Genomic DNA, 56,740 nt, shown 5'->3' on the forward strand with positions numbered 1-56,740 from the left:
ATATGAACTTTCATCTTTTTGGCTCAACGCATAAAGCAAAGCATGAATAGCAAGTTGGTGCTGATTGATGAGGGTAATCAGGTTTTTATAACAAGGCAAGTCTTTAAAGAGTTTGCTTTCAAACTGACAAAGCAAGTTAAAAAACATCTTAAAATTATGTACTTGAGATGTTTTATAGTAGATGGAGATAGCCACAATTTCTGATAAAGATAGCGTTGCTTGTCTGATACGTTGACGTTTGTTTTCTTGCTTGAGAAATTGCCAATAGATGGGTTCAAATTTTTTGAAAAAATCATCAACAATACAAAAAATTTCTGTAAAATCGTACATGGTAGTTAGAGCCTTTGGGTTGTGTCGTAACTTTCTAAATGGCTCTAACTACCTTTTTTTCAAGGGCTTTTCTTATCCGTAATTCGGGTTATTATAGCAATGTGATAAATGATGAAAATTGTAAAAAATTTTTCTATCCTAAAGGTTTATTATCTGAGAATTACAGAATCACTTTAGAAGAAACCTTTGATGATTTCAGTAAAAGGGCAGCAAGGAATAATAATACTATTTATTTTACTTGGTTTTTATATGAAGATCATTTTTTTGAATACAAAGATAACATTGTAAATAAGGTAATTTTTTCTAAATGTAAAAGTCTAGATTTACTCAATTTAATAGATGATTTTCTTGAAGTAATTAATTAAGGGGCTGTAGTCGATAAGGCTAAATACCCACCAAAATTAGGAGATGACAACAGCACTCAATGGTCTTTCAGCAGCGATTAGTACAGGGATGGTAACGGTTGCGAAGAAAGGTGGTGGTATTGTTATTGATACTGCTAAAAGTACTAAACGTATTTTAGAGCCTGTAAATTATTTTGTGTAAGTTCGATTTTTTAATCGATCATCGAACGTAATCGTAAATCAGTTCATCGCTAAATGATATAAGTAGCGCTGTTGTGCAATATTGGCATTTGAATACTTTTTATGAGGTTCATTCTTCTTGTAATTCTATTACTGAATAAACCCTAAGTGGCCGACTTGGAATAGGAATGAGTGGTAGGGAACGAATAGGAATAGGTGGTAGGTTTATTCAGGAATATGCACCTTATTTTAATCTTTATAATAAAGGTCACTTTTGTACATAAAAATAATGACTTATCTTAATAAATACTGCGCTAGTCTAAATTTTAGACAAAAAAAATCCCACATGGGAATGTGGGAAAACTAAGAAACTACAGCTATGTTTCGTTCATTTATTTTATCGTCATCTGACCGACAAACAGTGGCATAAAATTACTTTTTTAAGTCTATTTTTCACCTTTAACATATCCCATTGGATCCGCATCGAAGTATACGATTTACACCTAGATTTATTATTTCCGATCTAACTCTACTAGACCCTGTCTTGCTTCTGTAATGATCAGCTGAATTTCTTCATTTTGCTTTCTCTTTTGTTCAAAATACACATAAATGCCTAGAGAAAATCCCACAGCTAAAATGATCAGCGTCATCATGATAATTGCATTATGATTCATTATATTTAGCCCCTTTAAACTTCCTCACTATTGTGAGATGCAAGGACTATACACAGCAATAACAAAAATGCTCAATTCCAATAAAGAAAATACACTGTTTTTTTAATTTTATCTAAGAAAAACACTTTATTATTTAACAATATAATAAAAACCAAAATGTAACACGCATTCAAAAAATACGTTAAAATTCAATTATATTTTGTTCTATCTGTCATGATTATATTTTTAAGATATTTTAATTAATTTTCTCTCTATCTCAATTATCAGTCTGTTTAAATAAAAATTGATCTAAAAAACATAAGCTTATTTAAGCCATTACAGCCCGTTTGAAAAATGCTAATCTACAAAAATACCAACACAAATATGTGACGTAGTTAGCATTTTTAATCAATTCTTCAATTTTTTCTTGTAATGTGAAATACAATTTTTTGCATCCAGTGACTAAAAAAACACCAACTTCGATACGCTCCACTGATGCTCAATCATTCTGCTGTTATATTGAAGCTCTGACTAATCTAGATTGAAATGACTTTAAATCACCAAAACTCTGACAATGATGGTTTGATGTTCTTCATTTTCCTCAATCAACTGTAAACGCTTTTGTTCTTTACTCACCACTTTAAAGCGCAAGTTTTGATATTCAATAATGCTTGGAATTTGGTCAAAATATTGTGCATCAGCATCAATTTCATCCTCAAATAATGATGTACCAAGTTGATAGTCCAAACTTTTTAAAACGATATATTTCACCGTTGTTTTCATCACAGCATCCTTTTTATTACTTTTTGCTTTACTTTTATTTGTATCACCGTTCATGCCACGATTAAACCTATAATTGTAAATTTTGCTGTATTTATAGGCAGTTAAATCGTGAACATTCTTATTTTAGCATTTCACTTTTTGATGTTTTTTCGCACAAGTCGACAAAATTCAGTACACTTGAGCAACTTATTCTATTCACTTGCAGATTTATCATGCTCAAACAATGCTGTGCCATACTTGAACAACGCCAACAGACTGTGGCTTTTATTGAAAGTGCCAGCTCAGGTTACTTATGTTGTCAGTTTTCTATTTATAAAAATAGCGGTGCCAATATTTTACTTGGTGGATTAGTCAGTTACGACCCAAGCATTAAACGTGAGATTTTGCATGTGAATAGTGACTTAATTGCCACCTATACCGCTGAATCCGCAGAAGTCACACAAGCCATGGCAGTTCAAGGCAAAAAACTATTTCAACATGCAGATTTTATTGTGGCATGCACAGGGTTACTGAAACCAGGCGGCAGTGCCACACCAGAAAAACCTGTAGGGACATTTTTTATCGCCATTCATTATCAGCAGCAAACTTTTCAGTACAAATATTTTTTAGATGGCAATCCATTACAACGACTAGAACAGCTCACTCTGTTAGTCGCTCAAGACCTGATTGATCTAATGCAAGATACAAACACTTGTACTGCACCCTGAAGTAAACCTATCTTTTTAAGTCTCTATAAAAATTCTCATGACTGCCCAATTTTAAAAGATAGAGTGTCATGATTTCGTCATCACTCACAGAGTAAGCCAGTAGCACAAGCTGTTTGTCCATTTTAAATTTATAAACAAATACTCCTGCTAAATCCCCCACTTTAGCTTCTCCGATATCAGGATTATTCCAAACGGTTATTACGGCATTATCAACATCTTTTTTCTGCTGCTTGGTTAGTTTTTTCACTGTCCGTTCAAATAAGGGAGTTTGTTGTATATTCATTGAACTCAACCAAAGCTATATGGTGTTGTATTCCCTGCTTTGACATGCGCCATACTAAGCAACAAATCTGCTATATCTTGAAAAGTTAAATCGGGATTGTCTTGTGCGATTTTTCCAATTTTAGCCCAGTACTCAATTTGTTTAGTTGCACTTCTACTTTCAGCCATCCCGTAAATCTTTGCTGATTCAACAATATCGCTGTCGATTTTAACTGCTACATGTGACATTGCTTTTTCCTCATATTAATTATGGAATAAATTTTAGCCAATCATGCAACCATTTACAACCTTAAGAAACAAAATACAACAACCTTCTTTTATGATCAAATATTTAAAAATGCGCTATCGTACGCCCGATCTTTTTTAATTCTCTAACGCTTCAATAATTACTCATTGTATTTTTGACTACCCTCATCCAAACCTCAAAAAAAATAAGGTTCCATTGCTTAACAATGAAACCTTATCTTCAGCCTAAACTGCTGCATCACATGATGTTCATGCACGGTACAGCTTTTTAGACAACCAATTAAGCAGCCGAACGCTCTGCAATTGGTACAACTTTACGCAATTCTGGGCCTGTATAATCTGCACTTGGGCGGATAATACGGTTATCTGCACGCTGTTCCATTACGTGAGCAGCCCAACCTGTGACACGACTCATCACAAAAATCGGGGTGAACAGTTTAGTTGCAATACCCATGAAGTGATAAGCAGATGCATGGAAGAAGTCAGCATTACAGAACAATTTCTTCTCACGCCACATCACTTCTTCACAACGTACAGATACAGGATAAAGCACAGTATCACCTACATCTTGTGCCAAACGCTCAGACCAAATTTTGATGATGCCATTACGTGGATCATTGTCTTTATAGATTGCATGACCAAAGCCCATGATCTTTTCTTTACGCTCAAGCTTGCCCAGCATTTCACGCTCAGCTTCTTCTGGCGAGGTCCAGTTTTCAATCATTTCCATCGCAGCTTCATTAGCACCACCATGCAATGGACCACGTAATGAACCAATCGCACCTGTAATACATGAATGCATGTCAGATAAAGTTGATGCGCAAACACGTGCCGTAAAGGTCGATGCGTTGAACTCATGCTCTGCGTATAAAATTAATGATACGTTCATCACTTGTTCATGCAATTCATTTGGTTTTTCACCACGTAATAAATGCAGGAATTGTGCACCGATTGAGTCATCGTCAGTATTTTCTTCAATACGTACGCCATCGTGACTATAACGATACCAATAGCAGATAATGGCTGGCAGAGTTGCCAAAATACGGTCTGCAACATCTTGTTGCTGTTCAAATGACTGTTCGGTTTCTAGGTTACCCAACATTGAAACACCTGTACGCATCACATCCATTGGGTGTGAATCTGCAGGAATACGCTCAAGCACTTCTTTCAATGCTTGTGGCAATGCACGTAAAGATTTCAATTTTGCTTTATAGGCAGCCAATTGCTCTGAAGTAGGCAATTCACCAAAGAAAATCAGGTAAGCAACTTCTTCAAACTGGCAGTTTTCTGCCAAGTCTTGTACATCATAACCACGGTAAGTTAAGCCTGCGCCACTTTTACCTACAGTTGACAGTGAAGTTTTACCCGCCACTTGTCCGCGCAATCCTGCGCCTGTGAGTACTTTTCCTTCAGCCATTTTTTTAATTCTCCTGTTTGAACAGCTTGTCTAATGTGTTTTCAAAAGTGTGATAATCAAGGAATTCGTATAATTCTTTGCGTTGCTGCATTTTGTCTAAGACATTGACTTGGGTGCCATCTTTACGAATAGATTGCATTACTTCTAAGGCAGCTTTTTGCATGGCACGTGTTGGTGAAAGTGGATACAACACCATACGAATACCCTGCTCTGCCAATTCTTCTGTGGTGTAGTATGGGGTATCACCAAATTCAGTAATGTTTGCAAGTACTGGTACACCAACTGCATCACATACTGTTTTATACATGGTAATGTCTGTCATCGCTTCAGCAAAAATTGCATCTGCACCTGCTTCCACACATGCACAAGCACGGTCAATCACCGCCTGCAAACCTTCTTTTTGCAAGGCATCTGTACGTGCCATGACTACAAAGTTTGAATCAGTTTTTGCATCAACTGCAGCTTTAATTCGATCGACCATTTCTTGTTGGGTTACAATTTCTTTGTTTGGACGATGTCCGCAACGCTTTTGTGCAACCTGATCTTCAATGTGTACTGCAGCAGCACCTGCAGCAATCATTTGTTTAATACTGCGGGCAATATTAAATGCACCACCCCAACCAGTATCAATATCCACCAATAATGGAGTATCTACACGCTCAGTAATACGACGCACATCTTCCAAGACGTTGTCTAAACTGGTCATGCCCAAGTCAGGTAAACCGTAAGAGTAATTGGCGACACCTGCGCCAGATAAATAAATGGCTTTATAGCCAACCTGCTTTGCCATCATTGCAGCATAAGCATTTACCGTGCCGATAATTTGTAATGGCTTTTCCACTTCTAAAGCTTGTCTGAATCTTAAGCCCGCAGATGTTTGTTCTGTCATCTTCCTTTCCGCTTTTCTTACTATATTTTTCGAGGTTTGAGTATATCGGGAATGCAACGCTGCGCCATGACTTTTTAGAATCTATGCTCTAAAACTTTAGTCAAATAATTCGAAATTTTATTGCACAATAAATTTTCGTGATATTGCTTATTATTTAAATTTAATAAACATAGCTTTTTTGCATACTAAATAAGCAAAATTTTGCTTATTTTGAGTGTATTTCTATTTTTTCTGAATTCAAGCACGCTGCCTGTACACTTCGACACAGCACGCTGTGCATAAATTTGCTATAATAACAATCTCTCCCTTTGATCATTTGCTGAAATATTATCCAATATGCAAGATATCGCTCATTTAACCCCTTTCGGTAAAGATGTCCCTCCTACAAAGCGTGGACATGAGCGATGTGTGGCGCTGCTCGTCAGTGCAACTGATCTGTTTTTAGAACGTGGCTACGATGCCGTATCTTTAGATGATATTGTGCAACATGCTGGCGGTTCTAAAGCTTCTATTTATAAATACTTTGGCAATAAAGAAGGCTTGTTTAAAGCGATTTGTGATTATCGCCGTGACAAGTTTTTTCAGGATATTCACATCCCTTTTGAACAAATAGATTCCAATTTACGTGGTTATTTAATTCAGACCTTGCTGAATTTTTATCATCATATACTAGCGCCTGAAAATGCAGCTTTTATGCGTTTAGTTTTAGAGCAAAGTCAGCGCAACCCTGACATTGCCTTGCATATTCATGAGCGCGGCCCTCTGCACGTACAATTGTGCATTGCCAAAGTGCTAGAGCATGCCAGCCAACAAGGGCTCATTCGCTGCGAACACCCTGTTTATTCGGCACAATTGTATTTTGGGATTTTAAGAAATTTAGAATGGCGCATTATTATGGGCATTCCAAAACAAGAAACTGAACAAGAAACAATCAATTATGTAAGTTATTGTGTAGATCGCTTTCTAGACGCCCATCAAAAAGTCTAGTTTTTTTGCAATTTCTTCATCCTATAGTATATTAGCCGATTCCCTTTTTCACTTAACCAATCAACAACTAATTGTTGTTTTTCTCATTCAGCAATTATTGTGGAGTAACGAATGGCTCTACGTCACTTTCTAACATTACGCGATTTATCGACTTTAGAACTGAATCAAATTTTGCAACGCGCCATTGAGCTTAAGCGTAAACAGCATAACAATGAAGTTTTCCAACCCTTTGTGGGCAAAGTCTTGGGAATGATTTTTGAAAAATCTAGTACCCGAACTCGTGTATCGTTTGAAGCAGGTATGAGTCAGTTTGGTGGCAGCGCAATTTTCCTATCATCACGTGACACACAGTTAGGCCGTGGTGAACCGATTGAAGATTCTGCACGTGTCATTTCAAGCATGCTTGATATTGTGATGATTCGTACTTTCGGACATGACATTGTAGAACGTTTTGCATCTTATTCAAAAGTTCCAGTGATCAATGCTTTAACGGACGATCACCACCCTTGCCAGTTACTTGCAGACATGCAAACTTACTTAGAGCATCGCGGTTCAATTGAAGGTAAAACCGTGGCTTGGATTGGTGATGGCAACAACATGTGTAACTCTTATATTGAAGCTGCGCACATGTGGGGCTTTAATTTAAAAATTGCAACGCCTAAAGGCTATGAACCTGAACAACGTTTCCTGTCTGAATTTGCACACTGTGTAGAATTAGTAGACTCTGCTGAAGATGCCGCAGTCAATGCTGACCTGATTGTGACCGATGTTTGGGCGAGTATGGGGCAGGAAGAAGAACAAAAAATCCGTGAAAAAGCCTTTGCAGACTATCAAGTCAATGAGCGCTTGATGGACTTGGCACATCCAGATTGCTTGTTTATGCATTGTTTACCTGCGCACCGTGGTGAAGAAATTTCTGAAAATATGCTAGATCATAAAAACGCTGTGGTTTGGGATGAAGCCGAAAACCGCTTGCATGCTCAAAAAGCATTGGTTGAGTTTTTATTGAACGAAAACCTCAAAAAAGACTAAACGACTTCAAAGCATTGAGTACGCTTTGATGAGTTTTGTTACAAACAGCACCAAATGGTGCTGTTTTTTATTTGGCTCGTTATAATCTAAAACGACGGTTATTTTCTAAAATTTCAAAAAGAGCCTAGATGAATAATATGATTGATAAAACACTTGCCACAATTACGCTGTGCACTACTACACTGATCGCGAGTGCTTCACTCTATGCCAAAGCCAGTGAATTAGATCAATATTTAGTCCAACAAAAGATTCTAAGTGCAGATTATAAAATTCAAAATATCGTCGCTTTAAATGAAATTTTAGATGTCATTAGTGATGAAGATTCTCGTACTATGCCTTATCAGGTCGATCAAAATACAGTGATTGAACAAAGTACGGCGACAGACAAACAAATCAATATTCGTGGCATGATTATTTCACCTGACTTCACGCAGTTTGTAGAAAGTACGGGTTATAACAATGTCAAAAATATGATTAAACAAAACTTAATTCATAATTGTGAATCTATTTTTGAGCATCAGTTCCAACGGGTAAATCCCTATGTATTGAACTTAAAACTCAGTGCAGAAAAAACCCAGTTTAATGTGCAATTGGCAAATAGCGAGTGCCAATTTAAAGCAGACTGAACTGTATTTAAAACTAAAACAACCTCAGCTTTAAGATTTAATGCCTAAGGTTTAATGCGTAAACCCAAATATAACCTAACGTATTAAACCTTGCGGTTGTAAAATAATGATCAATGCGCCTAAAACTACTATCATTCCACCGAACATATCCCAACGTGTTAAATTGACTTGATCTACATACTTTAACCAAATCAAGGCTGTACAAATATAAATACCACCATAAGCCGCATAAATTCGCCCCGATGCCGCAGGATGTAGAGTCAATAACCACACAAAAGCCGCTAAGGCTAAAATTGTTGGCAGCCATAACCACTGTGATTTCCCCTGATTTAAAATCAAATAAGGAAAATAACAGCCTAATATTTCCATAACTGCCGTAACAAAAAACAAGAACGTTGTGCTGGCAATTTTAGTGATCTGAAAATCCATAAATCCTGTGTGGTCTCTCTTTTAGCAGTAACGATTCAAGTTCACGCATCTGCGAATTCATAAAAAATAACCCATGTTCAACATGGGTTATTTTCAAAATTCAAATAAGGATTGATTAGGCTGGTTCAGCCGTTTGATCTTCAAAGACTTCAAGTTTCAAACCGACTGCCTTACCGTTCTCTTTCTTCACAGAAACAGCCACATTACCGCCCTGTTCTGCAAGTTCACCAAACAGAATCATTTCTGCCAATGGCTTTTTCAAGTGTTCCTGAATCAGACGTTGCATTGGACGTGCGCCCATTAAGCGATCATATCCATGCTCAGCCATCCATTCACGCGCATCTTGATCAACCTCAAGAATGACTTTTTTATCATCCAACTGCGCTTGTAATTCAGTCAAGAATTTATCCACTACATTTTCAATTACTGTAGTAGGTAAAGCTTTAAATTGAATGACCCCATCCAAACGGTTACGGAACTCAGGTGAGAAGGCTTTTTTCATCGCTTCTTGGTTGTCATTACTGTTGTCTTGATCCATGAAACCAATGCTCACGCGGGAAATACTTTCCGCACCAATATTAGTGGTCAGAACCAAAATCACATTACGGAAGTCTGATTTACGACCATTATTATCGGTCAATGAACCATGATCCATAATTTGCAGCAATAGGTTAAATACATCAGGATGCGCTTTTTCAATTTCATCCAACAACAACACACAATGCGGATTTTTATGAATCGCATCGGTGAGTAAGCCACCCTGATCAAAACCGACATAGCCTGGAGGTGCACCAATTAAACGTGAAACGGCATGGCGCTCCATGTACTCAGACATATCAAAGCGAACCAATTCCACACCCAACAGTTTTGCCAACTGCTTGGTAACTTCGGTTTTACCAACGCCTGTCGGGCCAGCAAATACAAAACTACCCACTGGTTTGTCTGGTGTTTTTAAACCAGCACGTGACAGTTTAATTGCTGATGCTAACGCTTCAATAGCTTCATCTTGACCAAAGACCACACGTTTTAAATCACGCTCAAGATGTTCAAGTACAGTCTTGTCATCTTTCGATACGGTTTTAGGTGGAATACGTGCAATTTTAGAGACGATATCTTCAATGTTTTCTACTGTGATTAAAGTATCATCTTGCTCAGCTCTTAAACGGCGCTGCGCACCTGCTTCATCAATCACATCAATGGCTTTGTCTGGCAAGAAACGGTCATTGATAAATTTGGCCGATAACTCTACCGCAGACACCAATGCTTTATCATCATATTTAACATGGTGAAATTCTTCAAATTTCGATTTTAAACCACGTAAAATATCAATCGTTTCTGAAATTGAAGGCTCATTCACATCAATTTTTTGGAAACGGCGTGAAAGTGCATGGTCTTTTTCAAATACCTGACGATATTCTTGGAATGTCGTCGAGCCAATGCAACGCAAAGTACCATTTGCCAACGCAGGTTTAATTAAATTTGATGCATCCATAGTGCTGCCCATGCTTGAGCCTGCACCAATAATCATGTGGATTTCGTCAATAAATAAAATGGCATCAGGTTTCTTTTTCAAGGCATTTAACAGTTGTTTTAAACGCTTTTCAAAGTCACCACGGTATTTTGTACCCGCTACCAACGCACCGATATCCAAACTATATACTTCGGCATTTTCGAGTGGTTTTGGCGCTTTACCATTCACAATCAGCCACGCCAGACCTTCGGCAATAGAGGTTTTACCCACGCCTGGATCACCCACCAACAATGGGTTGTTCTTACGACGACGGCATAGAATTTGTGCAGCACGCTCAATTTCTTTTTCACGCCCAATTAACGGATCGGTTTTACCCTTTTGCGCTTCAGTATTCAAATTTAGCGTGTAAAGCTCTAACGGGCCAGCATTGGCAGAGCTTGAACTTTCGCTATCTAATTCTTCAACCTCTTCTTCCGCTTGCGTTTCGTCTTTACGTGTACCGTGCGATAAGTATTGCGTTAAGGTCAAACGGTTAATTTGATGACGCTTGAGTAGATACACGGCAAATGAATCACGTTCAGAGTACATTGCCACTAAAATATCTGCGCCTTCAACCGTACGGTCACCACCGCTAGATTGCACATGGAAAATACCACGCTGCAAAATGCGGTCAAAACTTTCGGTCGGGTGCGGCGCCTGATCGTTATTTTCAGCAAGTTTAGGGGTATGTTGTTCTACATATTCTTCGAGTTCTTTACGCAGCACAATAACATCTGCACCACACGCCTTGAGTGCATTGACTGCCGAATCATTGTCTAATAAAGCCAATAATAAATGTTCAACCGTTAGAAACTCGTGTCTCTTTTGACGAGCCATGCTAACAGCCAAACGTAGTGATACTTCTAATTGACGACTGAGCATGTAACCCCCTTAATCTTTAGGCTCAATCTGACAAAGTAATGGATGACCTTGTGATCGAGCGTAATTATTGACTTGGTTCGCTTTCGTTTCCGCAATATCCCGCGGATAGACCCCTGCGACACCTTTTCCTTCATAGTGTACAGTTAGCATTACTTGAGTCGCTTGGTCAAGATTCATTGCAAAGTATTGTTGTAAAATTTCAATTACAAAGTCCATTGGGGTGTAATCATCGTTCATTAAAACGACAACATATAAAGGTGGGCGTTTTAATTGTGGCGGCGCAGTTTGTACCGCAATATCACCATCATCTTCATGTCCTGCATCATCCACACTTAAACGCGGGGTTAAATGCCAATCGACATAGCCAGATTGATGAAAAGTGGTTTTAATTTCATTTAAACAGATGGATCTTTTTTGGGTTCGCATAAGTTTTACATATCACACATTATTGAGCGCTAGCTTCTGCTTGTGGAATTTCAGAAATAAAGGCAGAATCTGCCTCCACGGCTTTGCCTTTGCTCCAACTGAAGCGTTTAATCACAGGAGTTGCGCCATTTAAACGGACTTCAATAAAGTCTGGATTAAAGCCTTTAGGCATGCTCCAGCGCCCTGTTAAACGCTCATAATTATCAAAATTAAAATTGCTGTCTTCCATCGGAACAACCAGCACTTCTGTGCCTTGAATTAAACGCAGTTCTACCGTACCACTTGCACGTCGCTTGTTTGGACTCACTTGTACCAAATCGACCTGATATTCATAAGCATTGTCTGGTAATGGTTTCACCCCAAGATTTTGCACGGTCAGGCTTAAACCACCACGTTGACGCAAAACTTCACGATAAATCGCACTCATGCCTTCAGTACGTTGCTTATCTTCAGTTGCTTGAGTGAAAGCTTGATACAAATCATTGGAGTTACTGACCGCAACATCGCGTTCTTGAACCGCAGCATTTAAGCTCTTATTCAGACTTTCCAAACGCGTTTTTTGTTCTTGCACCACTTCAACCAGTTGTTCTGCATCGGCATCGTAACCAACCACAGTTAAGCCCTGACGATGCCCGACTGAATAGCCCAAAAAGCCACTACCTAAAATTAAAATGGCAGCACCAATTGCCAAAGGCGCATTGCTTTCAAGAAATGGCTTTTTTTCTGGCGGTGTAGATGAGGGTGTCATGCTTGAATTCGACTGTGACGTGGTTTCTGTATCGGTGTTATGCATCGTCATCTCTTGTTTTGATTCATTCAAAACACACATTTAAATCGAAATCTAAATGTGTGTGAAGTTGAAAAACGTGTTCTTATGGTAATAAACCAATCACCTCAAGTCCTGCATGTTCTGCAAAACCAAACATGAGGTTCATATTTTGTACTGCTTGCCCTGCTGCACCTTTCACCAAGTTATCTTGTGCCACCAAAAGTACTAATTTTTTCGGTTGTGGCTTATACAATGCGATACGCAACTGGTTAGCGCCACGTACTGAGCGTGTTTCTGGTGAACTGTTGGCTGGCATGACATCTACAAACTGTTCATTGGCATAAAACTGCTCATACAGGCTTTGTAAATCTGCTGCATCACCTGCATCAGTTAAATCTACATAAATGGTGCTGAGCATACCGCGAATCATAGGTACTAAATGCGGTACAAACACAATGTGATTAAACACATCTTTTTGACCCGAAATATTTTCCAATGCTTCTACAATTTCTGGATGATGACGATGCCCCGCAACGCCATAAGCCTTAAAGTTGTCGGCATTTTCAGAGTAAATCATGCCCAAACTGGCTTTACGCCCTGCACCAGATACACCCGATTTTGCATCAATAATAATACTTTCAGGTTTCACTAAAGCTTCAGCTTGTTTAAATAATGGCGCTAAACCAAGTTGCACTGTGGTTGGATAACACCCTGGGTTACCAATCACCTGTGCTTGTTTAATTTGTTCCCGGTTGAGTTCAGACAAGCCATAAACTGAATCTTTTAAAATGTCTGGGCAAGCATGTTGCATGCCATACCATTTTTCAAACTGTGCTAAATCTTGCAAACGGAAGTCTGCTGCTAAATCGACCACTTTGGTGTTGGCTGCAACAAGCTCCGCAGCATGTTGCATTGCAACGCCGTGCGGTGTAGCAAAGAACACTACATCACACTGTTTTAATTCTTCGATGTTTAAATCTGAGTAGCACAGGTCTGTGTGTCCACGCAGGCTTGGGAACATATCATCTACACGGCGACCCGCTTCTGTACGTGAAGTCAGTACATTTACTTTCACATTTGGGTGTCGTAGCAAAAGACGCAATAATTCAACGCCTGTATAACCTGTACCACCGACAATACCAACTGAAATCACGTGCATTACCTCAATTCAAAAGCATGTTTAAGCTAACGCTATAGTATGACAGGAAGTTTTGGTTTTCTGAACTGTTTTACTAGGGTTTTGGGGCTTTTCTTTATTCTGTTGATTTTATAAAAGATGATTTGGATTGTAGTCAATACGTGCAACACCTTTGCATTGTAGTCTTATCATGTGGGTGTTGGCTTTTTTATTGATACCACCACCAAGGCAAAGACGTTGTTTTTAACTGCTTGCGATGCTGCAAATAGTGCGCATCATGCCGTTGTACTTCAACCCAAAATGCAGGACTATGATCAAAATGTCGTGTATGCGCCAACTCATGCACAGCAACATATCGCACAATTTGTTCAGGAAACAACACCAAGGCGCTATTGAGCATAATATGCTGTTGCGTACTGCAACTACCCCAACGGGTTTTCGGTTGACGAATTGCGCACTGTTTAAATGGCAAAGCAATTTCATGACTGACTGTTTGCAAATATATCGGCAACATTTGTTTGGCATAAGCAATAACAAAGGCTTTTAAATATGCCGCAGGTTGGCGGTCACTAACCCATAGGCAATGCTGTTTTAAATCTAAAATAAAACTGTGTTTTTGTGTTTGATAATGAATATTTAAAGGCTTAGCCAAATTAAAAAGTGATAACTGATTTGGCAATTCACGCCGAACAAGTCCTTGCTGCGCCTGCTGTTTATGCCAAGTTTCAATCATCCACTGTTCAGATTGCTGCAAAAAATCCTGAATTTGTCGCTGAGTACAATATTTCGGTACAGTTAAGCGAATTTGATGCGGCTCGACACGCAAACGTAAACGTGTTGCTTTTGCATGTGGTGTGATTTGAATTTCAGGTAAGTCGGATAATGTCATTGTTGTTCTTTTATTAAATCCTCCCCGACCCCTCCTTTAATAAAGGAGGAAGAAAAGCCCCCCATTAAAAACAAGGGACTTGGGAGACGAATTAAACCGCAGTACGTTCTTCAATGCCGTTATTGGTCGCTACAATTGCAATATCTGCTTTATTGATGGCAAAAATACCATTGGTCACAACACCCGGAATATCATTCAAGGTTTTTTCTAATTCCAACGCATTTAAAATATTTAAATTATAAATATCTAAAATCACGTTACCGTTATCAGTTACCACACCTTCACGGTAAGCAGGATCGCCACCTAAAGCCACAATTTTACGTGCTACCGCAGAACGAGCCATTGGAATGACCTCGATTGGCAATGGAAACTCACGTCCTAACTGCTCTACCCATTTTGAATCATCGACAATACAGATAAACTTACGTGCAATAGAAGCCACAATTTTTTCACGGGTCAACGCTGCGCCGCCGCCTTTAATCATGTGCATGTGACGGTCAATTTCATCTGCACCATCAACATAAGCATCTAAACTGCCCACAGAGTTCATATCGACCACTTCAATACCAAGTTTCTTTAAGCGCTCCGCAGTCGCTTCAGAACTTGCCACAGCTGCTTCTAATTGTAATTCAGGCAATAAATCAATCAGGAAATTCACTGTACTGCCTGTACCTACCCCCAAAATCCCGCCTTTAGGCAAATGTTTTAATGCTGCTTTGGCAGCCGCTTGCTTCTTTTCATCTTGGGTAGCATACAGACTCATGACTTCACTCAACTATTTTTGACATTTGTTGCCGATTTTACAGCGCAAATGTGCAGGGGTTTGTTACAATAAACCCCTATTTTAAACTGTTAGATGGAAGATTAACATGCTGTCTCGTTTGGTTCGACAAATTTTACAAGCAACGGTCTACGATGTTGCAATCGAAACCCCACTCGACGCAGCGCCACGAATTAGTGAAAAACTGAACAATAACATTCGCTTTAAACGTGAAGACTTACAACCTGTATTCTCTTTTAAATTGCGTGGTGCGTATAACCGTATTAGCCAATTACCCAAAGACCAACTTGAACGTGGTGTAATTACTGCCTCTGCAGGCAACCATGCGCAAGGTGTAGCATTGTCTGGGCAAAAACTGGGCATTCGCGCCATTATCGTTATGCCTAAAACCACGCCAGATATTAAAGTACAAGCGGTAAAACGCTTGGGTGGCGAAGTGGTATTACATGGTGACTCATTTGATGTTGCCAACAAATATGCAATTCAACGTGCCCAAGATGAAGGCATGACTTTTATTCCACCGTATGACGATGAATTGGTCATGGCAGGTCAAGGTACGATTGCCAATGAAATTTTGCGTCAATGGCGCGATGTCGAATATGTTTTCGTTGCTGTTGGTGGTGGCGGTTTAATTGCAGGTGTTGCAGCCTACTTGGGCGATGTCGCACCGCATGTCAAAGTCATTCCTGTAGAATATGATGAATCGGCCTGCTTAAAAGCCGCATTTGAAGCCAATGAACGTGTGATTTTACCGCAAGTGGGTTTATTTGCCGATGGTACTGCTGTCGCACAAATTGGTGAGAAACCGTTTGAAGTTTTACAACTACAAAAATCAGATCAATCAGGCCCAATTGTTGAGCGCGATGTAGTTTTGGTGAATACCGATGAAATCTGTGCGGCAATTAAAGACACCTTTGATGAAAACCGCAGCATTGTAGAACCTTCAGGTGCAATGGCTTTGGCAGGCATCAAAAAATATGTCGAGCAACACCAATTGCAAAATAAAAATATTGTGTCAATTGTCTGTGGCGCAAACATGAACTTTGACCGTTTACGCTATATTGCGGAACGTACTGAACTCGGTGAACATAAAGAAGCAATTTTTGCCGTGACCATTCCAGAAGAAAAAGGTGCGTTCCTTAACTTCTGCCGTGCGCTGCAAGGTCGTAATATCACCGAGTTTAACTACCGCGCCAGCGATGCTACTGCTGCACAAGTCTTTGTCGGCATCAGCTTAAAATCTGGTGAAAAAGAACGCCACGACATTTATGAGTTACTCAAAACCCAGTACGATGTTGATGATTTGTCGGATGATGAAGTAGCAAAACTACACATTCGTTATTTGGTCGGTGGTCATGCCGATATTGAAAATGAACGTCTATTCCGTGTGGAATTTCCAGAGCGTCCGGGTGCATTACTGACTTTCTTGGAGCGCTTAGGCCCAACCCATAACATCACCCTGTTCCATTACCGTAACCACGGTGCAGCGGAAGGTCGTGTATTGGTCGGTTTAGAAGCTTCGGATGCCAAACAGAACCCAGATGATTTAATTGAAACTTTGGAAAAGATCACTTATCCATACCAAGAGATTACTAATAACTTGGGTTATCAGCGTTTCTTAAAATAACCGATCACACATCTCAATAAGTGCAAAAAACCGCTGATTTCAGCGGTTTTTTAGTCATATTGCTACAGTATAGAGCCCTAAAATATTTTAGAATATTGGAAGAATAATATAATTTTTCAGGATGATGCTATGGCACAATTTGCTGTCATTGGTTTAGGTAGCTTTGGTGCAACTGTGGCGACACAATTGGTCAAACTCAACCATGATGTCATTGGGATTGATAGCAATAAAAAGTTTGTAGAAAACATTGCCGATCAAATTACCCATGCGGTGATTGCCGATGCAACCGATGAACACGTTTTGGAAGAACTGAATATTCAAAATTGTGATGCAGTGGTGGTCGCCATTGGTGAAGATATTGAAGCCAGTATTTTGTGTGTCTTAAATTTAAAGAATTTGGGTATTTCTAAAATTTACGTTAAAGCCAAAAGTAAAGCGCACACCATGATTTTGACCCATTTGGGCGTAAGTAAAATTATTCACCCTGAAGAAGATATGGGCGTTCGCATCGCGCAATCGCTGAGTTATCCGATGGTGAGTCGTTATATGAGCCTAAACGACAACCACTATATTGTAAAAGTAAAAATTAAAGACAACTTGCATGGCACGCGCATTCATAGTCTGATGTCACATGCACCCGAAGTTAAACTTTTACTGTTTAAACGTGCCGAAACGATTTTCTATACGCTTGAATCCAATTTAATGCTACAAACAGATGATATTTTGGTGGTTGAAGGACAACTTGAACCATTAAAACGCTTATCTAAACAATTTAAGTCAGAATGAAAAAAACAGCGAAACAACCAATCAAAACTGTCAATTTAAGCCCACCCAGTCTTTTGGCACTGGGCTTTTTAAGCTTTATTAGCATTGGCACAATCTTGCTGAAACTGCCCATTTCCCATCATGGCGAGATGAGTTGGATTAATGCCTTATTTACTGCTACATCTGCAGTGACGATCACTGGATTGTCTGTAGTGAATATTGGCGATGCTTATACCGTATTTGGGCAAATGGTCATTATGTTGTTGTTACAATGTGGTGGCTTAGGTTTTATGACTTTTGCGATTTTAGCGGTTTTAAGTTTGTCATCCAAAATTGGTTTAAAACAACAAATCATGGCGCAAGACACCATTGGGCAAACCAACCTGTCTAAAGTGTCGATGACCATTAAAAGCGTGTTGCTCTACTCATTGTTTTTTGAAGGGATTGGCACGGTTATTTTAACCTTGGCATGGATGCAGGATTATCCATTTAGCGATGCATTTTTCTATGCGGCTTTCTATAGTGTTTCAGCCTTTAACAATGGTGGATTTTCATTATTTCCCAATAGCTTAATGAGTTTTGCAGATCAATACCTGATTACCTTAACTATTAGTATGCTGTATATCATTGGCGGTATTGGTTTTGTGGTACTCATGGATATTAAACGTGCCAAACGCTGGAAAAAACTCTCACCTAATAGCAAGCTGATTTTATCGACCATTGCTGGTTTAAACTTTGTGGCCTTTCTGCTGATTTGGGCGATTGAAGCCAGCAATCCGCATACCCTTGCAGCCATGAGTATTGGCGATCAAGCCCTCAATGCATGGTTTCACGCTACCGTTCCTCGCTCATCAGGCTTTAATAGTCTAGATGTCGCAAGTATGCAAAATAGCTCGACCTTGCTCACCATGCTTCTGATGTTTATTGGTGGTGGTTCGCTCAGTACCGCAGGCGGTATTAAAGTTGGCACATTTATTATTGTCATTTTAAGTGTGATCAGTTTTTTAAGACGTTCAGATGAGGTGCGTGTGTTTAATCATGCTGTACCTGAACGTACCACCTTTAAAGCTTTGGCGGTGATCAGCATCACAGGTATGTTAATTTGCCTCGGTTTGTTTAGCTTACTTGCCCTTGAACCGAAACTGAATTTTTTAGACCTGTTGTTTGAGGCTGTATCTGCAGCGTGCACGGTGGGTTTATCCCGTGGTGTTACAGGTGAATTACAACCTGCCAGCTTAATTATTTTAATGTTGTTGATGTTTGCAGGTCGTTTAGGGCCGCTGACTTTGGCTTATTTAATCGCCACACCACAAAAAAGCCGACTTAAACATCCAACCGCAGATATTCAAGTTGGATAAAAGCTGGATACGATCCGACTTCAAAAACAAACGCCAATCTTCAAGATTGGCGTTTTATATTCAGCGAGCAATAATGAGAAATCAATCTTAATCTACTTAAAACCAATTCATTAAAGACACACCCAAACCAACATAGGTGGCGCGGTGGTTATAATCAATCAGGCTTTCACCATAACCATCAAACAATTGGAAATGACCGCGTAATTTTCCACTGATTGGGAAAACCCAGTCAAACTGTGCTGCACCGTGCGCGTCATCACCGCCTTTTAAGCTATGACGAAGCATCAAAGAAAAGTCATGCTCTTTCCAGCGATAAAATGCCAACATATCGCCACGCCCGATATAATTTTTAATTTCAGGGTTATTGTCATCGCTGCGGTCTTCTTCAATGCGATACCACGGACGTAACATCAAGGCAAAATTGTCTTTTTCAAAACCTAAATTAAAAATCACCCGATTCCAACTGCGTGATAATGGATCAGAACGACCATTGGATTGATGGTTCAACGTCACACCCAATAAACGACCATGCAGCCCCATAAGTGTATAGTTGGTGCGGAACATCAAACTGGCTTCAGGCTCATAATTGGTTTCACGAAATGGACGTGACTCATCACCATTATAAACCTGCCAACGTGATGACTGGGTATAACCTAGCCACACATCACCGTTATCACCCAACAGATTTTCTACCGCTTTGGTTTTTAAAGACAGCTGAAATTTGATTTCCATTGAGGTCAGGTTTTGCTCCTTACCCACGGGAACGGTATTTTGCTCATTCAAGCTTTGTGGACGTTCATTTTTATCGGACGTCCAAAAAGTAGGCATCAAATACACAGGTTGATAAGCACGTAAATTCCATGTGCCTAATTTGCTATCGGGTGAAAGCTCCCAGCGCTTATCCAGTAAAGATACATTCGGATCAAGCTTTGGTACATCAAATGAAAATAAATTACTCACACCCACTGCAATTTTTTCTTTCACAGTTTCAGGTGCAGGAGCAAGTGCCTGAGCGGCTTGACGTTCGCTAATCAGCGCTGTTTTTTCTGCTTCAGGAATTTTAAACAGAGCATCGTAACACACCAAACGATCAGCATTTGACTCTAAAGCCACACAGGCTTCAGGTGTTGCAGGTGCAACTAAGCTAGCTGGGTCTTGTGCATAGGTTTTCGCCACAAACACAGTGCTGAGTGCGGCAACACTCAGCGACAGTCCTGTGCGTTCAAACAGTTTGAACGCGCTCATAAATCCCCCTAAGTTTTCGTTGTTATTTCACGTATCAGTTCACTTGTTTAATTTCAAAACCAAGTTCGAGCAATGCTTCACGTTTTGACACAGGTGCGACTACGGCTTTAGATGCTTGCTGCTGACGCAAATATTGCTCCGCAACACGTTTTAAATCGTCTAAAGTCACCGCCAATAAACGCTCACGTAATACTGTGCGGAATGAGGGTGTACGCGCGTGCAATAATGCATAACATGCAGTAATCGCTTCACCTGCAGGCGAACCTGGTTTATCCATACTAGCAATTAAACCTAAAATCGCTTCTTCTAGTTGATGCGGCAATTGCTCTGCATTAAATAACCAATCAATACTCGCTTCAAAGTCTGCGAAAGTTTCTGCCAAGCGTGGATCACGATAACTGTAAAAACGGAATGAACATGCATTGCCATCGTAGCTTGCACCGCCACCGTAAGCACCGCCTTTTTCACGGATTGCGCTGTGTAAGAAACCATTGCGCAAATATGCAGCCAATACCATCAAAGGTGCAGCATCAGGATGCGACACTTCCACCGCAGGATACGCAGCCGCACAGAATTGCACATTGGCTTGAATCAACCATGCCTGATCTTGCGTTGAATGATCTACAGGAACTTGAGTTAAAGCAGCAGGATTTTCTGCAACAATAAGTTTATCCCAAACTTCTTGAACTTCTTCGACCAAACGGTCAGATTGATGTTCTTCACATACTAACAAAAATTGCTTAGGTGCTTGCAGTAATTTATGGTGAATCAATTGCAATTCAGCAATCAATTTCTCGTATTCCGCTACATCTTTTTCAATTTTAGCAACCAAGTCTGCCAACCAATTTAATGCGCCCAAACCTGTGTTGTTGTAATCACGCTGCGCCAAAGCACTGTGATGACGCCCTGCAATTTGCATGGCATAACTGTGCCCCGAACCCGACAAACGTGACTGCCAACGGGTTTTTCGTTGTTGTAACAGCTCAATAATGCGGTCTTTTTCATCAAAACGTAATTGCTCAAATGCTAATTTCAGCAAGCGGATGGCTTCAAGATTATTCACCAAAGACTTAGTGGTTAATGTGAGCCATGCACTGATCTGATTTTTGTCATCGACTTTAGAACGTAAAGATGCACCCATGCCCAAACCACCGCTAACTGCGGTTTGTAGCTGTTGCAATTCTAAATAGCCGTATTCACCTGCACCCACTTCGCCCATTAAAATGGACAGCAAATTAAAGTATGGCGATTGTACAATTTCATCTGGAATTTGAATCAACACTTGCTGATAGTAAATTCCATTGGTTCCTGCATGATATAAATTTAAAGGATAATCAATGCGGTTACTGATAATTTCACGCAACTCACCCTGCACAATATGCAAGGCTGCAGGCACATCTTCCAAACCAACTTTTGGCAATAAGTTCAAATCATCGGGCGTATCTTGACGGACTTTTAAAGCTTCCGTTTGCGCGACGATTTCTGCTTTTTGCTCATCTGTGAGTTGTGCGCCTATCTCAGCCAGACGTGCTTTTTCAAGTGCAGCATCTTTGGCCGATTTTTCTGCATCTGGAACCAAAGTCATTTGAACACGGTGCGGGTTATCAATTAAATGCGTCTGAATTAGCCGTGATAACCACATTGGATCTTTAAGTTCTTCTTTGACTTGCTCAATCGCAGTATCTACATCCCACACCTGAATTGGGTCATTGTGGTGAATTGCACTGCTTAAACCATTTAAAATCAAGCTCAATCCGTATGGCATACCATCGCCATTAATTTCACGCTGATGCAATTCAATTTGATGCAAAATTGCATCGACCAATGCCGTATCCACAGGCTGTGCAGCCACGTCTTGTAAAACTTTTAAAACGCCCGCCTGAAATTCTGCTGCATGTTCAGGGTTAGAACCTTGCACACCACAGAAGAAGGTCATTTCAAAGTTGGAATCATCCACGCCCATCAATGGCCCTGTAGATTGTGCATGCGCCCAAGTTTCCAAATAATGACGCAGTGGTGATGCAGAATTTTCAAGTAAAACACCTTCAACCAAACGCATACCTAAGCGTAATTTAATATCGCTTGCTTCAGGCAATAACCACGCCAAAACATGATAAGTTTTATCTTTCAGTTCTTCTGCATCGACTGCATAACTTTCAGTCACTGCCACTGGCGCAGCTAAACGACGCTCAGGCTTCGAATACAACGTTTCGCCCTGTTCAAATTTCGCCAAAGCCAACTGTTCAAACTGTTCTTGTAAATCGTATGCAGGCGTATTGCCAAAAGTCATAAATACCGCATTACTTGGGTGATAATGTGACTTATAAAAATCTACCAATTCTTGATAGGTTAAATCTGGAATATCTTTCGGGTCGCCACCTGAATTGTAGTGGTAAGTTGTTTCAGGGAATAAATGATAAGCCAATTGGTGATAAAGCTGATCGGATGGCGAACTCATCGCACCTTTCATTTCATTAAATACCACGCCTTTATAAACAGGCTCGCCATTTTCCAGCTCAATACGAATACCTTCCTGAGCAAAATCGAGAGGATTTAAATTGGCTGCAAAAGCCGCATCCATATACACCGCAAGCAGGTTTTGGAAATCTTTTTTGTTTTGTGTTGCAAATGGATAAGCCGTCCAATCTGCCGCGGTAAATGCGTTCATAAAAGTATTCAATGAACGACGAATCATTAAAAAGAACGGGTCACGGACAGGGAATTTTTCAGAACCACACAACGCAGTATGTTCTAAAATATGTGCCTCACCTTTGGAGTCCATCGGCTGAGTGCGAAATGCGACTAAAAATACATTTTCATCATGATCTGTCGCCAAATGATAATGCACCGCACCTGTAACTTTATGTTTATATTCAGACACTAAAATGTCTAAGGCTTCAACATGGTGTTGACGTACCAACTGAAACGCAGGATGTACAGTCTGGGAAATGGTTTCAGTGACATCTACAGTCATGTGATCTCCTAAAAATAAGCAAATAAAAAACTAAAGCCATTATAGCTTTAGTTCTTTAGATAATTCACGTTGAAAACCCGACTAAATTGATTGAAATTTGCAAAGTATCAACAAAATGCTGCGCTGCACTGGCTGTAGCATGAGCAAAACTAGATCAGGTATTTAAAATAACTATAGTTTGGATGATTTTCGACATACACATAATTCTGTTTTTGATAAAAATGCGCTGCCGATTTGGTATCAGTGTTTAAACACAACGCCGAAAAATTAGCACGTGCTTTTTTCTCTAAATGTTGCAAGAGCTGTTTGCCTACGCCATGTTTACGATAATTTGGCAAAACATAAAAACGACGTACACGTCCAATACGACTTTCAATATCTTGCTCATTCCATTGCTGGTTTAAGCCACCACATGCAACCAATTGATCACCATCGTAAACAAACAATAAAAACTCACCAGGCTGATTAAAGCGGTTTTTACCACTTTCCCATTCTTCAATTAAACGATGGACAAAATCAAAGCCTTCTTGAGCAGCATGTTTGGCCAAAGTCTGAATTTGCGTTGGTAACTCTTGTGCTTCTTTAATTTCGATGTTCATCTAACCTTCCTGATAACTCTGCTAAACCCCTATTTTTCATCAATAACATTCATTCAGCTGAATTTTATTCATGAAACTACAGCAATCCTGAGCATTGGTGTAAACTTAGCGTTTTTAATTTTGACTGTGATTTAAAGACATGGCAACTGTTGACCTTTTTGCAATTGGTAATGCATTAATTGACCAAGAATTTCAAGTCTCGGATGACTTTCTCATTCAACATAGCTTGCAAAAAGGTACTATGCAATTAACCGATGGTGAAACACAAGCAAATTTATACAACAACTTAATTAAAACACAAAGACATAAAGGCCAAGCTTCGGGTGGTTCTGCCGCAAATACCACCGTTGCATTTAGTGCTTTAGGTGGTCAAGCCTTCTATGCCTGCCGTGTTGGTAACGATGAATTGGGTGATATTTACCTCAAAGGCTTAAATGAAGCAGGTATTCACACCACAACCAAATCGGTCAGTGAAGGCGTTACAGGGACTTGTATGGTACTTGTGAGTGATGATTCTGAACGTACCATGCATACTTACTTGGGCATTACCGCAGAACTTTCTGCTACACAAATTGATTTTGAGCCACTTAAAACAGCAAAATGGCTTTATATCGAAGGTTATTTATCTACTAGTGATACTGCACGTGCTGCGGTAAAACAAGCGCGTGAAATTGCCAAAGCCAATCAGGTTAAAATTGCACTGACTTTATCTGATCCTGCCATGGTGCAATATGCGCGTGAAGGTTTGGATGAATTACTAGATGATGGTGTGGATTTGATCTTCTGTAACCAGCAAGAAGCCATGATGTACACAGGAACGGAAACGGCTGAAGCGGCATTAGAACAACTAAAACAAAAAAGCAAATACATTGTCATTACATTGAGCGCACAAGGTGCCCTAATTTATGATGGCAACAACGCTTTTTCTGTACCAGGTCGTCAAGTCACTGCTGTTGATGCCAACGGTGCGGGTGATGCCTTTGCAGGTTCATTCCTGTATGCACTCAATGCAGGCTTAGGTTTCCAAACTGCAGCTCAACTTGCCATTCTGATTTCAAGTGAAGTGGTTTCTCAATTCGGCCCTCGTCTTGCGGTAGAAGATTACGCTAAACTTTTGCATAGCATTCAAAAGGAATCTGCATAATGAATAAAATTTGTATGATGGAAGACATTCCTGAGCGTGAAGCACGTGCCTACGAAATGCCAAATGGTGACACAATTTTTATCACCCAACGTGATGGCATGTATTACGCTTACCAAAACGTCTGCCCACACCTACAAGTGGAATTAGAATTTTTAGAAAACCAGTTCTTAGACCGCGACCAAGAATATATCGAATGCTCAACGCATGGTGCATTGTTTATGGTTGAAACAGGTGAATGTATTTCTGGCCCATGTTTAGGTCAATCACTTGAGAAAGTTGAGATCAGCGTTCATTCAGATGGTGGGATTTACTTGATCAACGACTAACTTTTTTGCAACTTTCAGACAGAAGCGAAAAGTTCCAAATCTTAGCTCTATACAAAACCAGATCATTTATCTATGCTCTCTAAGCAGAGTTAGATCAATGATCTGCATCTAATAACATCACCTATAAATATTTCAACACGTGAGTTTAGCGCATGCATGAGTTTTTATCTGATTTGAACTTAATGCCCTTTCATCTCAGCCTAGTTGTTTTATTGCTACTCAGCACTGTCGAAACGATTGGTTATTACTTTAATTTTCGCCCAAGTCAGTTGCTCAAACGTGCATTTTCACAACGAATTACAGAATCACCACTTTTAGATGTTAAATTTTCTAAAGTACTGATTTTTGTTTTTTTACTGATGAATTTCAGTGTTGCAGGATATTTTTTACAGTTTTTGATTTACTCACAACAACAACATTTCGTTCCTGCTTATTACATTATTATTCCAGCGTTTATTATTGCCATCTTTTTTACAGTCTTCATGATTCACTGTTTAGACCAAGTGATTAAGCCCAAATATAGCGTGCGCCAAGTCGATTTACTCGGACGTTTAGCCACAATTTCCAGTGGTAATGCCCGTCCTGGTTTTTCTGCACAAGCACGTGTACGTGATGAGTTTGGGCAACTGCATTATGTGCAGGTTGAACCTGAATTTGGTGAACTTGAATTTCAAGCTCAAATTATTATTGTGCGCAAAAAAAGATCTCACTATCTTGCCAAAAAAATTTCGGCATCAAATAACCTATTTAGCAATCAATAAGTTATTTTTTAAGATTTAAAACCAATCTTGCTGACCTAAGAAAGTTAAAATTTTTCACTCTATCTCAACGCAATCTGTTTATTTATAAATGATACACTTCATGTGATCTGAACAATATTTAAACAAACTTATTATGAAAAAATGCTATTTACGTTAGACTAAGCCAAAGACAAAGTACCACTACATTGTAGGGAAATAAAAAAAATGTGCGGAATCGTCATTAAACTTTAACAAATGAATGAGAATAATTATTAGCTGATAATATCTCTAATTTATTGTGGTTTTTAGATTGATTTTTATTCATAGCAATTTAGTCAGATTTGGAATTATTAATTACAAGTGTTCCTGTCAAGTTTAAAAAATACTAATTTCTCCCGTTTATTATCAGCAAAACACAAAAACAAACCACTGATTTATAATAAGTTAACAATATATTTTCATTTTAACTGTGCCAGCTATTTTTTTTTGTATGTTTTTGTTTAATAATATAAAACACAGTTTAAAAAATAGGCTTATAAAAGTGAGCTTAGTTCCTAAAGATTTAAATAGAAAAGTAGTTCGTGAACTCACGGTCATTTTAATAATTAAGGTCGTGCTGTTAATGGTCATCAAAAATATTTGGTTTGATGCCCCAACTATTCCTCAAAATTTTGATTCACAAGTTGCTGAGCGTATTGCTGGCAGTCCTTCCTCAATCAAGGAGACACGTTGATGATTTCTGAAAGCGTGGTCGATCTCTCGCGGTTCCAATTCGCAATGACCGCGATGTATCACTTTATTTTTGTTCCACTGACTTTAGGTCTGGCTTTTATTCTTGCCATTATGGAAACCACGTATGTGATTTCTGGTAAAGAAATTTATAAAGACATGACCAAATTCTGGGGAAAACTCTTCGGTATTAACTTTGCCTTAGGGGTAACCACTGGTTTAACCATGGAGTTCCAGTTTGGTACAAACTGGGCGTATTACTCACACTACGTGGGTGATATCTTTGGTGCACCACTCGCAATTGAAGGTTTAATGGCCTTCTTCTTAGAATCGACCTTCATTGGTTTATTCTTCTTTGGATGGGATCGCCTCTCCAAAGTGCAGCACTTATGTGTAACGTGGCTGGTTGCGCTTGGTTCTAATATGTCCGCTCTCTGGATTTTAGTTGCCAACGGCTGGATGCAGAACCCAGTGGGTTCTACCTTTAACTACGAAACCATGCGTATGGAATTGGTTGACTTCGGGGCGTTAATTTTAAACCCTGTTGCGCAAGTTAAATTCGTACACACTGTTTCTGCAGGTTATGTAACGGGTGCTATTTTCGTTTTAGCGATTTCAAGTTATTACTTATTGAAAAAGCAAGACTTGCCATTTGCGCGTCGTTCATTCGCTATTGCAGCAATTTTCGGTTTAGCTTCTACTTTATCTGTAATTCTACTTGGTGATGAATCAGGTTATGAATTAGGTGATGTTCAAAAAACCAAACTCGCAGCAATTGAAGCAGAATGGGATACTCACCCTGCTCCTGCAGCGTTCACTTTATTTGGTATTCCAAACAAAGAAACGCAAACGACAGATTACGCAGTTAAAATTCCTTATGTAATGGGGATTATTGCAACGCGTTCTATCACCGAAGAAGTGACTGGTATTAAAGACCTGATCGCAAACCACGAAGTTCGTATTCGTAACGGTATGGTTGCTTATCAACAACTTGAGCAATTACGTGCGGGCGACCAATCTCCTGAACTTAAAGCTGCATTTGAGCAAACTCAAACCGATTTGGGTTATGGTTTATTGTTGAAAAAATACACGCCAAACGTAGTAGATGCGACTGACGAACAAATTAAAATGGCTGCTGCGGATACTATTCCACACGTACCAAGTTTGTTCTGGGCATTCCGTGCCATGGTAGCTTCTGGTTTCTTAATGCTGTTGTTATTCGCACTTGCAACTTTTGCAGTGGCTAAACGCAACGCAGAAAGTAAACCTTGGTTATTAAAATTTGCGTTATTCTCATTACCATTACCTTGGATTGCAGCGCAAACAGGTTGGTATGTAGCAGAAGTTGGTCGTCAACCATGGACAATTGGTGAAGTACTTCCAACACACTTGTCTGCATCTTCACTCAGCACTGGCGACGTATGGGGCTCAATCATTGCATTGGCAACGTTCTATACCGTTTTGCTGATTATTGAAATGTACTTGATGATCAAATTCTCACGTCTAGGCCCAAGCTCGCTTCATACTGGTAAATACCACTTCGAGAAAATTGAAGCTGCGAAAAAAGCCAATGAGGAGGCTTAAGCATGATCGAATATGAATTACTCAAAATCATTTGGTGGGTGTTAGTGGGTGTATTACTCATTGGCTTTGCCCTCACCGATGGCTTCGACATGGGCTCAATGGCGATCATGCCATTTGTAGGTAAAAATGACGAAGAACGCCGTGCTGCAATCAACACGATTGCACCGCACTGGGATGGTAACCAAGTTTGGTTCATTACAGCGGGTGGTGCGTTATTTGCTGCTTGGCCAATGGTATATGCAACAGCATTCTCAGGCATGTATTGGGCACTGCTCTTAGTTCTGTTTGCCCTATTCCTGCGCCCAGTTGGTTTTGACTACCGCTCAAAACTTGAAAACACCAAATGGCGTACATCTTGGGACTGGGGTTTGGCTGTAGGTGGTGCAGTTCCTGCATTAGTGTTCGGTGTTGCGTTTGGTAATATGTTCCTTGGCGTACCATTTACCCTAGACGAAACTGTACGTTCAACATATACAGGCAGCTTCTTTGCATTATTAAACCCATTCGCTTTAGTGTGTGGTTTAGTCAGCTTGTCTATGCTTTGCGCGCATGGTGGTGCATGGTTAATGCTGCGTACCGATGGTGACTTACGTGCACGCTCTGCAAAAGCAACGCAAATCATGGGCATTGTGTTCCTTGTGTGTTTCTTGGGTGCAGGCGCATGGCTATACTTCGGTGGTATCGAAGGTTATACCCTAGTCACTCCATACGACACGAACGGCGTAGCAAACCCATTGGCTAAAGAAGTTTTAACCAATGCAAACCCAGGTTGGATGAACAACTACTCAGCGTACCCTATTACCATGATTGCACCAATTATGGGCATCTTGGGCGGTATTTTGATTATTCTTGCAGCAGGTAAAAACAAAGCTGGTTTAAGTTTCACAGGTTCATCTTTAGCGGTGATCGGTGCGATTTTAACTGCAGGTTTTGCATTGTTCCCATTCTTAATGCCATCAAGCCTCAACCCAGTTGCAAGCTTGACCATGTGGGATGCGGTATCAAGTAAAAACACATTAACTGTAATGACTGTTGCAGCATGTATCTTCGTACCAATTATTTTGCTATACACCACTTGGTGTTACTACAAAATGTGGGGCGTTATCACCAACAAGCACATTAAAGAGAATTCACACAGCCTTTACTAAGGCTGTGTCTAAGGAGAATAAATTATGTGGTACTTTGCATGGATTCTCGGTATTCTGATGGCATGCTTTGCAGGTGTCTTGAGTGCCCTGTATATTGAATCTCATCAAGACCTTGACGAGGAATAATTAGATGACAGACACTGCAGTGAACGCTGAAACAACAGTTCAAAAACCGAACAAGATTGCGATGGTTATTTCATGTTTATTGGCATTCCCACTCGCAGCTGTACTGCTTCTTCATCCAGCAGCAATGCTGGATGCCAACGGTGAATATAGCCACCGTGCCATGATGTTTATTATGATTGGTATTTCAGGTGGCTTTGTACACGGTGTTGGTTTTATTCCACGCTTCTGGTTTTGGAAATGGTTATTTAGCCCATTTGTGGCTTGGCCATTGATGATTTGGGGTTATTACACTTGGTTCCTTTAATGAAGTGTAAATAAGTTCCTTAAAAAGAGCGCGATATGCGCTCTTTTTTATTGGCCTAATTTTAGGAGCCGCAGATCATTCCTTGCATCTTCATTATAAAAAACAGCGTACAAAATTTTGAAACGCACAATCTAAAAGATGAACTAATCTCAAAATTCAGGTATTAAAAAGCCAAACGCTGGTGTTTGGCTTCTTTCTCAACAATATTTTTATAACTATCGATGACAATACGTCTTGCTTAAAGCATATTGTTATTTTGGCTCAATGGGTGCAAACGGTGCAACCACATCGGCATTTTGCGCACGATGACGCATGAAATGATCCATCAACACAATCGCAAGCATAGCTTCTGCAATTGGCGTTGCACGCACACCTACGCAAGGATCATGGCGTCCTTTGGTCAGTACGTCTGTATCTTCACGGTTTAAATTAATGGTTTTGCCTGGCGTGGTAATACTGGCTGTTGGTTTTAAAGCAATCGCAACACGAATATCTTGACCACTAGAAATACCGCCTAAAATACCGCCTGCATGGTTCGCCAAAAAGCCGTCAGTGGTCAGTTCATCACGGGTTTCATGCCCAAACTGCGCTGCCACTGCAAAACCATCTCCAATTTCAACGCCTTTCACAGCATTGATAGACATCATGGCATGGGCAATATCGGCATCTAAACGATCAAAAACAGGTTCGCCCCAACCCACAGGCACTTTTTCAGCTACAATTTCCAGTTTTGCACCACAGCTTGTACCCTGTTCACGCAAAGACGTTACCAATGCTTCAAAACGTGGTACAGCATCGGCATCGCCACAGAAAAATGGATTATTTGGTACTTCGTTCCAATCTAGCTTTTCAGCTTTTTCTGTGCCAATTTGCGTGACGTGACCACGAATCACAATTCCAAATTTTTCGAACAGGTATTTTTTTGCAATTGCACCTGCTGCAACGCGCATTGCTGTTTCACGTGCGCTTGAACGTCCACCACCACGATAATCGCGGAAACCATACTTTTGCGTATAGGTATAGTCTGCATGCCCGGGGCGGAAAGTCTGTGCAATATTGCCGTAGTCTTTCGACTTTTGGTCGGTATTACGAATAAGTAAACCAATTGAAGTTCCAGTGGTTTTACCTTCAAAAACACCTGAAATAATTTCAACTTCATCGGGTTCTTTACGCTGTGTCGCAAACTTAGACGTACCCGGTTTACGGCGATCCAAATCTTTTTGTAAATCTTCTGCAGACAGTTCAATCCCCGGTGGCACGCCATCGACAATCGCCATCAGACCTACGCCATGAGATTCACCACAAGTCGTTACACGGAAAAGTTGCCCTATACTATTACCTGCCACGTCCAACGACTCCTTATGCTTGAACAGATTGAATAAATAAATCGCGATATTGACGGCATTGTGCTGCAGTCAATGCAAAAATACCTGAACCACCTTTTTGGAATTTTAACCAGTGCAAATCAACCGTGTTGAAATTCTGTTTCATCGCCCATTCAGAATTACCTACTTCAATCACAATCAGACCATCTTCAGTTAAGTAATCTGCCGCCTGCGCCAACATTTTACGGACTAAATCTAAGCCGTCTTGCCCTGCTGCCAATGCCAATTCTGGCTCATGATGGAATTCTTCAGGTAAATCTGCCATATCTTCCGCATCAACATACGGCGGGTTAGATACGATTAAATCATACTGATTTTCGGCTGGGATTTTGGCGAATAAATCAGACTCAAGCAACGCCACTTGGTATTGTTTGTTGTGATGTTCACAGTTAATTTGTGCGACTTCCAAAGCATCTTTTGAAATGTCAGTTGCATCGACTTCAGCATCTGGAAAAGCATAAGCCAAAGCAATCGCAATACAACCTGAACCCGTACACATATCTAAAATACGTTGTGGTGTTTTTGGTGCAGAATTAGCAGGTAAATTATTATCTGCTTCACGCATTTGACCATTTTCATCTAGACAATATGGCGCAAAACGATTTTCAATTAGTTCTGCAATAGGTGAACGTGGAATTAGAACACGCTCATCGACATAAAATGGTTTTCCGAAGAAATACGCCAAGTTTAATAAGTAAGAAGTTGGTACTTTTTCATTGATACGACGTTCGAGCAAGCTTAAAAATTCAGCTGCTTCGCTCGGCAATAATTTTGCATCTAAAATTTCAGCGTCTGCATTCCAGTCTAAAGACAAAGTTTGTAACACCAATGCAGAACTTTCTGCAAAATAATCTTCTGTACCTTGACCTAAATGTGCATCGTATTGACGTAGTGCTGTAACCCCAAAGCGAATAAAATCACGAATGGTTGATAGGTTTTCAGCAGCTTCCTGCAAATGTTCAGGGCTAATTGTCGGTCGATCCACTTAAGGCGCTCCAAGGTCTAATTATAAAACGCTTTATAATACCCTGTTTTACTCGGTTTTATAATGTTTAAGCGCATTTCAGACAATTATTTTAAGCTGCGACTTGGCTATTTAATGCCTACAAATTGACCTTGATAATAATCCGCACGTTCTACTGTCTGTGCCAATACACATTGACGACGTTGCATTTCTGCAAAATTGGTTTTGCCCGATAAATAGCAACGCTGTTTCACGCGATTTTCCCAAAGTTGATGCTGTTGTTGAATATTACTGGCATTGCCTGCGCTGCGTTTTACATAGGCTTTATAGTGTTTTTTGAGTCGTTTGGTTTGTGCTTTTTGCTCAGTTTTAATACATTTTTGCGATTGGGAAATTTTGCCATAACTATTGTTCATACATTGCGTATAGCCTTGTGAAACGCCATTCGCCCAAACTTGAGCTGTACCCAAAGTCAGCATCCCCAATAGTGTAAATATCCAAACTTTCATATTTTCCCCTGAGCGCAGTCTGTTTTTAAAGCGCGGTAAATTTTCAATATTTTATAATTTTACAAAACCCAAATTGCTGCATTGATGCTACAAGATTCAGGTTAAAAAGCATATAGTCAATCCCCTGCTTTTTATGATTCAGTCTATGATAAATGCACAACAATCATTGAAAAATGTGACAATATCCCAATAATTGAATTACTCATTTTATAGATGAAACTTTCAGCCTTATGAGCTACAAACACAATAATTTGATGGCCATGCGCCAAAGCTATTGGAACGACAACCACTCCGAAGCAGTCTTGATTGAAAAACAATTTTTTCAGCAAATTTTGATTGAAAACGGCATTTTTGAAAATTCGTCATTAGATGATGCCAAATATCTATTTTTTAGTTTGCCCAGCGTGATTATTGTTAAGGGATATGCGCATGGTTTTTTACACGATTCTGTAAAATTGATGATTCTCAAATTTATCCAAGACAACAAAGCGCAATTGATGAAAAAAGCCGAAACCAAAGTGCAATATCGGATGTAAAAGTACTTTTAAGCAGTTTTTCATACTTTTTTCACGAGGAAACTCGTCGTTCAGCAAGTTGAACTTTTTTAATACGTTAAGACGCGCTAATATCCGTTACAATCTAATTTTCCTGCGTATTGCTGATTTAAGGATTGATTTTAATGTCAGATCAGAACGATAAGCTTAAACAACTCAAGACTTCCTCTATGGATCGACGCTTATCCATCGCAAAGGCATCTTTACTTGCAGGAACACGATGGGCAGCCTCGAATGCCACCTCTATGTTTTCAAGCGAAGAAGAAAAAGAACGTAAACGAAAAAAAGCCATGAAAGAACAAGCCGATTACTTGGTGGCTGAAATTGGCAAACTCAAAGGCTCTATCGTGAAGATTGGGCAAATGATGGCGCTGTACGGCGAACATTTTTTACCTGAAGAAATTACGCAAGCACTCAACACGCTGAATAACCAGACTGTCGCATTGGCATGGCCTGCAATTAAACAGCAATTACAGGCACAGTTAGGTGCCAAACTTGATGATCTCACCATTGATCATGAGCCATTAGGTACAGCCTCTTTGGCTCAAGTTCACCGCGCGACCCGCAAGTCGGATGGTTTGGAGTTGGTATTAAAAATCCAATATCCAGGCGTAGCAGATGCGATTGACTCAGACATGAGCCTATTTAGAAATATGCTCAAATTGACACGCATGGTGCCGCAAACCCGTGAATTTGATCAGTGGTTTGATGAAGTGCGTGAAATGATGCATCGTGAAGTCAACTATCAAATTGAAGCGGAAACGACACGTCGTTTTGCTGCCCGTTTAAAAGATGATCCGCGCTACATTGTGCCGCAAATTGTGGATGAATACTGTAGCGACCAAGTGCTGTGTATGACCTTTGAACGTGGCGTACCGATTAACAGCCCTGTCATGCTCTCATTACCTCAAGAACGCCGTAACCAATTAGGCGAAGCCTCTTTAGAAATTGCTGTGCGTGAAGTATTTGAATGGGGCGAAATGCAGACTGACCCGAACTTTGGCAACTACTTAGTTCGCTTAGGTAATGGTGAAGATATTCACGATAAAATTGTACTGCTCGACTTTGGTGCTATTCGTCAATTTGATCAACACTTGCTGACTGTGGCGCGTAATTTGATCAAGGCGGGTTATTACCACGACCCACAAATGATGGTGAATGCCATGACGGGTTATGAGTTTTTTGACAGCATCCCTGAAAGCATTAAACCTGACATGGCAAAAGTGTTTCTATTGGCAACCGAAGCCTTTAGTCACTTAGACAATAACCGCGATTTACCTGCAGGCGTGATGGATGAACAATCGCGCTATGACTGGAAAAAAAGTCAGCTGCATAGCCGTGTCATGCAACAAGCATCTAAATCGATGGCTTCGCGTTACTTTAGTGTGCCGCCTAAAGAATTTATGTTTATTAGCCGTAAATTTATTGGTGCCTACACCTTTATGACCGTGATTGATGCGAAAACCAATGTCCGCAAAATGATTCAAAAGTTTATTTAAGTCCCAACTTTTATTTCTTTGATCAAAGCTGTTATATAGACCTAAATGATTGTTGCCCACTCGATGCAATTGTCATTTAGGTCAATTTATTTTAAAAGCGTAGATTTCTATAAAATTAATAATCTATAAAAATCCACATATTAGTCCAGTTATAAGAAAATTTTTACCGTTTATCTTTGACAATTCTGCATGTCAGCAATGACATAGTTTTTTTATAGTCTGCATGTCAGCATAAAAAACAAGCATTCTCTGTGTAGGACAACACAATCATGAGTCAAATGATAAACAAAGCCCAAGGATTCGGCTTAGCGCTACTCACTAAAATGGCATCGAGTGATCTGCTCGATCAATTCAAATTACGCAAATGGGTTGAACAATCTCTATATCACTCAGCCAAAGCAGGTTTTAAAACCTTTGAAACCACTCAAAAAAATTTTAAAAGCACACAAAAATTACCGCAACAACGACTGACACGTCAATCCAAAGATTTATTTGATTTGTCATTGAGTGAAGAACAGCAAATGCTGGTCGATGCCATGCAGCAATTTGCTACAGAAGTGATCTATCCATTGGCACATCAGGCAGATCATGATGCGAAATTCCCACAAGTATTATGGCAATACAGCACAGATTTAGGTTTGAACACCTATGCTCTGCCCGAAGCTTTAGGCGGTGTTGCCACTGAACAAAATATTGTCAGCCATATTTTAATTGCCGAACAATTGGCACGTGGTGACTTTGGCTTAACCGCAGGATTACTTTCCACATTTGGCGTAATGAATGCCATAACTCGCTGGGGTTCAGAACAGGTTCAAAATCAGTATTTATCTGCGTTTTCCGAAACAGACGCGAACCATCCAACGCCACTTCAAGCCACTTTTGCGATTCAGGAAAATACTGCTGCGTTTAATCCGTATCAGCTAAAAACCAAAGCGACTTTGCAAAATGGACAGTACCTAATTACAGGTGAAAAAACGCTGGTGATTTTGGCCGAAACAGCAGATTTATTTTTGGTTAGTGCAGAGCTAAATGGTCAAGCCGATGTGTTCATAGTGCAACGTGATGCTTCTATTCAATTTAAAGCAGCGCCTGCAATGGGCTTAAAAGCCTGCGAAACCGCGACTTTAAAGTTTAATCAGACACCTGCAGCACGTTTAGGCACAGATGATTTTGATTACAGCGCATTTTTAGATTTAGGTAATCTCATGTGGTGCGCCATGGCAGTTGGTTGCTGTGAAGCAGTGAAAAGTTATTGTATTCGCTATGCCAATGAGCGCACTGCATTTGGCGAACCAATTTCACATCGTCAAAGTGTGGCTTTTATGATTGCAGATATGGCCATTGAAATTGAAGCCATGCGCATGCTGTTGCTGAATGCAGCGAGTCTTGCCGAATCGGGTAAAAACTTTCATCGAGAAGCATATTTAGCACGTCTGCTCTGTGCAGAAAAATCTATGCAAATTGCCACCAATGGCGTGCAAATTTTAGGTGGTCATGGCTTTACCAAAGAACATCCTGTAGAGCGTTGGTATCGTGATTTACGTGCGACTGCAATTATGCATTCAGGCTTGCATGCTTAATCTCACACCATCAATAAACGATAGCCAGCTAGAAAAATAAGGAATACATCCATGAATTTACAAAATCCAAAAAAATTCAAAATGTTGGTCGATCAGGCACATGAAGTTGCTTTAAATGTATTACGTCCCATTTCAAGGAAATATGATAAAGCCGAACACGCCTACCCGAAAGAATTAGACATGCTTGCCGCCTTAGTTGATGGTATGAACCAAGCGGGCGATGGCATGAATGCAGGTGCAGCAGTCAACAAACGTGGTGACACATCTACAGGTAACAAAAATGGCGTAAATATGTCTACCGCACTGAGTATTGTCGAAATGTGTTATGGCGATACAGGTTTATTACTCAGTATGCCACGCCAAGGTTTAGGTAATTCTGCGATTGCTGCGGTGGCCAATGAAGAACAATTACCACGCTTTAATGGTGTTTGGGCAGCCATGGCAATTACCGAACCCAACTGTGGTTCTGACTCTGCGGCTATTCGTACCACTGCCACCAAAGTAGACAATGAATATATTTTAGGCTCTAGACTAGCAAAATGATTATGTTAGTCTAGAATCATGATAGAAAACAGTAAATTAAGTCACTACAAGATTAAAAAAATTATTCAATGCTTTTGTGTTGATATTCCTGCTTCCAAAACAGCCTTATTACTCAATTTAAATCGTAATACGATTAACTATTGGTACATGCTTTTTAGAGAAACTATCTATGATCATCAAACAGATTTAAGAGCTAAGTTTGTTGGTTCAATAGAAGTAGATGAAAGCTATTTTGGAGCGAAAAGGCAACGTGGGTTTCATGGAAAGTTAAAGCGTGGTCGTGGGACTCTAAAACAGCCAGTATTTGGAATATTCGAACGTAATGGGCGCGTCTATACTGAAATCGTACCTGACTGTAAAATGAAGACTTTACAAGAGGTTATCATTGGTAAAGTTTCACTTGAGAGTGTGATTTATAGTGATGGATGGCGTGGCTATAATGGTCTTGTTGATGTGGGTTATTCAAAGCATTTTAGGGTAAATCACGGAGCAAATGAGTTTGCTAGAGGAGAATGTCATATAAATGGAATAGAATCATTTTGGAGCTTTTGTAAAAGAAGGCTAGCAAAGTTTAACGGCATATCAAAAGAGTACTTTGATTATCATCTTAAAGAAACTGAATGGCGTTGGATGAGGGAACCTAATGAGTTAGCAACTGAGCTGTGGAACCTCATTAGGTAAAATTAAGTGTAAATCTGCTAGTCTAGAGCCTATTTTAAATGGTGAAAAGATTTTTGTGACCTCTGGTGACCGCGCCGATGCCGTTGTTGTGTGGGCAACCTTAGACAAAAAACTGGGACGTGCTGCGATCAAATCCTTTGTTGTGACTAAGGGCACACCTGGCATGACCGTGGAACGCTTAGAACATAAATTAGGGATTAAAGCCTCGGACACAGCAACAATTCGATTTGAAAATTGCCGTGTTCCTGCGAGCAACCTTTTAGGCAATACAGAAATTGATGTTGCCAAGGGGTTTGCAGGTGTGATGGAAACTTTTGATAACACTCGCCCTTTGGTGGCAGCTATGGCCGTTGGTTGTGCCAAAGCCGCTTTAGAGCGGATTAAGGAAATTTTTAAAGACCAATTAGATGCAAATTATGCCACGCCCTATTTACAGTGTTCACATATCGCAGCACAGATTTATCGGATGGAAGCAGAATGGGAAGCCGCACGTTTATTGATGCTCAAAGCAGCATGGATGGCAGACAATAAACAGCCTAACTCACGCGAAGCTTCTATTTCCAAAGCCAAAGCTGGTCGCGTGTGTAATGAAATCACGCTCAGGTGTGTCGAGTTAGCTGCATCGGTGGGTTATAACGAAGATGAGTTATTGGAAAAATGGGCACGTGATTCGAAAATTTTAGATATTTTTGAAGGTACGCAACAGATTCAGCTATTGATTATTGCCCGTCGTGAATTAGGTAAAAGTTCGAGTGAGCTCAAGTGATTTTATGATTTAAGGCATATAGTAAAGTAAGATAAAAGACAGATTTTCATAGAAATATTGCTATAAATTTCTGTCTTTTTCTATATAAATTAATCTTCAGGTGAAAAAATTGCGATATATCTTGCTAAAACCTCATCCAAAACATCTGCGTGCGAGGATTCTAAAAACCGCGCGTGTCTAGCTTCAAAATCTAAAGCTCTAGGTTGATCACAACGCACAATACCTGTAGTTTTCCCACCAATAAGCTCTACAGCGAAACCCATATTTCGTGCAAAGTTTCCACCAGAAGTAATAGGCAAAACAATCGGCATTTTAGTAATAAGATTAAATGACTTAGGTGAAATAACAAATACAGGTCGCTTACCTTGTTGTTCATGTCCAAGTGTTGGATCTAATGAAATCAAATAAATATCGCCTTGATTCATTAGATTTCTTCTCGCCCAACTGCTTTTACATCATGCCACGCATCTTGCTTTAATGCTAAAGCTTGATGCTCTTGCAGCAAGTCAGCCAATTTATAAGATGGCTTCGCTTTAGGTTCGACCACTAACTTACCATTCACAATGCTCAGAGAAACTTCCTTTCCCGCATCTAAACCTAAACTTTTTAATAATGTAGGCGGTACGGCAAGCATGACCGAACCACCTACTTTTCTCAAGTTTGTATGAATCATACCCACCTCAATATTATATAAATATATAACTTTATTATGCGCCAAAATGAGATGAAGTCAATTCATAGTAAGATGAGTGAAAATAGACATCTGGTATACATCTCAATCTTTCCTTTGAAAGATATATACAAAAGAAATATCAAAATGAATATTAAAAAATAATCTTAATAATTCAATCAATTATCCACCACACCAAATTTCTTAAAAATTCGTGCACGGCGTTTAGGCTGAATATTGGCTTTGTTTAAATTGCCTTGATAATGTTCAAATACACGTTTATCCATAATTTTAAACCACAAAGGTGGAATCATGGCAGGCAGCAACATGCTGGCATAACCGCTTGGTAATTCAGGCGCTTCATCAAAATGTCGCAAAGCCTGAAATGGTCGGGTTGGATAAGCATGATGATCGGAATGACGTTGTAATTGATACAAAAACAAATTGGTCACAATATTGTTATTATTCCAGCTGTGTTCAGGCATAGTGCGCTCATATTTGCCATGCGCATCTTTTTGTCTAAGCAAGCCATAATGTTCTATATAATTAATTATTTCAAACAGGCTAATGCCATAAAAAGCCTGTGTCGCCAAATACGGAATGATCCCAGTACCAAAACGCGCCAACAATGCAGCATGAAATGCCGCACTCATGCCCCAGCCTTGTAATAATTCATTGTCTTTCGACCAAAAACTTTTGCCTTTACGTTTTAAACGCTGAGTTTCAATTTGCAGTGCAGACTTAAACGAACCTTTTACCGTGCGGGGCCAAAACTCATAAAATGTTTCTCCCATACGTGAAGATGCAGGGTCTTCAGGTGTCGCAGCACGTTTATGATGCCCATACGGATGCTCAACCCGAAAATGGTTATATCCTGTTGGTGCTAAAGCCAAATGTGACAGTAAGTGATCTATTTTTGAAGATTTATGGCTGAGTTCATGCGCAGTATTGACAGCAATACCATTCACCATCCCCATGGAAATACCCAGAAAAATTTTATCGACTAACGAGGTTTGTGGCCGTCCAACCAAATAAGCTGCATAAATATTGGCGGTATATTGCAAAGGAATAAAACTTTTCACCAAACGCGAATAATACCGATCTTCCTCAAGTCGTTTCACATCTTCATTGCTTGGGTTATTGGCATCTTGACCAATTAAAGTATCAATTGTTGGAATAATCACATGCAATAATAAAGGGCCACCTAGAGCAAAAACTTTTTTCGCAGGCTTCGGAGCGAATTGATAACCCGCCAAAATCCCCATCCCCAATACAGGTAAAAATGGGCTGATCAACCATAAATAACGCTTTTTATCGAGTTGAGCCGCGCTTTTATAAGAAACATCCTGTTCCATCTCTTTAAGCAAATGAAGTGGTGCGTTCATCTTATTTTCTTCCTTCTACGCTGTTCTACCTATATATTTGAGGAAAGACACGAGAATGAACAGTTGCAGACGTCCAAAAAAGCTATGCAAAAGTCTTTGGCGCAAAAATGCGCTATATTGTCCTGAAATCACAGGTTTATTTTTTATAATGATTTATGCTTAAAATATGGATGCTTTAAGTAAAATTTTTGATGATATACATCTGCACCAATCAGAATATATCTATTTAAATCCTCAAGGAGATTGGTCATTTCAATATCGTGACCAAGGGGCAATGCTGGCTTATGTAGTACTACAAGGCTCGCTGCATATCCATTTATCTGCACAGACACACCTTCACATTGATGCAGGTGATATTGTCCTGATTCCATCGGGTTGCAGTCATTACGCAAGTGCAACTGCAGACACTCACTGGACAGAACACTTTGATATTTCGGATTTATTTCAAATTCAGTCACAGCAGTCAATAAATTTTGGCACGATAAATCACACACAAGCTGAAGACGCATTTATTTTGGTGATTCAATGCCACATGGACACCACCATGGCAAAACCGCTTTTAAGTGCCCTACCCGAATATCTGCATATTCCGCATATCATGTGCAGCACAGCGCCCGAGTGGTTACAAATTGGCTTGCAATTTTTAGCGGTGGAAAGTCATCAAATCCGACCGGGACGGGATAAAATATTAGATCACTTGGTCAGTATTTTACTGATTGAATGTGTGCGTGATTATATTTTTCAGCTTGATGACTCAAATAACTGGCTCGGCGCTTTGGCACATCCTGAACTTTCCAATGCGCTCGCAGCTATTCATGGTCAACCCGAAAAAGCATGGACGGTAGAAAGTTTGGCAGAACAATGTTGCATGTCACGTTCTAAATTTGCCAATTTGTTTAATCAGGTGATTGGTGAGCCGCCTTTGGCATACTTACAACAACATCGGCTACGCTTGGCATCGCATTATTTACAGCAAGGACAATTGTCGATTCAACAAATTGCCCATCGTGTCGGTTATTCTTCCGAAACCGCCTTTAGCCAAACTTTTAAAAAGCAATTCGAGCTAACACCTAGCCAGTATCGGCAGCAGTTTCAAAACAACAATGCAATCACGAAATGAACAGTTTAACGATCTAAAATCGCCAAAATTGCTTGTGCAGGGTCTTCGCTGTTATCGGACAATAATTGCTTATGCATAGTGATATGTTGCATCACTTGAATTTGTGCAGTTTCGATATAAATTAACTTTTCAATTTCTGCTGCCAAACGCTCTGGTGTTGCATCATCCTGAATTAATTCCTGAATAACCTTTTTACCTGCAATAATATTTGGCAATGAATAATAAGGAATTTTCACCAACAGTTTCGCAATCCAGTACGTAATGCGATTGAGCTTATAAAACGTAACCATTGGACGATGTAATAGCATCGCTTCTAACGTCGCCGTGCCTGAAGCCAGTGCAATCATATCGGACGCATTCATTACCTGACGACCAATTTTGGATTCTGTGCCACGATTTTCCATCAATTGCACTTTGTCTTGTAATGCACTCGGATAAGACTGCAGTAACGCTTCAATTTGTTGTTTACGTGCATCATTAATTGCAGGAATTAAAAACTTAAACTGCGGATATTTTTGCGTCAAAATATAAGCCGCATCTAAAACTAACGGCCCTAAACGCTCAATTTCACCACGTCGGCTACCAGGCAATAACGCAATATGTTGTTGCTGTTGGTCTAAACCCAATTCTTGTTTTGCTGCAGCAATTGGATTTTCCAACGGCAACTGACTCGCCAAAGGATGTCCGACAAAGGCTGCAGGCACATCCCATTTTTTAAAAAAGGCTTTTTCAAACGGAAATAAACACAGTACCAAATCTATACTGGCTTTAATGCCATGTACCCGACCTTGTCGCCATGCCCATACCGAAGGACTGACATATTGCACGGTTTTAATCGGCAAGTTTTTCTGTTTTAAGCTTTTGGCAAGACGTAAATTAAAATCAGGCGCATCAACTCCGACAAAGACATCGACGGGATGTTGAGTCCACTTTTCGACCAAACCATCCCGTACTGCAAAGAGTTTTTTCAAATCTTTCAGCACTTCAACAATGCCCATTACCGATAAAATATCCATCGGATAATAACTTTTAAAACCTTCCGCAATCATTTGTGGGCCACCAATGCCTTCAAACTCTGCATCAATGCCTTGCTCACGAAAACGTCGCATGAGTTGTGCCCCTAAAGTATCACCCGATACTTCTCCCACAACGATACCTATTTTAAGTTTCCGATTTTGCAAGCGTTTTATCCTCTAAATTTTAATTGATATGAATTTTCGCATTTTAGCATAGCCTCTGTATTTTGTAAGAAACAGAAAGTAAGCCGTGGCTTGAATCTGCAATCTTTTGCGCTGGTTTTCCACATTGACTATATCTGTTTTAAGAATAAGTAAATCACTAATCAAGACAACAGCTTATTGCCAAAAGTCATAATATATTCACGTTTTTTGACTTCGGCATATCTTCATGGTTGGTCCTTTAGAGTTTATTTTGGCAGGTGTATTGGTCGGCTTCTGCGTAGGTGTGACTGGCGTGGGTGGCGGCTCACTGATGACTCCCATTCTGATCAGCTTGTTTAAAATTGAACCGCATATCGCAATTGGAACAGACCTACTTTATGCCGCTATTTCAAAGTTCTGCGGTTCATTGGTTCATGCCAAAAAAATGAATATTGTATGGCCCATTGTGATTTGGCTTGCGGTGGGCAGTATCCCTGCTTCATTTGCGACCCACTGGGTTTTAGAGAATTATTTAAGCCAATCTACCCATTACAAAATGGTACTGACCGTGGTACTGGGCTTTATGTTGACCTTAACTGGCATCTCAATTGTGTTTCGCAGTCAAATTGAAACGTTTTTTAATAAATACCGTAAACAAGAATTGCCCGATATGACCCAAGACCTTGAAAAGGTCAAACTACAGGCTGCAGATAAGCGTGCCCTCATTGTAATTATGGGAGTTGTACTGGGTGTATTTGTCACACTTTCTTCAGTGGGTGCAGGTGCTTTTGGCATCATGGCATTGGTGCTGATGTTCCCGAATCTACCGATGATTCGTATTATCGGTTCAGATGTCGTGCATGCCGTCTTACTTACCCTAGTTGCAGGCTTAGGTCACATGAGTTCAGGCAATGTCGACTTTCACCTATTGGTTTGGTTGTTGGTTGGCTCGATTCCTGCAATTGTGGTGGGAACTTTAGTCAGTTCACGTTTACCTGAAAAAGTGATTCGTAAAGTTTTAGGTATTACCTTATTTATTATCGGGATTAACTTTATGGTCAATCCTGTGAAATCAAAACCTATCAGCACACCAGAAACTGCAACAGCAGTTTCTGAGGCACAAGCCAGCCAATAATGAATGCTTTATCTGACAGGATTTTGCTAAAACAGACCGTTTAATTTATCTACCCGATTCATCACTTATTTTTTAAAGAAGTATTCATCTTTTTATAACAAAATACAGTGAAATTCATGTTATATTCAGACTATTAAACAATCTTTTGTATGATCAAACCAGTGACGGCAATGAATACTTTACAGTCTAATCCTCTTACACAATCAGACATCGATGACGTGAATATTGAAAGTATTCAGCCACTCGTGACTCCTGCAGAATTAAAAACTGAGTTACCTTTGACTGAAAATGCTTATCAAACCGTTCTTCGTGGTCGTGAAACAATCCGCAATATTTTAGATGGTAAAGACAAGCGTCTATTTGTGGTGATTGGTCCATGTTCTATTCATGACCCTGCTGCTGCACATGAATATGCAGATCGTTTAAAAGTATTAAGCGAAAAAGTAAAAGATTCTCTTTATATTGTGATGCGTGTTTATTTTGAAAAACCACGTACTACAGTGGGCTGGAAAGGCTTAATTAACGATCCAGACATGAATGACTCTTTTAACATTGAAAAAGGCTTGCGTCTTGGTCGTAAACTTTTACTTGAGTTAAATGAAAAAGGTTTGCCATGTGCGACTGAAGCACTTGATCCAAACTCTCCGCAGTATTATCAAGATTTAATTTCTTGGTCTGCAATTGGTGCACGCACTACAGAAAGCCAAACGCACCGTGAAATGTCATCTGGTCTTTCTTCTCCAGTCGGCTTTAAAAATGGTACAGATGGCGGCTTAACAGTTGCTACCAATGCCATGCAGTCGGTAAAACACGGTCACAGCTTCTTGGGTCTTAATGATCAAGGTCAGGTTTCAGTAATTCGTACTAGCGGTAACCCGTATGCACACGTGGTTTTACGTGGTGGTAATGGCAAGCCTAACTACGATGCAGGCTCTGTTGCAGATGCTGAAAATGCATTAAACAAAGCCAAAGTCAGCACCAAAATCATGATTGACACCAGCCATGCTAACTCAAACAAAGACCCATTCTTACAGCCATTGGTATTAAAAAATATCACTGAGCAAATTTTAGATGGCAATAAGTCTATTGTTGGGATTATGGTCGAAAGTCACCTGAAAGGTGGTCGTCAAGATATTCCTGAAAACTTATGCGATTTAGAGTATGGTAAGTCTGTGACTGACGGTTGTATCGACTGGGATACCACTGAAAAAGCATTGCTTGAAATGCATGAAGCATTAAAAGACGTTTTAGTGAATCGTTAAGATTTAAAAACGCCATCTTCATGATGGCGTTTCTATTTGTAGCATAGGAAATTCTGCGCGCATGAATGACATTGAAACCCAACTTAGCCAAATTAAAAATTTCCAGTTCATTCATGAGCGTTTGTTTTCTTCAGGTCAGCCTACGGCTGAAGAATTAAAACAAATTAAAGAATATGGTATTGGCACTGTCATTAATTTGGCTGAAAGTGATGCGGAACACGCCCTTCCCCATGAAGACAAAATTTGTCTGGATGTTGGACTAAACTATATTCAACTGCCAATTTCATGGGAAACACCATCCTCTGATCAATGTTTATTATTGCTCGATTTGGTCAATCATTTATTAGAAAGCCAAATGGTGTGGGTACATTGCAGCAATAACAACCACGTCAGTAGTTTAATGTATTTGCATCGTCAATATTTTATGGATGTGGATATTGCAACGGCTCAAGACTTTTTACATGATATCTGGAAACCCAATGAAACTTGGACAGGCTTAATTCACGCCGTTTCTTTGCAATTACAAGGTCGTAAAGCCACGCAAGATTTACAACAAGCTTTAGAATCTGCTGAACTTTCTTAATTCAGCAGATTGTATAGATAAAATTCTAACGCGATTATTTTGTATGAGAAATCAATACAATCGCTGTTGCTAAAATACCTTCCTGACGCCCAGTAAAACCTAATTTTTCAGTGGTTGTCGCTTTGATACTGATTTGTGTGACCTCTACATCCAATACATCAGCGACACTTTGGCGCATTTCTAGCGTATGCGGTGCAAGTTTAGGACGTTCGCACGCCACAGTAATATCGGCGTTATTCAGTTTATAGCCACGGTCTAAAATGAGTTGATAAACCTGTTTAAGCAATACCCGACTATCTGCACCTTTATAATTTGGATCGGTATCTGGAAAATGCTGCCCAATATCCCCCAGCGCCAAAGCACCTAATAATGCATCGCATAGTGCATGCAGCACTACATCACCATCTGAGTGTGCTTTTAAACCTTGTGTATGAGGAATTTGAACACCTGCAAGCGTCACAAAATCTCCCGCTTCAAAGGCATGAACATCTAATCCTTGTCCAATACGAATCTGTGCAACCATGTTCAACTCCTGTAGAAATAAATCATTGAAATCTTGTATTCATACTTTCGATTTCGCTATATTAGACCTAGCGCAACATAGTGAAAGTATAAGCGATCATGCTGTTGAAATCTGAGATTCATCTTATCAAAAACTTAAGTACACTGCTGTTATTTGGCTGTTTATATTCATCTTTCTCTTATGCACAAGGGATTGATTGTAGATCTACACCCAATAAAAAGTTGGCGCAGGTGTGCACAGAAAATTTCTCAGAATTGCGTGAAAAATTAAGTGATCAACATTTAACAGCTTATTTGATGAGTGATGCGCCTATTCGCTTGTTAGAAGATACTCAGCAATTGTGGATCCAACGCTTACAGCAATGCAAAAGCTTAAATTGTTATACTCAGCAATTTGATTTTAGAATTGATCAACTGAATTTTTTCACTTCAATGAATCAAAGCATGACTCAACATTATTTAAAATATGAAAATGGTCAATTTGCTGCACAACCCGTACATTTACAAATTCATCAACTCAATAAAAACAGCATTAAAATTGAAGGTATTGCTTATCGCAATCCAAATAACCGCCTTGAAAGCCAAAGTATTGCCTTTTTAGCTTATACAACACCTGATCAAAAAAACAAAATCATCGACAATGAGCACGATTGCAGTTATGAGTTTAATTATTCTAAAGCAATCTTAAAAATTCAAACCAAACAAAAAGGTTGTGAACGCTTTGCGGGCATCTATCGTTTATACGATTAATGCTGAACAATAGATTGTATTAGACAGATTAAATGAGCAACCACAACACAATTGGCAAAGTTAATGCGGCGAATACGGTTTGCAAGCTAATAATTGAAGCCATTAAACGACTATCTCCCCCTAAAACTTGTGTAAGTACATAAGCTGCCGATGCAGTAGGTAAAGCAAAAAACAAGACTAAAATTTGCGACTCCAACACTGGAACATTTAAGGTCTGACAAATTAGCCATGCCAAAGCTGGCATAAATAACAAACGCCCAAATACGTTTAATGCCAATGCAAACACATCGCGTTGCAAGCCATTAAATTGCAATGCTGCTCCCACACACATTAATCCCAAAGGCAAACTGCAAAGGGCCATTTGACGAATAAAATGCTCTGCACCTTCCCACAAGGTCAGACCTGCTAAATTAAATAGACCACCAAGAATACAACCCAAAATTAATGGATTTTTCATCAATAACCACAGGATTTGCTTCGCCTGTAAAGCCTTAGTATCGCTTAAAGCCAACACTGATAACACATTCACCAATGGGATGCAGAACACCAAAATAATCGCGAACAGCGCCATGCCCTGCACCTGAAACAATGCTGCGACCAAAGCCAAACCAATATAAGTATTGAAACGTACCATGCTTTGCATATACACCCCAAAACGGACTGCGGGGGTTTTAAAATAGCCGCGCAATGCATATAACAAACAACTTACTAAAGCCACAACAAGCCCCACGACCAACAAAATCTGTGTGATTGATTTCGCTTCAATATTTGCTGTGGCGAGGTTTAAAAACAGCATGCTAGGAAATAAAATATAGTAATTTAACTTTTCTGCACCCTTCCAAAATGGCTCATCCAGCATACGTGATTGCTTAAGGAGATAACCCATTGCAATTAAGGCAATCAAAGGGAAAAGTGCAATAAAAATTAAATGGGTCATGGGGTGCTCTGTGTGTTACTGCTACGTTGTTGTTTTTGAATTATTCCTTAATAAGTAAAGTAAATTTATTGGATATTATAGAGATTGTTTTGTGTTTATCCTATTTGCTTAGGCTATTTTAAAATCGCAGACATGATAAAGATGATGATAGCAACTTACACTTACATCATCTTCCAGATAGATTCAGCATTAGCGATGGGTATGGATAGACATCACAATCCCCATACTCGCCAGCATGGAAATGACTGCCGTTCCACCATAACTCATGAGCGGTAATGGGTCACCGGTTACAGGTAAAATACCACTCACCATCCCAGAGTTTAAAAACACAAAGAAAAAGAAAGTAAGACCGACTGTGCCTGCATACAAACGCCCGAAATTATGGAAACAATTCATCCCAATCATCAAACAACGTAAAATAATGGCAGCAAACAAACTGAACAGTAAAAATACGCCAATAAAGCCAAACTCTTCGGCATAAGTCGACATAATAAAGTCAGTATGATGTTCAGGCAGATAACCCAAATGCGATTGCGTTCCCCCTAAATAACCTTTACCTGTAAAGCCGCCTGACCCAATGGCAATTTTGGATTGAATAATATTCCAGCCTGCCCCCAAGGCGTCCGACTCTGGGTCAAATAAGGTGAGTACCCTTTTCTTTTGGTATTCCTGCAAAAAGAACATCCAAAGCAACGGTGCTGCAACAGCCAATGCGGTGATTGCCCCTAAGATTAATCGCCATGACATGCCACTTAAAAATAGCGCAAAGACACCGGGAATAATCAAACCAATGTTTAAATCGGGTTGCAATGCCACCAAGACAAAAGGAATCATCATAATCACTAAAGCGACAATGATATGGATCAATTTAGGCGGGAAAGCACGACGCGAAAAATACCACGCCATCATCAATGGCATGGCAAATTTCATAAATTCACTGGGTTGCATACTGCCAATACCCGGCAAGCTGATCCAGCGTTTTGCCCCCATACGGGTTTCACCAATGACCAGAACCAAAGCTAGCATGATCACTGCAAAGATATAAAAATATGGACTGGCAGCTTGATATACCTTAGGTGGAATTTGCGCCAAAATAATCATGGCGATAAAGCCAATACCAAAACTGGTCGCTTGACGCAGCACCATCCCCATATCTTGCGCGGTGGCACTATATACCACCATTAAACCTAGAATCGCATTTAAAATCAGAAAACACAGCAACCATGGATCTAAATGTAATTTAGTCCAGCGTGAGGAATCATTTTTAATGCTTCTACCATCACGTAATGAGTGACGTAAAAAACGATACTGCTGCGATGGGTTCATGCGACTCGAAAATAATTTAAAATAGACAGGATGAACAATTATAGAAGTAAAGCGGCACAGAGTGAATCATTAAAGCTTAATCGTTAAAGATTCGAGTTTAACTCAATGTTTATCACACTAGATTTTTATCATCCACGTTGTTGTGAGGCTAAAATTAAACGCGCCAACTCTAAATCATCAGGATAGGTAATTTTAATATTATCTGAACGACCTTGCACTACATTTACAATTTGCCCTGCTGCTTCTAAAGCACTGGCCTCATCGGTAATCGTCAATTGCTGTTTTAATGCAGATTCAATGGCTGTTTTAAGCACATCAAGTTTTGCAATTTGCGGAGTTTGCGCTTGCCAGAGTTGATCACGGCTTACCGTGGTTTCAATTTTTGTGCCTTGGCTTACCTTTTTTAAAGTATCACGCACTGGAATAGCCAAAATTGCACTTTGATCTGTTGCCAGTGCAGTCTGATACAACTGTTCAAGGCAAGCAGCTGTCACACAAGGACGCGCTGCATCATGCACCAAAACCCAGTCATCTGCATGGGCGATTTCAGATAAATAATGCAGTGCATTTAAGACTGAATCCACTCGCTCTGCACCACCTACGCAAAAATGTGCTTTTTCTTTTTGTGCCAAGTTTAGGTTTTGCGCTACATCATCTGCTTGACCAATCGCCAAAACATAACCCGCTAAAGGCAAGTGATTTAAACGTGCGATGCTGTGCGCTAAGACTGTTTGATCTTGAATATACTGATATTGTTTAAGTTCAGTTCTAGAAAAACGACTACCAGAACCCGCTGCGGGAATAACCGACCAAAGTTTAGGGTGTCGGGGCGGTTGCTGCTGCAAGTTGTTGTGATTCATTGGTGCGTAAATCTACTGTGGAATTCGGTTGAATATAAATTGGTTTATATTGTGTGCTGATGGTGCTCATTTGCACAAAGGTTTCATGTGGCTTAATTAAGCCTAAATCTAAACGGGCATGCTCTTCAATGGCTTCTACCCCATTTTTTAAATCATAAACTTCTGCTGCAAGTACACGATTGCGCTCCTTCAGCTCTGTATTTAATTCTATTTGTTGTTGGATTTTTTCTGTCAGTGCAGCATGGTCACGATAACCACCTTCACCAAACCAGTGTAAATATTGAAACCCTGCGATCAAAAAGATCGCAAGGCCCAACAATGCTTTACTCGCTTTGGAGTCAAATACATTTAATAATGACATCTACTGATTTCGCTTAGTTCAAACCTTTGAACTCAGCTTTACCGCGATATGCAGCATTCGTCAATTCTTCAATACGAAGTAATTGGTTATATTTTGCTACACGGTCAGAACGGCACAGTGAACCAGTCTTGATTTGACCTGCTGCTGTACCTACTGCAAGATCCGCAATTGTAGAATCTTCAGTTTCACCTGAACGGTGTGAAATAACAGTTGTGTAACCATTGGCTTTCGCAAGGTAAATTGCATCAAGCGTTTCAGTCAAAGTACCAATTTGGTTGTACTTGATCAGGATTGAGTTACCTACTTTTTCATCGATACCGCGTTGTAAGATTTTCGGGTTAGTAACGAACAAGTCATCACCGACCAATTGAATCTTGTCACCTAAGATCGAAGTGAGGTAAGACCAACCTTCCCAATCAGACTCATCTAAACCATCTTCAATTGAGATAATTGGATATTGATTTACAAGACCAGCTAAATAGTCAGAGAATTGGTTGCTTGTGAATGCTTTGTTGCCTTCACCTGCAAGAATGTACTGACCATTTTTGTAGAATTCTGAAGATGCACAGTCAAGCGCCAACATGATGTCAGAACCCGCTTTGTAGCCAGTCTTCTCAATAGCTTCAAGAATAACTGTGATTGCTTCTTCGTTAGAACGTAAGTTTGGCGCAAAACCACCTTCATCACCCACTGCTGTGTTTAAACCTTTTTGATTCAATACAGATTTTAATGAGTGGAAAATTTCTGCACCAGCACGTAATGCTTCAGAGAATGAAGTAAAGCCCACTGGCTCAATCATGAACTCTTGAATATCAACGTTGTTGTCTGCGTGTGAACCACCATTTAAGATGTTCATCATTGGTACAGGCATGGTTAAAATGCTGTTGTTACGAAGGTCTGCGATGTATTGGAAAAGAGGAATTTTCTTTTCATCAGCAGCAGCGCGCGCAGCAGCCAAAGACACGGCTAAAGTTGCGTTAGCACCTAATTTTTCTTTGTTTTCAGTACCATCAAGCGCAATCATGGTGTTGTCGATGTCTTTTTGTTCAAACACAGACTTACCAAGTAAAGCATCACGAATTAAAGTATTGACGTTATTTACCGCAGTTTTAACGCCTTTACCCAAGTAACGTGCTTTATCGCCATCACGAAGTTCTAGAGCTTCACGAGAACCAGTTGAAGCACCTGATGGTGCACATGCACGGCCAACTACGCCAGATGCTAAGATTACGTCTGCTTCGATGGTTGGGTTACCACGAGAGTCCAAAATTTCACGTGCACGAATGTCAACGATTTGGCTCATGAACAATTCCTCAGTTGATTAATAACGTGATGCTTTAGGCATCAATGAGTCTATAATTTAATATGGATCTAATTTAGTGTGTATCTAGCTTTTGGAAACCTTTTACCAAGGTATCCAATTCTTTAAGCTGTGCCAAGAACGGCTCAAGTTGTGATAGACGCAATGCACATGGGCCATCACACTTTGCCTGCTCTGGTTCAGGATGTGCTTCTAGGAATAAACCTGCCAAGCCAGTTGCCATACCTGCACGTGCCAAGGTGGTAATTTGTGCACGACGACCACCTGCCGAATCTGCACGACCACCCGGAGTTTGCAAAGCATGGGTTACATCAAAGAACACAGGTACATTCATTTCTTTCATGATGTCAAAGCCCAGCATATCGACAACCAAGTTGTTGTAACCAAATGCTGAACCACGCTCACAAAGAATCAATTTGTCATTCCCTGCTTCTAAACACTTATGCAAAATATGACGCATTTCGTGCGGCGCAAGGAATTGTGCTTTTTTGATGTTGATAATGGCTTGAGTTTTTGCCATCGCTTCAACCAAATCGGTTTGGCGACTTAAAAACGCAGGAAGCTGAATAATATCTGCCACTTCTGCCACAGGCGCAGCCTGATACGGCTCATGCACATCGGTAATAATTGGCACATTAAAATGCTTTTTAATGTCAGCCAGCCATTCAATGCCTTTTTCTAAACCGGGACCACGAAATGAGTTCAGGCTAGAACGGTTGGCTTTGTCAAAACTGGCTTTGAATACATACGGGATATTTAAGCGTGTGCAAATATCCACATAAGTTTCAGCAATTTCAAATGCAAGGTCTTTAGACTCAAGTACATTCATGCCGCCAAACAATACAAATGGCAAATGATTCGCCATTTGTATATCACCCAAACGTACAATTTCTTGTGGTTTTAATTGTGACATTTCAACTTCCTAGTTTATCCCTAAAGCCATCTTATTTGGTTTTTTGATGCTGTTGTTTTGCCGCACCGATAAAGCCAGCAAACAATGGATGTCCATCACGTGGCGAGCTGGTAAATTCTGGGTGGAATTGTACCGCAATAAACCAAGGATGTTGCGGAATTTCAACAGTTTCAACCAAGTGCTGAATTGGTGAATAACCCGAAATTTTAAGACCTGCTTCTTCAAGCACAGGAATATAACGGTTATTCATTTCATAGCGATGGCGATGGCGCTCTACAATTTCTGCAGAACCATACACTTCACGAGTTTTGGTACCTTCAACCAATTCAGATTTTTGTGCACCTAAACGCATAGTGCCGCCCAAGTCAGAATCGACAGAACGCTGTTGAACTTCGCCGCGCTCATCTAACCATTCAGTAATCAAACCAATAAGTGGCGACTTAGTCGAACGGTTAAACTCTGTTGAACTTGCATCGGCAATACCTGCCACATTACGTGCATATTCAATCACAGCCAATTGCATACCCAAACAGATTCCCAAGAATGGGACACCGTTTTCACGTGCATATTTGATGGCTTGCATTTTACCTTCGGTACCGCGCTCACCAAAGCCGCCCGGAACTAAAATTGCATCGGCATCTTTAAGTACAGTATTAACGTCTTGGCTTTCAAGGTCTTCTGCATTGACATAGTCAATTTCAACTTTGACGCGGTTTTGAATACCCGCATGCAATAATGCTTCGTTTACAGATTTATAGGCATCTGGCAGTTCAACATATTTACCCACCATCGCCACACGAACGCTGTATTCAGGGTTCAATAATGCATCAACTACGTTATCCCAATCAGATAAATCTGCTTCTGGAAGATCATTGAAGCCAAAACGCTCACAAATTAAATCATCAACGTCTTGTTCATAGAATGTACGTGGAATTTGGTAGATGGTTTTGGCATCTTTACATACCACAACCGCACGTGCTTCTACGTTGGTAAATAACGCAATTTTACGGGTAGTGTCAGCATCAACATCATGTTCAGTACGGCAGATGAGAATATCTGGCTGAATACCGATAGATAACAATTCTTTAACTGAGTGTTGAGTTGGCTTGGTTTTTAACTCTGCCGCAGATTTGATATATGGCAATAAAGTTAAGTGCATGAGCATAGTACGCTTATGCCCTAATTCCACCATCAATTGACGTACAGATTCCATGAATGGGAGAGATTCAATGTCGCCTACTGTACCGCCAATTTCTACGATTGCGACATCGTAGCCTTCGCCAGCGCGAAGTACACGTTCTTTAATATTATCGGTAATGTGTGGAATCACCTGAACAGTACCGCCCAAGTAATCACCACGGCGCTCTTTGTTTAGAACGTCTTGATACACGCGACCAGATGTAAAGTTATTTAACTTGGTCATTTTCGCACGACGCAAGAAACGTTCGTAATAACCCAAATCTAAGTCAGTTTCGGCACCATCCTCTGTGACAAAAACTTCACCATGTTGGAAAGGACTCATTGTCCCTGGATCGACATTAATGTATGGATCCATTTTGACCATGGTTACTTTTAAACCACGGGCTTCTAAAAGTGCAGCAACTGAAGCAGCTGAAATACCTTTACCTAGTGATGAAACTACACCACCAGTCACGAAAATAAAATGGGTCATTGGGTTTCTCGTACAATCGAGCCTAAATCGGCCTGCAATGTTGCGCAATTTTACTTTACTCTGCACCAATAAAGCAAAGTCATTCCGCATCAATTCATAGAACAATAAACAATTGGTTATTCTATCAGCATTTCCTATAAAAAATTAGAACTTCTTGAGAGGATTTTCATCTGTCATTTTATTGCTATAATACGTCCGTCTATCCGATCTTTTATTTTGTGCAATTATGAATAAGAAACTTTTAATTTGTGGTGCAATTGCAACGGCGTTGTTATTAACTGCATGTGTAAAAAAAGAACAGCCAAAGCAAGATGAGCAAGAACAAGTAGAGGTTCAAACTGAACAAACTACTGAAACTGCTCAATTTGAACCACTAGAACCTGTTGAAAACATTCAAGATGCTGAACCAGAAGCGCCTGCACAGGTAGAAGTGGAGCGCACTGAAACAGCGAACACCACAACTGAAATCCGTCGCGAAACACCTGCACAACCTGCTGCTGCACCTGCGCCTGCGCCGAAAGCGGCAGCTCCTGTAGCAGAAGATAAACCAACTCAAGCACGTCCAAGCAATAACACAGGTGCTCAATCTGAAGATGATGCTGTTGCCGCTGCGATTGCTGCTGCAACCCCAGCACTTGAGAACTAAGTGCTCACTTAAAACTAAGCTTTAAGTTAAAGTCAGTTTTAAGGTGTAAGTTCTTATCTTAGATTTGAATTGACGTTAAAAAACCCAGTCATTGTGTACTGGGTTTTTTATTCATTTGGATGAGTCTTCGCTGAGATAACTCGTGAATACATTTGCAATACAGCTACCTATTTCTATATAGGTTTGTGCGCTTCACTTTAACTTGCCTGCAGCAACTGCGATTGCACTTTAAAATAATTAGAAATTAAACGCGATGCCCAAGATTTAGTAAAACCGACACCTTCATAAAAACCACAATGACTGCCTTTACGGGTCGTCACTACCATAATATTTGGCATTTTCCGTATGGTTTCTTTATAAGGATCAAAGTTTTTGATGTGGCACACTGGGTCATCTTCTGCATTTAAAACCATAAGCGGAATTTTGACATTCTCAAACACATAAATTGGGTTAATGGCTTGTGTGTAGCTGTCATAATCTTCAAAACCCGCCAATTCAAAATACGCCTTTTCAAACTCTGCCAATGTAGTCGCACTTAACACTTGCGATAAAGATTTTACGTTTTGCCAAATGTCCTGATGGGGCTGAATAAAAAACTGGAATAATTTTTTGGTCATCACTTTACTGTAAAAAGGATGCACATGCTGAAAGCCTAGTTCAGTGTTATATCCTGGGCACAGTGCAAACGCGGCTTTAATTGGGGTTTGCTCGCCTTCTTCGCCCAAATAGCGCACCAATAATCCTGTCCCTGCGGAAGAACCAACAGCATATAATTCAGATTGTGGAAATTGTTGCTGAATAAACACTATTTGTTCACGCAAATCATGCGTCGAACCAAACAGATTCATTTGTGGTACAGGCATAGGTAAATTGCCATGCCCACGACGTAAACATAAGGCAATACGCCACTGTGTCTGTTGATGTAAATCGCGCACCAACTCACGCATACTTTCCAAAGAACCTGTAATGGTATGCATTAAAACAATTGTGGGAGTATCTGCAGGTAAGTCATAACCCACCCAAGCAACTGCGGTGATACCGCCATCTTGCATAGTGAGTTGATCAACCCGATCATACTGCTGACGAATGGTTTTCTTTTTAATTAAGTCAAAATATAAAAGATGCGCATGTGTATTGGACAGCCACGGCGTTGGACGGTATTTTTCTTTGAGCTGTGGTAAATAATCCAATACCCGACGGATTTCTCCATGCGGATGATAATACAGCGTTGGTAAATCTGCGCCTGTGACCTGATCTAAAACCGCTTGTGTAATTTGCGCTATTTTTTGTAATGTAGACATCATTTTACTCCCAAGCAATACATGCACTTTCAAGCATGCCAACCCGAAACCGATTTCTATAAAACAACTTCATTGCCATACACATGCTTTATTTTATTTTTCGGTTGGCATAAAGGCAGCCATACGTTGTCCCATTTGCACAGCCAATGCCTCCAAACCACTTTTCGGGCGAATCATCACTTCAAAGTCCACAATTTGTCCTTGTGCATTGAATTGAATCATATCAATTCCTTTAAGTTTTTTATCTCCCACATTGGCGGAAAATTCAAGTACAACATTGCAACCATCTTCAGTATAAAACTCACGGTGATAAGTAAAGTTTTCAAAGACCTGAATTACATTGGTCAAAATAAAAAACACCACTTG

General features: G+C 40.0%; 60 protein-coding genes and 3 pseudogenes (1 of these 63 cut by a window edge). 29 read left to right on the forward strand and 34 right to left on the reverse strand.

Annotated features, from left to right (window positions below; translation table 11 throughout):
• Nucleotides 1–330 (reverse strand): annotated as a pseudogene (locus ACEO2X_RS00970) (IS982 family transposase); the annotation flags it as partial.
• A gap of 38 nt (nt 331–368) precedes the next feature.
• On the opposite strand from ACEO2X_RS00970, the gene ACEO2X_RS00975 reads away from it, so the two are divergent.
• Both ACEO2X_RS00975 and ACEO2X_RS00980 read left to right on the forward strand, forming a co-directional pair.
• On the forward strand, nt 369–695 hold the full coding sequence (locus ACEO2X_RS00975) for a hypothetical protein (RefSeq protein WP_371970955.1): 327 nt from the start codon (nt 369–371) through the stop codon (nt 693–695).
• Nucleotides 696–738: 43 nt separating this feature from the next.
• Nucleotides 739–876, forward strand: coding sequence for a hypothetical protein (locus ACEO2X_RS00980; RefSeq protein ID WP_158660382.1), 138 nt, complete (start codon nt 739–741; stop codon nt 874–876).
• 490 nt (nt 877–1,366) lie between these two features.
• Here the strand turns inward: ACEO2X_RS00980 and ACEO2X_RS00985 are convergent, their stop codons facing one another.
• Together ACEO2X_RS00985 and ACEO2X_RS00990 are read right to left on the reverse strand one after the other, a co-directional pair.
• Nucleotides 1,367–1,528 (reverse strand): hypothetical protein, encoded by a 162-nt coding sequence (locus tag ACEO2X_RS00985; RefSeq protein WP_004973471.1) that lies wholly within the window; start codon nt 1,526–1,528, stop codon nt 1,367–1,369.
• A gap of 531 nt (nt 1,529–2,059) precedes the next feature.
• Nucleotides 2,060–2,290: a hypothetical protein gene (locus ACEO2X_RS00990; RefSeq protein WP_026438431.1), complete on the reverse strand. Its 231-nt coding sequence runs from the start codon at nt 2,288–2,290 to the stop codon at nt 2,060–2,062.
• A 212-nt stretch (nt 2,291–2,502) separates the two neighbouring features.
• On the opposite strand from ACEO2X_RS00990, the gene ACEO2X_RS00995 reads away from it, so the two are divergent.
• Nucleotides 2,503–2,997, forward strand: a complete 495-nt coding sequence (locus tag ACEO2X_RS00995) for a CinA family protein (protein ID WP_225543354.1) — start codon at nt 2,503–2,505, stop codon at nt 2,995–2,997.
• Between the two features lie 7 nt (nt 2,998–3,004).
• On the opposite strand, the gene ACEO2X_RS01000 is transcribed toward ACEO2X_RS00995, so the two are convergent.
• The 4 genes from ACEO2X_RS01000 to prpB form a co-directional block, all read right to left on the reverse strand.
• On the reverse strand, nt 3,005–3,280 hold the full coding sequence (locus ACEO2X_RS01000; protein ID WP_004973465.1) for a type II toxin-antitoxin system RelE/ParE family toxin: 276 nt from the start codon (nt 3,278–3,280) through the stop codon (nt 3,005–3,007).
• Nucleotides 3,281–3,285: 5 nt separating this feature from the next.
• Entirely contained in the window at nt 3,286–3,507 is a 222-nt protein-coding gene (locus ACEO2X_RS01005; protein WP_004973462.1) for a hypothetical protein, read from the reverse strand.
• Nucleotides 3,508–3,805: 298 nt separating this feature from the next.
• Nucleotides 3,806–4,942, reverse strand: a complete 1,137-nt coding sequence (gene prpC, locus ACEO2X_RS01010; protein ID WP_004973461.1) for a 2-methylcitrate synthase — start codon at nt 4,940–4,942, stop codon at nt 3,806–3,808.
• Between the two features lie 4 nt (nt 4,943–4,946).
• The gene (gene prpB, locus ACEO2X_RS01015) at nt 4,947–5,831 is read right to left on the reverse strand and encodes a methylisocitrate lyase (RefSeq protein WP_004973459.1); all 885 of its coding nucleotides are present in this window, start codon (nt 5,829–5,831) and stop codon (nt 4,947–4,949) included.
• Between the two features lie 336 nt (nt 5,832–6,167).
• Here prpB and ACEO2X_RS01020 point away from each other — a divergent pair, with 336 nt between their 5' ends.
• The 3 genes from ACEO2X_RS01020 to ACEO2X_RS01030 all read left to right on the forward strand — a co-directional run bounded on the left by ACEO2X_RS01020 (nt 6,168) and on the right by ACEO2X_RS01030 (nt 8,476).
• Complete coding sequence (locus ACEO2X_RS01020; protein WP_168417358.1) at nt 6,168–6,818, forward strand: TetR/AcrR family transcriptional regulator; 651 nt, start codon at nt 6,168–6,170, stop codon at nt 6,816–6,818.
• 111 nt (nt 6,819–6,929) lie between these two features.
• On the forward strand, nt 6,930–7,850 hold the full coding sequence (argF, locus tag ACEO2X_RS01025; protein ID WP_168525416.1) for an ornithine carbamoyltransferase: 921 nt from the start codon (nt 6,930–6,932) through the stop codon (nt 7,848–7,850).
• 128 nt (nt 7,851–7,978) lie between these two features.
• Nucleotides 7,979–8,476, forward strand: a complete 498-nt coding sequence (locus ACEO2X_RS01030) for a hypothetical protein (protein ID WP_051062277.1) — start codon at nt 7,979–7,981, stop codon at nt 8,474–8,476.
• Nucleotides 8,477–8,551: 75 nt separating this feature from the next.
• On the opposite strand, the gene ACEO2X_RS01035 is transcribed toward ACEO2X_RS01030, so the two are convergent.
• The 7 genes from ACEO2X_RS01035 to rpiA form a co-directional block, all read right to left on the reverse strand.
• Nucleotides 8,552–8,905: a YnfA family protein gene (locus ACEO2X_RS01035; RefSeq protein WP_004973443.1), complete on the reverse strand. Its 354-nt coding sequence runs from the start codon at nt 8,903–8,905 to the stop codon at nt 8,552–8,554.
• 115 nt (nt 8,906–9,020) lie between these two features.
• A complete protein-coding gene (gene clpA / locus ACEO2X_RS01040; RefSeq protein WP_004973441.1) occupies nt 9,021–11,297 on the reverse strand; it encodes an ATP-dependent Clp protease ATP-binding subunit ClpA in 2,277 nt (758 codons plus the stop codon).
• A 9-nt stretch (nt 11,298–11,306) separates the two neighbouring features.
• Nucleotides 11,307–11,723, reverse strand: coding sequence for an ATP-dependent Clp protease adapter ClpS (clpS, locus tag ACEO2X_RS01045; protein ID WP_004973438.1), 417 nt, complete (start codon nt 11,721–11,723; stop codon nt 11,307–11,309).
• 19 nt (nt 11,724–11,742) lie between these two features.
• A complete protein-coding gene (locus ACEO2X_RS01050) occupies nt 11,743–12,516 on the reverse strand; it encodes a DUF6776 family protein (RefSeq protein ID WP_096901621.1) in 774 nt (257 codons plus the stop codon).
• A 79-nt stretch (nt 12,517–12,595) separates the two neighbouring features.
• Nucleotides 12,596–13,651 carry an N-acetyl-gamma-glutamyl-phosphate reductase gene (gene argC, locus ACEO2X_RS01055; RefSeq protein ID WP_171287379.1) on the reverse strand — a complete coding sequence of 352 codons (1,056 nt, stop codon included), beginning with the start codon at nt 13,649–13,651 and terminating at the stop codon, nt 12,596–12,598.
• Between the two features lie 187 nt (nt 13,652–13,838).
• Nucleotides 13,839–14,519, reverse strand: a complete 681-nt coding sequence (locus ACEO2X_RS01060) for a M48 family metallopeptidase (RefSeq protein ID WP_004973431.1) — start codon at nt 14,517–14,519, stop codon at nt 13,839–13,841.
• A gap of 91 nt (nt 14,520–14,610) precedes the next feature.
• A complete protein-coding gene (gene rpiA, locus ACEO2X_RS01065; RefSeq protein ID WP_004973429.1) occupies nt 14,611–15,282 on the reverse strand; it encodes a ribose-5-phosphate isomerase RpiA in 672 nt (223 codons plus the stop codon).
• 106 nt (nt 15,283–15,388) lie between these two features.
• On the opposite strand from rpiA, the gene ilvA reads away from it, so the two are divergent.
• The 3 genes from ilvA to ACEO2X_RS01080 all read left to right on the forward strand — a co-directional run bounded on the left by ilvA (nt 15,389) and on the right by ACEO2X_RS01080 (nt 19,050).
• Entirely contained in the window at nt 15,389–16,927 is a 1,539-nt protein-coding gene (ilvA, locus tag ACEO2X_RS01070) for a threonine ammonia-lyase, biosynthetic (RefSeq protein ID WP_371970956.1), read from the forward strand.
• 129 nt (nt 16,928–17,056) lie between these two features.
• On the forward strand, nt 17,057–17,713 hold the full coding sequence (locus ACEO2X_RS01075; protein WP_004973425.1) for a TrkA family potassium uptake protein: 657 nt from the start codon (nt 17,057–17,059) through the stop codon (nt 17,711–17,713).
• Nucleotides 17,710–19,050 (forward strand): TrkH family potassium uptake protein, encoded by a 1,341-nt coding sequence (locus ACEO2X_RS01080; protein WP_180008821.1) that lies wholly within the window; start codon nt 17,710–17,712, stop codon nt 19,048–19,050. The genes ACEO2X_RS01075 and ACEO2X_RS01080 overlap by 4 nt, the downstream gene beginning before the upstream one ends.
• Nucleotides 19,051–19,146: 96 nt before the next feature.
• Here the strand turns inward: ACEO2X_RS01080 and ACEO2X_RS01085 are convergent, their stop codons facing one another.
• From ACEO2X_RS01085 to ACEO2X_RS01095, 3 genes are all read right to left on the reverse strand, one after another.
• A complete protein-coding gene (locus ACEO2X_RS01085) occupies nt 19,147–20,295 on the reverse strand; it encodes a phospholipase A (protein ID WP_286378581.1) in 1,149 nt (382 codons plus the stop codon).
• A 34-nt stretch (nt 20,296–20,329) separates the two neighbouring features.
• The gene (locus ACEO2X_RS01090; protein WP_371970957.1) at nt 20,330–23,269 is read right to left on the reverse strand and encodes an insulinase family protein; all 2,940 of its coding nucleotides are present in this window, start codon (nt 23,267–23,269) and stop codon (nt 20,330–20,332) included.
• 149 nt (nt 23,270–23,418) lie between these two features.
• Nucleotides 23,419–23,868 carry a GNAT family N-acetyltransferase gene (locus ACEO2X_RS01095; RefSeq protein ID WP_004973417.1) on the reverse strand — a complete coding sequence of 150 codons (450 nt, stop codon included), beginning with the start codon at nt 23,866–23,868 and terminating at the stop codon, nt 23,419–23,421.
• Nucleotides 23,869–24,007: 139 nt separating this feature from the next.
• Here ACEO2X_RS01095 and ACEO2X_RS01100 point away from each other — a divergent pair, with 139 nt between their 5' ends.
• From ACEO2X_RS01100 to ACEO2X_RS01135, 8 genes are all read left to right on the forward strand, one after another.
• Entirely contained in the window at nt 24,008–25,012 is a 1,005-nt protein-coding gene (locus tag ACEO2X_RS01100; RefSeq protein ID WP_004973415.1) for an adenosine kinase, read from the forward strand.
• 14 nt (nt 25,013–25,026) lie between these two features.
• On the forward strand, nt 25,027–25,338 hold the full coding sequence (locus tag ACEO2X_RS01105) for a Rieske 2Fe-2S domain-containing protein (protein ID WP_180072852.1): 312 nt from the start codon (nt 25,027–25,029) through the stop codon (nt 25,336–25,338).
• Between the two features lie 152 nt (nt 25,339–25,490).
• Nucleotides 25,491–26,099 carry an OB-fold-containig protein gene (locus ACEO2X_RS01110; protein ID WP_096900848.1) on the forward strand — a complete coding sequence of 203 codons (609 nt, stop codon included), beginning with the start codon at nt 25,491–25,493 and terminating at the stop codon, nt 26,097–26,099.
• A gap of 520 nt (nt 26,100–26,619) precedes the next feature.
• Nucleotides 26,620–26,811, forward strand: a complete 192-nt coding sequence (gene cydP / locus ACEO2X_RS01115) for a cytochrome oxidase putative small subunit CydP (RefSeq protein WP_004973408.1) — start codon at nt 26,620–26,622, stop codon at nt 26,809–26,811.
• Nucleotides 26,811–28,391, forward strand: coding sequence for a cytochrome ubiquinol oxidase subunit I (locus ACEO2X_RS01120; protein ID WP_371970958.1), 1,581 nt, complete (start codon nt 26,811–26,813; stop codon nt 28,389–28,391). The genes cydP and ACEO2X_RS01120 overlap by 1 nt, the downstream gene beginning before the upstream one ends.
• Before the next feature lie 2 nt (nt 28,392–28,393).
• Entirely contained in the window at nt 28,394–29,539 is a 1,146-nt protein-coding gene (gene cydB, locus ACEO2X_RS01125) for a cytochrome d ubiquinol oxidase subunit II (RefSeq protein WP_004973405.1), read from the forward strand.
• Between the two features lie 24 nt (nt 29,540–29,563).
• Nucleotides 29,564–29,665, forward strand: a complete 102-nt coding sequence (gene cydX, locus ACEO2X_RS01130) for a cytochrome bd-I oxidase subunit CydX (RefSeq protein WP_004860610.1) — start codon at nt 29,564–29,566, stop codon at nt 29,663–29,665.
• Between the two features lie 4 nt (nt 29,666–29,669).
• Nucleotides 29,670–29,969 carry a cyd operon YbgE family protein gene (locus ACEO2X_RS01135; protein ID WP_004973403.1) on the forward strand — a complete coding sequence of 100 codons (300 nt, stop codon included), beginning with the start codon at nt 29,670–29,672 and terminating at the stop codon, nt 29,967–29,969.
• Between the two features lie 251 nt (nt 29,970–30,220).
• Here ACEO2X_RS01135 and aroC read toward each other — a convergent pair whose 3' ends face one another.
• The 3 genes from aroC to ACEO2X_RS01150 all read right to left on the reverse strand — a co-directional run bounded on the left by aroC (nt 30,221) and on the right by ACEO2X_RS01150 (nt 32,827).
• Nucleotides 30,221–31,315: a chorismate synthase gene (gene aroC / locus ACEO2X_RS01140; RefSeq protein ID WP_004973401.1), complete on the reverse strand. Its 1,095-nt coding sequence runs from the start codon at nt 31,313–31,315 to the stop codon at nt 30,221–30,223.
• A gap of 13 nt (nt 31,316–31,328) precedes the next feature.
• Nucleotides 31,329–32,339, reverse strand: a complete 1,011-nt coding sequence (gene prmB / locus ACEO2X_RS01145; protein ID WP_371970959.1) for a 50S ribosomal protein L3 N(5)-glutamine methyltransferase — start codon at nt 32,337–32,339, stop codon at nt 31,329–31,331.
• Nucleotides 32,340–32,446: 107 nt separating this feature from the next.
• Nucleotides 32,447–32,827, reverse strand: coding sequence for a lysozyme inhibitor LprI family protein (locus ACEO2X_RS01150; RefSeq protein WP_371970960.1), 381 nt, complete (start codon nt 32,825–32,827; stop codon nt 32,447–32,449).
• A 230-nt stretch (nt 32,828–33,057) separates the two neighbouring features.
• Between ACEO2X_RS01150 and ACEO2X_RS01155 the strand changes: the two genes are divergently transcribed.
• The 6 genes and pseudogenes from ACEO2X_RS01155 to ACEO2X_RS01180 all read left to right on the forward strand — a co-directional run.
• Entirely contained in the window at nt 33,058–33,363 is a 306-nt protein-coding gene (locus ACEO2X_RS01155; protein ID WP_154320717.1) for a hypothetical protein, read from the forward strand.
• Between the two features lie 143 nt (nt 33,364–33,506).
• On the forward strand, nt 33,507–34,880 hold the full coding sequence (locus ACEO2X_RS01160; protein ID WP_004973390.1) for an AarF/ABC1/UbiB kinase family protein: 1,374 nt from the start codon (nt 33,507–33,509) through the stop codon (nt 34,878–34,880).
• A 269-nt stretch (nt 34,881–35,149) separates the two neighbouring features.
• Nucleotides 35,150–36,460, forward strand: coding sequence for an acyl-CoA dehydrogenase family protein (locus ACEO2X_RS01165; protein ID WP_154320716.1), 1,311 nt, complete (start codon nt 35,150–35,152; stop codon nt 36,458–36,460).
• Between the two features lie 51 nt (nt 36,461–36,511).
• A pseudogene (locus tag ACEO2X_RS01170) lies at nt 36,512–36,982 on the forward strand (acyl-CoA dehydrogenase); the annotation flags it as partial.
• Between the two features lie 39 nt (nt 36,983–37,021).
• Nucleotides 37,022–37,684, forward strand: a complete 663-nt coding sequence (locus tag ACEO2X_RS01175; RefSeq protein ID WP_004783898.1) for an IS1595-like element ISAcra1 family transposase — start codon at nt 37,022–37,024, stop codon at nt 37,682–37,684.
• Between the two features lie 28 nt (nt 37,685–37,712).
• Nucleotides 37,713–38,450: pseudogene (locus tag ACEO2X_RS01180) on the forward strand (acyl-CoA dehydrogenase family protein); the annotation flags it as partial.
• Nucleotides 38,451–38,539: 89 nt separating this feature from the next.
• On the opposite strand, the gene ACEO2X_RS01185 reads toward ACEO2X_RS01180, so the two are convergent.
• The 3 genes from ACEO2X_RS01185 to ACEO2X_RS01195 form a co-directional block, all read right to left on the reverse strand.
• Nucleotides 38,540–38,875, reverse strand: coding sequence for a type II toxin-antitoxin system PemK/MazF family toxin (locus ACEO2X_RS01185; RefSeq protein ID WP_004973384.1), 336 nt, complete (start codon nt 38,873–38,875; stop codon nt 38,540–38,542).
• The gene (locus ACEO2X_RS01190; protein WP_371970961.1) at nt 38,875–39,123 is read right to left on the reverse strand and encodes an AbrB/MazE/SpoVT family DNA-binding domain-containing protein; all 249 of its coding nucleotides are present in this window, start codon (nt 39,121–39,123) and stop codon (nt 38,875–38,877) included. The genes ACEO2X_RS01185 and ACEO2X_RS01190 overlap by 1 nt, the downstream gene beginning before the upstream one ends.
• Nucleotides 39,124–39,299: 176 nt before the next feature.
• Entirely contained in the window at nt 39,300–40,475 is a 1,176-nt protein-coding gene (locus ACEO2X_RS01195; RefSeq protein ID WP_371970968.1) for an alkane 1-monooxygenase, read from the reverse strand.
• Between the two features lie 196 nt (nt 40,476–40,671).
• Between ACEO2X_RS01195 and ACEO2X_RS01200 the strand changes: the two genes are divergently transcribed.
• Nucleotides 40,672–41,625, forward strand: coding sequence for an AraC family transcriptional regulator (locus ACEO2X_RS01200; RefSeq protein ID WP_096900855.1), 954 nt, complete (start codon nt 40,672–40,674; stop codon nt 41,623–41,625).
• A gap of 5 nt (nt 41,626–41,630) precedes the next feature.
• On the opposite strand, the gene lpxB is transcribed toward ACEO2X_RS01200, so the two are convergent.
• Nucleotides 41,631–42,806, reverse strand: coding sequence for a lipid-A-disaccharide synthase (gene lpxB, locus ACEO2X_RS01205; RefSeq protein ID WP_004973375.1), 1,176 nt, complete (start codon nt 42,804–42,806; stop codon nt 41,631–41,633).
• Nucleotides 42,807–43,032: 226 nt separating this feature from the next.
• On the opposite strand from lpxB, the gene ACEO2X_RS01210 reads away from it, so the two are divergent.
• The 3 genes from ACEO2X_RS01210 (at nt 43,033) to ACEO2X_RS01220 (ending at nt 45,765) form a co-directional block, all read left to right on the forward strand.
• Nucleotides 43,033–43,920, forward strand: coding sequence for a sulfite exporter TauE/SafE family protein (locus ACEO2X_RS01210; protein ID WP_104852074.1), 888 nt, complete (start codon nt 43,033–43,035; stop codon nt 43,918–43,920).
• A 170-nt stretch (nt 43,921–44,090) separates the two neighbouring features.
• Nucleotides 44,091–45,182, forward strand: a complete 1,092-nt coding sequence (locus ACEO2X_RS01215; protein WP_042068745.1) for a 3-deoxy-7-phosphoheptulonate synthase — start codon at nt 44,091–44,093, stop codon at nt 45,180–45,182.
• 61 nt (nt 45,183–45,243) lie between these two features.
• Nucleotides 45,244–45,765, forward strand: coding sequence for a protein tyrosine phosphatase family protein (locus ACEO2X_RS01220; RefSeq protein ID WP_131260883.1), 522 nt, complete (start codon nt 45,244–45,246; stop codon nt 45,763–45,765).
• A gap of 34 nt (nt 45,766–45,799) precedes the next feature.
• On the opposite strand, the gene ispF is transcribed toward ACEO2X_RS01220, so the two are convergent.
• A complete protein-coding gene (gene ispF, locus ACEO2X_RS01225; RefSeq protein ID WP_004973369.1) occupies nt 45,800–46,288 on the reverse strand; it encodes a 2-C-methyl-D-erythritol 2,4-cyclodiphosphate synthase in 489 nt (162 codons plus the stop codon).
• 98 nt (nt 46,289–46,386) lie between these two features.
• Here ispF and ACEO2X_RS01230 point away from each other — a divergent pair, with 98 nt between their 5' ends.
• Nucleotides 46,387–47,037 carry a hypothetical protein gene (locus ACEO2X_RS01230; RefSeq protein ID WP_004973366.1) on the forward strand — a complete coding sequence of 217 codons (651 nt, stop codon included), beginning with the start codon at nt 46,387–46,389 and terminating at the stop codon, nt 47,035–47,037.
• Nucleotides 47,038–47,065: 28 nt separating this feature from the next.
• On the opposite strand, the gene ACEO2X_RS01235 is transcribed toward ACEO2X_RS01230, so the two are convergent.
• From ACEO2X_RS01235 to ACEO2X_RS01265, 7 genes are all read right to left on the reverse strand, one after another.
• Complete coding sequence (locus ACEO2X_RS01235; protein WP_371970962.1) at nt 47,066–47,974, reverse strand: AEC family transporter; 909 nt, start codon at nt 47,972–47,974, stop codon at nt 47,066–47,068.
• A gap of 189 nt (nt 47,975–48,163) precedes the next feature.
• Complete coding sequence (rodA, locus tag ACEO2X_RS01240) at nt 48,164–49,300, reverse strand: rod shape-determining protein RodA (RefSeq protein ID WP_371970963.1); 1,137 nt, start codon at nt 49,298–49,300, stop codon at nt 48,164–48,166.
• A gap of 128 nt (nt 49,301–49,428) precedes the next feature.
• Complete coding sequence (gene ispD / locus ACEO2X_RS01245; RefSeq protein WP_131260888.1) at nt 49,429–50,160, reverse strand: 2-C-methyl-D-erythritol 4-phosphate cytidylyltransferase; 732 nt, start codon at nt 50,158–50,160, stop codon at nt 49,429–49,431.
• A complete protein-coding gene (locus ACEO2X_RS01250; protein WP_004973349.1) occupies nt 50,117–50,521 on the reverse strand; it encodes a septum formation initiator family protein in 405 nt (134 codons plus the stop codon). Before ACEO2X_RS01250 ends, ispD begins: the two co-directional genes overlap by 44 nt.
• Before the next feature lie 13 nt (nt 50,522–50,534).
• Nucleotides 50,535–51,824, reverse strand: coding sequence for a phosphopyruvate hydratase (eno, locus tag ACEO2X_RS01255; protein WP_004973347.1), 1,290 nt, complete (start codon nt 51,822–51,824; stop codon nt 50,535–50,537).
• Nucleotides 51,825–51,897: 73 nt separating this feature from the next.
• A complete protein-coding gene (gene kdsA, locus ACEO2X_RS01260) occupies nt 51,898–52,755 on the reverse strand; it encodes a 3-deoxy-8-phosphooctulonate synthase (RefSeq protein ID WP_004973345.1) in 858 nt (285 codons plus the stop codon).
• A gap of 31 nt (nt 52,756–52,786) precedes the next feature.
• Nucleotides 52,787–54,427, reverse strand: a complete 1,641-nt coding sequence (locus ACEO2X_RS01265) for a CTP synthase (RefSeq protein WP_004973343.1) — start codon at nt 54,425–54,427, stop codon at nt 52,787–52,789.
• A 226-nt stretch (nt 54,428–54,653) separates the two neighbouring features.
• Here ACEO2X_RS01265 and ACEO2X_RS01270 point away from each other — a divergent pair, with 226 nt between their 5' ends.
• Nucleotides 54,654–55,073, forward strand: a complete 420-nt coding sequence (locus tag ACEO2X_RS01270) for a hypothetical protein (protein WP_004973341.1) — start codon at nt 54,654–54,656, stop codon at nt 55,071–55,073.
• Between the two features lie 197 nt (nt 55,074–55,270).
• On the opposite strand, the gene ACEO2X_RS01275 is transcribed toward ACEO2X_RS01270, so the two are convergent.
• Nucleotides 55,271–56,377: a YheT family hydrolase gene (locus tag ACEO2X_RS01275; protein ID WP_180095624.1), complete on the reverse strand. Its 1,107-nt coding sequence runs from the start codon at nt 56,375–56,377 to the stop codon at nt 55,271–55,273.
• Between the two features lie 90 nt (nt 56,378–56,467).
• Nucleotides 56,468–56,740 carry the 3' portion of a nuclear transport factor 2 family protein gene (locus ACEO2X_RS01280; protein ID WP_180095627.1) on the reverse strand. 141 nt of this gene lie beyond the right edge of the window, so only the last 273 of its 414 coding nucleotides appear in the window; its start codon lies off the right edge, out of view; the stop codon is at nt 56,468–56,470.

The organism is Acinetobacter sp. AL9, from assembly GCF_041464035.1.
GTDB classification, from domain to species: domain Bacteria; phylum Pseudomonadota; class Gammaproteobacteria; order Pseudomonadales; family Moraxellaceae; genus Acinetobacter; species Acinetobacter towneri.

Excerpts from the sequence above, each read along its gene's own strand:
- ACEO2X_RS00975 (WP_371970955.1), top strand. The coding sequence starts at position 369 with ATGGCTCTAACTACCTTTTTTTCAAGGGCTTTTCTTATCCGTAATTCG.
- ACEO2X_RS00980 (WP_158660382.1), top strand. The coding sequence starts at position 739 with ATGACAACAGCACTCAATGGTCTTTCAGCAGCGATTAGTACAGGGATG.
- ACEO2X_RS00985 (WP_004973471.1), bottom strand. The coding sequence starts at position 1,528 with ATGAATCATAATGCAATTATCATGATGACGCTGATCATTTTAGCTGTG.
- ACEO2X_RS00990 (WP_026438431.1), bottom strand. The coding sequence starts at position 2,290 with ATGAAAACAACGGTGAAATATATCGTTTTAAAAAGTTTGGACTATCAA.
- ACEO2X_RS00995 (WP_225543354.1), top strand. The coding sequence starts at position 2,503 with ATGCTCAAACAATGCTGTGCCATACTTGAACAACGCCAACAGACTGTG.
- ACEO2X_RS01000 (WP_004973465.1), bottom strand. The coding sequence starts at position 3,280 with ATGAATATACAACAAACTCCCTTATTTGAACGGACAGTGAAAAAACTA.
- ACEO2X_RS01005 (WP_004973462.1), bottom strand. The coding sequence starts at position 3,507 with ATGTCACATGTAGCAGTTAAAATCGACAGCGATATTGTTGAATCAGCA.
- prpC (WP_004973461.1), bottom strand. The coding sequence starts at position 4,942 with ATGGCTGAAGGAAAAGTACTCACAGGCGCAGGATTGCGCGGACAAGTG.
- prpB (WP_004973459.1), bottom strand. The coding sequence starts at position 5,831 with ATGACAGAACAAACATCTGCGGGCTTAAGATTCAGACAAGCTTTAGAA.
- ACEO2X_RS01020 (WP_168417358.1), top strand. The coding sequence starts at position 6,168 with ATGCAAGATATCGCTCATTTAACCCCTTTCGGTAAAGATGTCCCTCCT.
- argF (WP_168525416.1), top strand. The coding sequence starts at position 6,930 with ATGGCTCTACGTCACTTTCTAACATTACGCGATTTATCGACTTTAGAA.
- ACEO2X_RS01030 (WP_051062277.1), top strand. The coding sequence starts at position 7,979 with ATGAATAATATGATTGATAAAACACTTGCCACAATTACGCTGTGCACT.
- ACEO2X_RS01035 (WP_004973443.1), bottom strand. The coding sequence starts at position 8,905 with ATGGATTTTCAGATCACTAAAATTGCCAGCACAACGTTCTTGTTTTTT.
- clpA (WP_004973441.1), bottom strand. The coding sequence starts at position 11,297 with ATGCTCAGTCGTCAATTAGAAGTATCACTACGTTTGGCTGTTAGCATG.
- clpS (WP_004973438.1), bottom strand. The coding sequence starts at position 11,723 with ATGCGAACCCAAAAAAGATCCATCTGTTTAAATGAAATTAAAACCACT.
- ACEO2X_RS01050 (WP_096901621.1), bottom strand. The coding sequence starts at position 12,516 with ATGCATAACACCGATACAGAAACCACGTCACAGTCGAATTCAAGCATG.
- argC (WP_171287379.1), bottom strand. The coding sequence starts at position 13,651 with ATGCACGTGATTTCAGTTGGTATTGTCGGTGGTACAGGTTATACAGGC.
- ACEO2X_RS01060 (WP_004973431.1), bottom strand. The coding sequence starts at position 14,519 with ATGACATTATCCGACTTACCTGAAATTCAAATCACACCACATGCAAAA.
- rpiA (WP_004973429.1), bottom strand. The coding sequence starts at position 15,282 with ATGAGTCTGTATGCTACCCAAGATGAAAAGAAGCAAGCGGCTGCCAAA.
- ilvA (WP_371970956.1), top strand. The coding sequence starts at position 15,389 with ATGCTGTCTCGTTTGGTTCGACAAATTTTACAAGCAACGGTCTACGAT.
- ACEO2X_RS01075 (WP_004973425.1), top strand. The coding sequence starts at position 17,057 with ATGGCACAATTTGCTGTCATTGGTTTAGGTAGCTTTGGTGCAACTGTG.
- ACEO2X_RS01080 (WP_180008821.1), top strand. The coding sequence starts at position 17,710 with ATGAAAAAAACAGCGAAACAACCAATCAAAACTGTCAATTTAAGCCCA.
- ACEO2X_RS01085 (WP_286378581.1), bottom strand. The coding sequence starts at position 20,295 with ATGAGCGCGTTCAAACTGTTTGAACGCACAGGACTGTCGCTGAGTGTT.
- ACEO2X_RS01090 (WP_371970957.1), bottom strand. The coding sequence starts at position 23,269 with ATGACTGTAGATGTCACTGAAACCATTTCCCAGACTGTACATCCTGCG.
- ACEO2X_RS01095 (WP_004973417.1), bottom strand. The coding sequence starts at position 23,868 with ATGAACATCGAAATTAAAGAAGCACAAGAGTTACCAACGCAAATTCAG.
- ACEO2X_RS01100 (WP_004973415.1), top strand. The coding sequence starts at position 24,008 with ATGGCAACTGTTGACCTTTTTGCAATTGGTAATGCATTAATTGACCAA.
- ACEO2X_RS01105 (WP_180072852.1), top strand. The coding sequence starts at position 25,027 with ATGATGGAAGACATTCCTGAGCGTGAAGCACGTGCCTACGAAATGCCA.
- ACEO2X_RS01110 (WP_096900848.1), top strand. The coding sequence starts at position 25,491 with ATGCATGAGTTTTTATCTGATTTGAACTTAATGCCCTTTCATCTCAGC.
- ACEO2X_RS01120 (WP_371970958.1), top strand. The coding sequence starts at position 26,811 with ATGATTTCTGAAAGCGTGGTCGATCTCTCGCGGTTCCAATTCGCAATG.
- cydB (WP_004973405.1), top strand. The coding sequence starts at position 28,394 with ATGATCGAATATGAATTACTCAAAATCATTTGGTGGGTGTTAGTGGGT.
- cydX (WP_004860610.1), top strand. The coding sequence starts at position 29,564 with ATGTGGTACTTTGCATGGATTCTCGGTATTCTGATGGCATGCTTTGCA.
- ACEO2X_RS01135 (WP_004973403.1), top strand. The coding sequence starts at position 29,670 with ATGACAGACACTGCAGTGAACGCTGAAACAACAGTTCAAAAACCGAAC.
- ACEO2X_RS01150 (WP_371970960.1), bottom strand. The coding sequence starts at position 32,827 with ATGAAAGTTTGGATATTTACACTATTGGGGATGCTGACTTTGGGTACA.
- ACEO2X_RS01155 (WP_154320717.1), top strand. The coding sequence starts at position 33,058 with ATGAGCTACAAACACAATAATTTGATGGCCATGCGCCAAAGCTATTGG.
- ACEO2X_RS01160 (WP_004973390.1), top strand. The coding sequence starts at position 33,507 with ATGTCAGATCAGAACGATAAGCTTAAACAACTCAAGACTTCCTCTATG.
- ACEO2X_RS01165 (WP_154320716.1), top strand. The coding sequence starts at position 35,150 with ATGAGTCAAATGATAAACAAAGCCCAAGGATTCGGCTTAGCGCTACTC.
- ACEO2X_RS01175 (WP_004783898.1), top strand. The coding sequence starts at position 37,022 with ATGATAGAAAACAGTAAATTAAGTCACTACAAGATTAAAAAAATTATT.
- ACEO2X_RS01185 (WP_004973384.1), bottom strand. The coding sequence starts at position 38,875 with ATGAATCAAGGCGATATTTATTTGATTTCATTAGATCCAACACTTGGA.
- ACEO2X_RS01190 (WP_371970961.1), bottom strand. The coding sequence starts at position 39,123 with ATGATTCATACAAACTTGAGAAAAGTAGGTGGTTCGGTCATGCTTGCC.
- ACEO2X_RS01195 (WP_371970968.1), bottom strand. The coding sequence starts at position 40,475 with ATGGAACAGGATGTTTCTTATAAAAGCGCGGCTCAACTCGATAAAAAG.
- ACEO2X_RS01200 (WP_096900855.1), top strand. The coding sequence starts at position 40,672 with ATGGATGCTTTAAGTAAAATTTTTGATGATATACATCTGCACCAATCA.
- ACEO2X_RS01210 (WP_104852074.1), top strand. The coding sequence starts at position 43,033 with ATGGTTGGTCCTTTAGAGTTTATTTTGGCAGGTGTATTGGTCGGCTTC.
- ACEO2X_RS01215 (WP_042068745.1), top strand. The coding sequence starts at position 44,091 with ATGAATACTTTACAGTCTAATCCTCTTACACAATCAGACATCGATGAC.
- ACEO2X_RS01220 (WP_131260883.1), top strand. The coding sequence starts at position 45,244 with ATGAATGACATTGAAACCCAACTTAGCCAAATTAAAAATTTCCAGTTC.
- ispF (WP_004973369.1), bottom strand. The coding sequence starts at position 46,288 with ATGGTTGCACAGATTCGTATTGGACAAGGATTAGATGTTCATGCCTTT.
- ACEO2X_RS01230 (WP_004973366.1), top strand. The coding sequence starts at position 46,387 with ATGCTGTTGAAATCTGAGATTCATCTTATCAAAAACTTAAGTACACTG.
- ACEO2X_RS01235 (WP_371970962.1), bottom strand. The coding sequence starts at position 47,974 with ATGACCCATTTAATTTTTATTGCACTTTTCCCTTTGATTGCCTTAATT.
- rodA (WP_371970963.1), bottom strand. The coding sequence starts at position 49,300 with ATGAACCCATCGCAGCAGTATCGTTTTTTACGTCACTCATTACGTGAT.
- ispD (WP_131260888.1), bottom strand. The coding sequence starts at position 50,160 with ATGAATCACAACAACTTGCAGCAGCAACCGCCCCGACACCCTAAACTT.
- ACEO2X_RS01250 (WP_004973349.1), bottom strand. The coding sequence starts at position 50,521 with ATGTCATTATTAAATGTATTTGACTCCAAAGCGAGTAAAGCATTGTTG.
- eno (WP_004973347.1), bottom strand. The coding sequence starts at position 51,824 with ATGAGCCAAATCGTTGACATTCGTGCACGTGAAATTTTGGACTCTCGT.
- kdsA (WP_004973345.1), bottom strand. The coding sequence starts at position 52,755 with ATGTCACAATTAAAACCACAAGAAATTGTACGTTTGGGTGATATACAA.
- ACEO2X_RS01265 (WP_004973343.1), bottom strand. The coding sequence starts at position 54,427 with ATGACCCATTTTATTTTCGTGACTGGTGGTGTAGTTTCATCACTAGGT.
- ACEO2X_RS01270 (WP_004973341.1), top strand. The coding sequence starts at position 54,654 with ATGAATAAGAAACTTTTAATTTGTGGTGCAATTGCAACGGCGTTGTTA.
- ACEO2X_RS01275 (WP_180095624.1), bottom strand. The coding sequence starts at position 56,377 with ATGATGTCTACATTACAAAAAATAGCGCAAATTACACAAGCGGTTTTA.